The organism is Campylobacter porcelli (assembly GCF_002139855.1).
Taxonomy (GTDB): domain Bacteria; phylum Campylobacterota; class Campylobacteria; order Campylobacterales; family Campylobacteraceae; genus Campylobacter; species Campylobacter porcelli.
In genome coordinates this window covers 922,599-980,269 of sequence record NZ_CP018789.1, presented here as the reverse complement: position 1 = coordinate 980,269, position 57,671 = coordinate 922,599, and the positions used below count along the sequence as shown (strand labels likewise).

60 protein-coding genes (2 of these 60 cut by a window edge) are annotated in these 57,671 nt (G+C 34.0%); 33 read left to right on the top strand and 27 right to left on the bottom strand.

Annotated features, from left to right (window positions below):
* The 4 genes in view from CSUIS_RS04980 to CSUIS_RS04965 are tightly spaced (each overlapping or abutting the next) and all read right to left on the bottom strand, a layout consistent with a single transcriptional unit that may run on beyond the window.
* A protein-coding gene (locus CSUIS_RS04980; RefSeq protein ID WP_086297551.1) for a hypothetical protein crosses the window boundary here: on the bottom strand, positions 1-212 show its beginning. Its footprint begins 241 nt before the window's first position; only the first 212 of its 453 coding nucleotides appear in the window; its start codon is at positions 210-212; its stop codon lies beyond the left edge, outside the window.
* Positions 209-454 (bottom strand): AtpZ/AtpI family protein, encoded by a 246-nt coding sequence (locus CSUIS_RS04975; RefSeq protein ID WP_086297549.1) that lies wholly within the window; start codon positions 452-454, stop codon positions 209-211. Before CSUIS_RS04975 ends, CSUIS_RS04980 begins: the two co-directional genes overlap by 4 nt.
* On the bottom strand, positions 451-1,722 hold the full coding sequence (hemL, locus tag CSUIS_RS04970; protein ID WP_086297547.1) for a glutamate-1-semialdehyde 2,1-aminomutase: 1,272 nt from the start codon (positions 1,720-1,722) through the stop codon (positions 451-453). The genes CSUIS_RS04975 and hemL overlap by 4 nt, the downstream gene beginning before the upstream one ends.
* On the bottom strand, positions 1,712-2,077 hold the full coding sequence (locus CSUIS_RS04965; protein WP_086297545.1) for a c-type cytochrome: 366 nt from the start codon (positions 2,075-2,077) through the stop codon (positions 1,712-1,714). Before CSUIS_RS04965 ends, hemL begins: the two co-directional genes overlap by 11 nt.
* Positions 2,078-2,153: 76 nt before the next feature.
* Here CSUIS_RS04965 and folD point away from each other — a divergent pair, with 76 nt between their 5' ends.
* The 15 genes from folD to CSUIS_RS04890 all read left to right on the top strand — a co-directional run bounded on the left by folD (position 2,154) and on the right by CSUIS_RS04890 (position 15,366).
* The gene (gene folD / locus CSUIS_RS04960) at positions 2,154-3,005 is read left to right on the top strand and encodes a bifunctional methylenetetrahydrofolate dehydrogenase/methenyltetrahydrofolate cyclohydrolase FolD (protein WP_086297543.1); all 852 of its coding nucleotides are present in this window, start codon (positions 2,154-2,156) and stop codon (positions 3,003-3,005) included.
* Between the two features lie 3 nt (positions 3,006-3,008).
* Positions 3,009-3,842, top strand: coding sequence for a signal peptidase I (lepB, locus tag CSUIS_RS04955; RefSeq protein ID WP_086297541.1), 834 nt, complete (start codon positions 3,009-3,011; stop codon positions 3,840-3,842).
* Between the two features lie 58 nt (positions 3,843-3,900).
* Complete coding sequence (rpiB, locus tag CSUIS_RS04950) at positions 3,901-4,350, top strand: ribose 5-phosphate isomerase B (protein WP_086297539.1); 450 nt, start codon at positions 3,901-3,903, stop codon at positions 4,348-4,350.
* Positions 4,341-4,673, top strand: a complete 333-nt coding sequence (locus CSUIS_RS04945) for a hypothetical protein (RefSeq protein ID WP_086236567.1) — start codon at positions 4,341-4,343, stop codon at positions 4,671-4,673. The genes rpiB and CSUIS_RS04945 overlap by 10 nt, the downstream gene beginning before the upstream one ends.
* Before the next feature lie 22 nt (positions 4,674-4,695).
* The gene (locus CSUIS_RS04940) at positions 4,696-5,235 is read left to right on the top strand and encodes an adenine phosphoribosyltransferase (protein ID WP_086297537.1); all 540 of its coding nucleotides are present in this window, start codon (positions 4,696-4,698) and stop codon (positions 5,233-5,235) included.
* A gap of 3 nt (positions 5,236-5,238) precedes the next feature.
* Positions 5,239-5,844: a DedA family protein gene (locus tag CSUIS_RS04935; RefSeq protein WP_086236569.1), complete on the top strand. Its 606-nt coding sequence runs from the start codon at positions 5,239-5,241 to the stop codon at positions 5,842-5,844.
* Complete coding sequence (locus CSUIS_RS04930; protein WP_086236570.1) at positions 5,834-7,306, top strand: leucyl aminopeptidase; 1,473 nt, start codon at positions 5,834-5,836, stop codon at positions 7,304-7,306. Before CSUIS_RS04935 ends, CSUIS_RS04930 begins: the two co-directional genes overlap by 11 nt.
* Positions 7,306-8,409, top strand: coding sequence for a redox-regulated ATPase YchF (gene ychF / locus CSUIS_RS04925; protein WP_086242062.1), 1,104 nt, complete (start codon positions 7,306-7,308; stop codon positions 8,407-8,409). Before CSUIS_RS04930 ends, ychF begins: the two co-directional genes overlap by 1 nt.
* Positions 8,410-8,826: 417 nt before the next feature.
* Positions 8,827-11,604 carry a periplasmic nitrate reductase subunit alpha gene (gene napA / locus CSUIS_RS04920; RefSeq protein ID WP_086297535.1) on the top strand — a complete coding sequence of 926 codons (2,778 nt, stop codon included), beginning with the start codon at positions 8,827-8,829 and terminating at the stop codon, positions 11,602-11,604.
* 2 nt (positions 11,605-11,606) lie between these two features.
* Entirely contained in the window at positions 11,607-12,359 is a 753-nt protein-coding gene (gene napG / locus CSUIS_RS04915; RefSeq protein ID WP_086297533.1) for a ferredoxin-type protein NapG, read from the top strand.
* Complete coding sequence (gene napH, locus CSUIS_RS04910) at positions 12,356-13,141, top strand: quinol dehydrogenase ferredoxin subunit NapH (protein ID WP_086297531.1); 786 nt, start codon at positions 12,356-12,358, stop codon at positions 13,139-13,141. The genes napG and napH overlap by 4 nt, the downstream gene beginning before the upstream one ends.
* Positions 13,138-13,674: a nitrate reductase cytochrome c-type subunit gene (locus tag CSUIS_RS04905; RefSeq protein ID WP_192940167.1), complete on the top strand. Its 537-nt coding sequence runs from the start codon at positions 13,138-13,140 to the stop codon at positions 13,672-13,674. The genes napH and CSUIS_RS04905 overlap by 4 nt, the downstream gene beginning before the upstream one ends.
* Complete coding sequence (locus CSUIS_RS04900; RefSeq protein WP_086297529.1) at positions 13,671-14,135, top strand: 4Fe-4S dicluster domain-containing protein; 465 nt, start codon at positions 13,671-13,673, stop codon at positions 14,133-14,135. Before CSUIS_RS04905 ends, CSUIS_RS04900 begins: the two co-directional genes overlap by 4 nt.
* Positions 14,132-15,031 (top strand): WD40 repeat domain-containing protein, encoded by a 900-nt coding sequence (locus CSUIS_RS04895; RefSeq protein WP_086297527.1) that lies wholly within the window; start codon positions 14,132-14,134, stop codon positions 15,029-15,031. The genes CSUIS_RS04900 and CSUIS_RS04895 overlap by 4 nt, the downstream gene beginning before the upstream one ends.
* The gene (locus CSUIS_RS04890) at positions 15,028-15,366 is read left to right on the top strand and encodes a chaperone NapD (RefSeq protein ID WP_086297525.1); all 339 of its coding nucleotides are present in this window, start codon (positions 15,028-15,030) and stop codon (positions 15,364-15,366) included. Before CSUIS_RS04895 ends, CSUIS_RS04890 begins: the two co-directional genes overlap by 4 nt.
* A 2-nt stretch (positions 15,367-15,368) precedes the next feature.
* On the opposite strand, the gene truA is transcribed toward CSUIS_RS04890, so the two are convergent.
* The 7 genes from truA to glmU are packed head-to-tail and all read right to left on the bottom strand — an operon-like array spanning position 15,369 to position 21,670.
* A complete protein-coding gene (gene truA / locus CSUIS_RS04885) occupies positions 15,369-16,130 on the bottom strand; it encodes a tRNA pseudouridine(38-40) synthase TruA (RefSeq protein ID WP_086297523.1) in 762 nt (253 codons plus the stop codon).
* Positions 16,130-17,155: an LptF/LptG family permease gene (locus CSUIS_RS04880; protein WP_086297520.1), complete on the bottom strand. Its 1,026-nt coding sequence runs from the start codon at positions 17,153-17,155 to the stop codon at positions 16,130-16,132. The genes truA and CSUIS_RS04880 overlap by 1 nt, the downstream gene beginning before the upstream one ends.
* On the bottom strand, positions 17,152-17,874 hold the full coding sequence (locus CSUIS_RS04875) for a prepilin peptidase (protein WP_086297517.1): 723 nt from the start codon (positions 17,872-17,874) through the stop codon (positions 17,152-17,154). Before CSUIS_RS04875 ends, CSUIS_RS04880 begins: the two co-directional genes overlap by 4 nt.
* Complete coding sequence (gene uppS / locus CSUIS_RS04870) at positions 17,874-18,551, bottom strand: polyprenyl diphosphate synthase (protein WP_086236581.1); 678 nt, start codon at positions 18,549-18,551, stop codon at positions 17,874-17,876. Before uppS ends, CSUIS_RS04875 begins: the two co-directional genes overlap by 1 nt.
* Positions 18,548-19,219 carry a hypothetical protein gene (locus tag CSUIS_RS04865; protein ID WP_086297516.1) on the bottom strand — a complete coding sequence of 224 codons (672 nt, stop codon included), beginning with the start codon at positions 19,217-19,219 and terminating at the stop codon, positions 18,548-18,550. Before CSUIS_RS04865 ends, uppS begins: the two co-directional genes overlap by 4 nt.
* Positions 19,216-20,376 (bottom strand): bifunctional phosphopantothenoylcysteine decarboxylase/phosphopantothenate--cysteine ligase CoaBC, encoded by a 1,161-nt coding sequence (gene coaBC, locus CSUIS_RS04860; protein WP_086297514.1) that lies wholly within the window; start codon positions 20,374-20,376, stop codon positions 19,216-19,218. The genes CSUIS_RS04865 and coaBC overlap by 4 nt, the downstream gene beginning before the upstream one ends.
* Positions 20,366-21,670: a bifunctional UDP-N-acetylglucosamine diphosphorylase/glucosamine-1-phosphate N-acetyltransferase GlmU gene (gene glmU / locus CSUIS_RS04855; protein ID WP_086297512.1), complete on the bottom strand. Its 1,305-nt coding sequence runs from the start codon at positions 21,668-21,670 to the stop codon at positions 20,366-20,368. Before glmU ends, coaBC begins: the two co-directional genes overlap by 11 nt.
* 135 nt (positions 21,671-21,805) lie before the next feature.
* Here glmU and CSUIS_RS04850 point away from each other — a divergent pair, with 135 nt between their 5' ends.
* The 4 genes from CSUIS_RS04850 to CSUIS_RS04835 are packed head-to-tail and all read left to right on the top strand — an operon-like array spanning position 21,806 to position 27,475.
* On the top strand, positions 21,806-22,996 hold the full coding sequence (locus tag CSUIS_RS04850; protein WP_086297510.1) for an efflux RND transporter periplasmic adaptor subunit: 1,191 nt from the start codon (positions 21,806-21,808) through the stop codon (positions 22,994-22,996).
* Entirely contained in the window at positions 22,996-24,921 is a 1,926-nt protein-coding gene (locus CSUIS_RS04845) for a MacB family efflux pump subunit (RefSeq protein ID WP_086297508.1), read from the top strand. Before CSUIS_RS04850 ends, CSUIS_RS04845 begins: the two co-directional genes overlap by 1 nt.
* Before the next feature lies 1 nt (position 24,922).
* Positions 24,923-26,218 carry a TolC family protein gene (locus tag CSUIS_RS04840; RefSeq protein ID WP_086297506.1) on the top strand — a complete coding sequence of 432 codons (1,296 nt, stop codon included), beginning with the start codon at positions 24,923-24,925 and terminating at the stop codon, positions 26,216-26,218.
* On the top strand, positions 26,219-27,475 hold the full coding sequence (locus tag CSUIS_RS04835) for a ComEC/Rec2 family competence protein (RefSeq protein WP_086297504.1): 1,257 nt from the start codon (positions 26,219-26,221) through the stop codon (positions 27,473-27,475).
* On the opposite strand, the gene CSUIS_RS04830 is transcribed toward CSUIS_RS04835, so the two are convergent.
* From CSUIS_RS04830 to CSUIS_RS04820, 3 genes are read right to left on the bottom strand one after another with little or no spacing between them, the layout of a single operon-like run.
* Positions 27,446-28,693, bottom strand: coding sequence for an ArsS family sensor histidine kinase (locus CSUIS_RS04830; RefSeq protein WP_086297502.1), 1,248 nt, complete (start codon positions 28,691-28,693; stop codon positions 27,446-27,448). The genes CSUIS_RS04835 and CSUIS_RS04830 overlap by 30 nt on opposite strands.
* Positions 28,694-28,710: 17 nt before the next feature.
* The gene (locus tag CSUIS_RS04825) at positions 28,711-29,385 is read right to left on the bottom strand and encodes a response regulator transcription factor (protein WP_086236590.1); all 675 of its coding nucleotides are present in this window, start codon (positions 29,383-29,385) and stop codon (positions 28,711-28,713) included.
* 45 nt (positions 29,386-29,430) lie between these two features.
* Positions 29,431-30,843 (bottom strand): Do family serine endopeptidase, encoded by a 1,413-nt coding sequence (locus tag CSUIS_RS04820; RefSeq protein ID WP_086297500.1) that lies wholly within the window; start codon positions 30,841-30,843, stop codon positions 29,431-29,433.
* A gap of 152 nt (positions 30,844-30,995) precedes the next feature.
* On the opposite strand from CSUIS_RS04820, the gene CSUIS_RS04815 reads away from it, so the two are divergent.
* The 10 genes from CSUIS_RS04815 to CSUIS_RS04765 all read left to right on the top strand — a co-directional run bounded on the left by CSUIS_RS04815 (position 30,996) and on the right by CSUIS_RS04765 (position 41,035).
* Positions 30,996-31,883: a DnaJ C-terminal domain-containing protein gene (locus CSUIS_RS04815; protein ID WP_086297498.1), complete on the top strand. Its 888-nt coding sequence runs from the start codon at positions 30,996-30,998 to the stop codon at positions 31,881-31,883.
* A 9-nt stretch (positions 31,884-31,892) separates the two neighbouring features.
* Complete coding sequence (locus CSUIS_RS04810) at positions 31,893-32,252, top strand: heat shock protein transcriptional repressor HspR (RefSeq protein WP_086297496.1); 360 nt, start codon at positions 31,893-31,895, stop codon at positions 32,250-32,252.
* A 5-nt stretch (positions 32,253-32,257) separates the two neighbouring features.
* The gene (locus CSUIS_RS04805; protein WP_086297494.1) at positions 32,258-33,931 is read left to right on the top strand and encodes a cation:proton antiporter; all 1,674 of its coding nucleotides are present in this window, start codon (positions 32,258-32,260) and stop codon (positions 33,929-33,931) included.
* Entirely contained in the window at positions 33,924-35,357 is a 1,434-nt protein-coding gene (locus CSUIS_RS04800; protein WP_086297492.1) for a potassium/proton antiporter, read from the top strand. The genes CSUIS_RS04805 and CSUIS_RS04800 overlap by 8 nt, the downstream gene beginning before the upstream one ends.
* A gap of 8 nt (positions 35,358-35,365) precedes the next feature.
* The gene (locus CSUIS_RS04795) at positions 35,366-36,130 is read left to right on the top strand and encodes a TSUP family transporter (RefSeq protein WP_086297490.1); all 765 of its coding nucleotides are present in this window, start codon (positions 35,366-35,368) and stop codon (positions 36,128-36,130) included.
* Between the two features lie 78 nt (positions 36,131-36,208).
* Positions 36,209-36,889, top strand: coding sequence for a F0F1 ATP synthase subunit A (locus CSUIS_RS04790; RefSeq protein WP_086236597.1), 681 nt, complete (start codon positions 36,209-36,211; stop codon positions 36,887-36,889).
* A gap of 178 nt (positions 36,890-37,067) precedes the next feature.
* Positions 37,068-37,604, top strand: coding sequence for a thiamine phosphate synthase (locus CSUIS_RS04780; RefSeq protein WP_086236599.1), 537 nt, complete (start codon positions 37,068-37,070; stop codon positions 37,602-37,604).
* A 70-nt stretch (positions 37,605-37,674) separates the two neighbouring features.
* Positions 37,675-39,093: an Asp-tRNA(Asn)/Glu-tRNA(Gln) amidotransferase subunit GatB gene (gene gatB, locus CSUIS_RS04775; protein ID WP_086236600.1), complete on the top strand. Its 1,419-nt coding sequence runs from the start codon at positions 37,675-37,677 to the stop codon at positions 39,091-39,093.
* Positions 39,090-39,980, top strand: a complete 891-nt coding sequence (locus tag CSUIS_RS04770; RefSeq protein ID WP_086297484.1) for an NAD(P)H-dependent glycerol-3-phosphate dehydrogenase — start codon at positions 39,090-39,092, stop codon at positions 39,978-39,980. Before gatB ends, CSUIS_RS04770 begins: the two co-directional genes overlap by 4 nt.
* Positions 39,977-41,035, top strand: a complete 1,059-nt coding sequence (locus tag CSUIS_RS04765; RefSeq protein WP_086236602.1) for a glycoside hydrolase family 3 N-terminal domain-containing protein — start codon at positions 39,977-39,979, stop codon at positions 41,033-41,035. Before CSUIS_RS04770 ends, CSUIS_RS04765 begins: the two co-directional genes overlap by 4 nt.
* Here CSUIS_RS04765 and CSUIS_RS04760 read toward each other — a convergent pair.
* The 10 genes from CSUIS_RS04760 to CSUIS_RS04715 are packed head-to-tail and all read right to left on the bottom strand — an operon-like array spanning position 41,032 to position 49,018.
* Positions 41,032-41,466 (bottom strand): hypothetical protein, encoded by a 435-nt coding sequence (locus CSUIS_RS04760; protein WP_086236603.1) that lies wholly within the window; start codon positions 41,464-41,466, stop codon positions 41,032-41,034. The two genes, CSUIS_RS04765 and CSUIS_RS04760, sit on opposite strands and share 4 nt — an antisense overlap.
* Positions 41,453-42,322, bottom strand: a complete 870-nt coding sequence (gene rarD, locus CSUIS_RS04755) for an EamA family transporter RarD (protein WP_086297482.1) — start codon at positions 42,320-42,322, stop codon at positions 41,453-41,455. Before rarD ends, CSUIS_RS04760 begins: the two co-directional genes overlap by 14 nt.
* 2 nt (positions 42,323-42,324) lie before the next feature.
* A complete protein-coding gene (locus tag CSUIS_RS04750; protein ID WP_086297480.1) occupies positions 42,325-43,065 on the bottom strand; it encodes an amino acid ABC transporter ATP-binding protein in 741 nt (246 codons plus the stop codon).
* 9 nt (positions 43,066-43,074) lie between these two features.
* On the bottom strand, positions 43,075-43,737 hold the full coding sequence (locus CSUIS_RS04745; RefSeq protein WP_236860764.1) for an amino acid ABC transporter permease: 663 nt from the start codon (positions 43,735-43,737) through the stop codon (positions 43,075-43,077).
* The gene (locus tag CSUIS_RS04740) at positions 43,730-44,479 is read right to left on the bottom strand and encodes a transporter substrate-binding domain-containing protein (RefSeq protein ID WP_086236606.1); all 750 of its coding nucleotides are present in this window, start codon (positions 44,477-44,479) and stop codon (positions 43,730-43,732) included. Before CSUIS_RS04740 ends, CSUIS_RS04745 begins: the two co-directional genes overlap by 8 nt.
* Positions 44,480-44,488: 9 nt before the next feature.
* Entirely contained in the window at positions 44,489-45,034 is a 546-nt protein-coding gene (gene pgsA / locus CSUIS_RS04735; protein WP_236845255.1) for a CDP-diacylglycerol--glycerol-3-phosphate 3-phosphatidyltransferase, read from the bottom strand.
* Entirely contained in the window at positions 45,034-45,822 is a 789-nt protein-coding gene (locus CSUIS_RS04730; protein WP_086236608.1) for an enoyl-ACP reductase, read from the bottom strand. The genes pgsA and CSUIS_RS04730 overlap by 1 nt, the downstream gene beginning before the upstream one ends.
* Positions 45,822-46,715: a 4-hydroxy-tetrahydrodipicolinate synthase gene (dapA, locus tag CSUIS_RS04725; RefSeq protein WP_086297478.1), complete on the bottom strand. Its 894-nt coding sequence runs from the start codon at positions 46,713-46,715 to the stop codon at positions 45,822-45,824. Before dapA ends, CSUIS_RS04730 begins: the two co-directional genes overlap by 1 nt.
* Entirely contained in the window at positions 46,712-47,959 is a 1,248-nt protein-coding gene (locus CSUIS_RS04720) for a M16 family metallopeptidase (RefSeq protein WP_086236610.1), read from the bottom strand. Before CSUIS_RS04720 ends, dapA begins: the two co-directional genes overlap by 4 nt.
* Entirely contained in the window at positions 47,960-49,018 is a 1,059-nt protein-coding gene (locus CSUIS_RS04715) for a quinone-dependent dihydroorotate dehydrogenase (RefSeq protein ID WP_086297476.1), read from the bottom strand. It lies immediately after the preceding gene.
* A gap of 286 nt (positions 49,019-49,304) precedes the next feature.
* Here CSUIS_RS04715 and CSUIS_RS04710 point away from each other — a divergent pair, with 286 nt between their 5' ends.
* Together CSUIS_RS04710 and CSUIS_RS04705 are read left to right on the top strand one after the other, a co-directional pair.
* Positions 49,305-50,903 carry a multicopper oxidase family protein gene (locus CSUIS_RS04710; RefSeq protein WP_086297473.1) on the top strand — a complete coding sequence of 533 codons (1,599 nt, stop codon included), beginning with the start codon at positions 49,305-49,307 and terminating at the stop codon, positions 50,901-50,903.
* A 175-nt stretch (positions 50,904-51,078) separates the two neighbouring features.
* Positions 51,079-51,951, top strand: a complete 873-nt coding sequence (locus CSUIS_RS04705) for a hypothetical protein (RefSeq protein ID WP_086297471.1) — start codon at positions 51,079-51,081, stop codon at positions 51,949-51,951.
* A gap of 57 nt (positions 51,952-52,008) precedes the next feature.
* Here the strand turns inward: CSUIS_RS04705 and CSUIS_RS04700 are convergent, their stop codons facing one another.
* The 3 genes from CSUIS_RS04700 to murJ are packed head-to-tail and all read right to left on the bottom strand — an operon-like array spanning position 52,009 to position 56,475.
* The gene (locus tag CSUIS_RS04700; protein ID WP_086298578.1) at positions 52,009-53,727 is read right to left on the bottom strand and encodes an ABC transporter ATP-binding protein; all 1,719 of its coding nucleotides are present in this window, start codon (positions 53,725-53,727) and stop codon (positions 52,009-52,011) included.
* On the bottom strand, positions 53,715-55,091 hold the full coding sequence (gene cysS / locus CSUIS_RS04695; protein WP_086297468.1) for a cysteine--tRNA ligase: 1,377 nt from the start codon (positions 55,089-55,091) through the stop codon (positions 53,715-53,717). The genes CSUIS_RS04700 and cysS overlap by 13 nt, the downstream gene beginning before the upstream one ends.
* Positions 55,078-56,475, bottom strand: a complete 1,398-nt coding sequence (gene murJ / locus CSUIS_RS04690) for a murein biosynthesis integral membrane protein MurJ (protein ID WP_086297466.1) — start codon at positions 56,473-56,475, stop codon at positions 55,078-55,080. The genes cysS and murJ overlap by 14 nt, the downstream gene beginning before the upstream one ends.
* 245 nt (positions 56,476-56,720) lie before the next feature.
* Between murJ and CSUIS_RS04685 the strand changes: the two genes are divergently transcribed.
* Together CSUIS_RS04685 and flhA are read left to right on the top strand one after the other, a co-directional pair.
* Positions 56,721-57,125, top strand: a complete 405-nt coding sequence (locus tag CSUIS_RS04685) for an Rrf2 family transcriptional regulator (RefSeq protein ID WP_086236616.1) — start codon at positions 56,721-56,723, stop codon at positions 57,123-57,125.
* Position 57,126: 1 nt separating this feature from the next.
* A protein-coding gene (gene flhA, locus CSUIS_RS04680; RefSeq protein WP_236860763.1) for a flagellar biosynthesis protein FlhA crosses the window boundary here: on the top strand, positions 57,127-57,671 show its 5' end (the start). Its footprint extends 1,627 nt past the window's final position; only the first 545 of its 2,172 coding nucleotides appear in the window; it begins with the start codon at positions 57,127-57,129; its stop codon lies beyond the right edge, outside the window.

Here is a 57,671-nt window from a genome sequence, read left to right as displayed (position 1 = left end):
AAAATTTCAAGCTCTTTATCGCTTAATTCATAGTTTATACTTCTATTTTTAACCCTATTTTTATAGCCAAGATAACTAGCAAATAGTATCAAAGTCGAAGAGATAAAAGCCACTTGAGAATTCAAAAGCTCAACCGCCCCAAAAGCCGAAGTAATAGCTATCAACAATAGATCCAAGATTAGATAAAATATAGCTAAATTTTTAAATTTCATCTCTTTTCTTTAAACTCTTCATAGCTTTTAACTTGAGATTTATAGGCTTTATAGATATTATTTATCGCAGCGCCAACACCTATGAAAATACCAACTCCAAGTCCCCAGTTTGAGCCTGTTAGCTCCTTTAATCCCCAGCCGATGCCAAAGCCTATAAGCACCGCAACTACAATTGATATACCAAGGCTTAGGCTATCAGCGGCTTTTATGGCTGTGTTTATCTTTTTACTTTTTTTGCTCATAGCTCTTTAAAACTCTCTTTTATAGCTTGTGCGGTCTTATCTAAGCTTGTTTGACTTAGTGGCTTACAAACAAAGCAAGTCTCAAACTGGCTTGGTGCTAGATATACGCCTCTTTTAAGCATTTGAGCGTGGAATTTAGCAAATCTATCTGTATCGCTTTTTAGTGCTTGAGCGTAGTTGGTAACTGGATTTTCGCTAAAGAAAAATCCCCACATGGATCCACGCACTTCAACTTGTAATCCAATCCCACTCTCTTTAGCAGCTTGTAGCATACTATTTGTGATAAATTTACTTTTTTGCTCTAGCTCATCATATAAATTTGGCGTATTATAAATTTTATTTAACGCAGCCAGTCCAGCGGCCATAGCAACGGGATTTCCACTTAGCGTTCCAGCTTGATACACCCCACCAAGTGGGCTTATAAGCTCCATTATCTCCTTTTTACCAGCATAAGCAGCACATGGCATACCACCGCCAATAACCTTGCCAAATGTAACTATATCGGCCTTAATCTTATTTAATCCATAGCTACCAGTAGCACTAGCTCTAAATCCACTCATAACTTCATCAAAGATTAAAACCGCACCATTTTCATCACAAATCTTTCTAAGCCCATGTAAAAACTCATCGCTACCAGGGACTAGACCCATATTTCCAGCAATTGGCTCAACGATTATAACGCCAATATCGGCATTTTTAAAGCACTCTTCAACGCTATTTAAATCATTATATTTTGCTAGGTGGGTATTTTTTATTATATCATTTGGGACGCCTAAACTACTTGAGTATCCAAAAGTTGTAGCACCGCTTCCAGCCTTGACTAATAATCCATCGCTATGGCCGTGATAGCACCCTTCAAATTTGATAATTCCATCTTTTTTGCTATATCCACGAGCTAGTCTAATGGCACTCATAGTAGCCTCAGTCCCACTACTAACAAAGCGAATTTTATCAAGATGAGGAAATTTAGATAAAACTAATTTAGCTAGTTTAGTCTCTAATAGACATGGTGCGCCAAAGCTTAAACCCTTTTTAGCTGTTGATATTACCGCATCTTCTATATCCTTATCGCAGTGACCAAAGATGAGTGGCCCCCAGCTTAAAACATAATCAATATACTCATTATTTTCAATATCATAGATAAACTCACGCTCACCTCTATCGATTATTAACGGAGTAGAGCCAACTGAGCCAAAGGCACGCACTGGAGAATTTACCCCACCTGGGATATACCTTTGTGCTTCTAGAAATTCATCTTTATTTCTCATCTTTTTTATCCTTATTAAATGAAGTTATGTATTCAAATAAATTTAAAATCTCATTTTGAGTAAGAAAATATGATGGCATAATGCCTTTAGAGTCTGTAATGGCTGATTTAAATCTGTTAAAATCAAGATTATTTATCCTTGGTGCCTTTAAAGATCTCTCCTCATATTTATTACTTTTTTTATTAAATGCTTTATATTTGACGATTAATGCTCCCTCTCCTTTATCGCCGTGGCATTTATTACACCCTATGCCTCTTGGATTTTTGTATAGCATTTTGGCATATTCATTTTTGGTGATAAACTCACTACTAAATGCAAAAGTAGTAAAAATTAAAAAAAAAGTAATAAATTTCATATATCTCACTTGAATTTAATTTGAATTTAGGTATGATACAATTTTTGTAATTAAAAAATACATAAAAGGACTAAAAATGCAGATAATTGATGGCAAAGAGATAAGCAATAGAGTAAAGCAAAGGGTAAAAGATGAAGCCTTAGCCCTAAAAAGCAAAGGAATTACGCCAACCTTAGCAGTTGTACTAGTAGGCGATGATAAGGCTAGTCAGACATATGTAGCTAGTAAAGAGAAAGCAACAATCGCTTGTGATATGGGCTCAGTGGCTCATAAATTACCTGCATCAACTACTCAAAGTGAGCTTTTGGCTTTAATAGAGCTATTAAATGCTGATGATAGCATAGATGGAATTTTAGTCCAATTACCACTTCCAAAGCATATAGATACAAATTCAATTCTTGAAGCGATTGATCCAAATAAAGATGTAGATGGATTTCATGCTATAAATGTAGGCAAGCTAAATAGCGGTCTTGATGGATTTGTGCCTTGTACCCCACTTGGGATAATGGAGCTTTTAAAAGCCTATAATATCGAAGTAAGCGGTAAAAATGCTGTGGTTATAGGAAGGAGCAATATAGTAGGCAAACCAATGGCGGCACTACTGCTAAATGCTGGGGCTACTGTTACTATAGCTCACTCTAAAACAAAAGATTTAGCAAAAGTTTGCCAAAATGCTGATATAGTAGTGGTGGCTGTGGGTAAGCCAAATTTCTTAAAGGCTGATATGATAAGAGATGGAGCTATAGTCATTGATGTAGGGATAAATCGCTTAGATAGTGGAAAGTTAGTTGGTGATTGTGATTATGAGAGCGTAGCCCCAAAATGCTCTATGATAACTCCTGTGCCAGGTGGAGTGGGGCCTATGACAATTGCAATGCTGCTTAGCAATACGCTAAAATCTGCTAAAAATAGAAAATTAAAAGGTTAAGCTTTGAGAATAATTTTTTCTAAATTCTATGATTTTTGTAGTAGTTGGACGGGGACTATAATTATAGTTTTGTTTATCATATTTTTTATAGCTCAAGCCTTTGTAATACCTAGTGGCTCTATGAAAAATACTCTTTTAGTTGGAGATTATCTCTTTGTTAAAAAATACTCATATGGAATTCCCACACCACATATTCCATTTATAGAAATTCCAGTGCTTCCTGATAGCGATGGCGATGGTCATTTGATAGCTAGTGATGGGCCAAAGCGTGGAGATATAGTGGTTTTTCGCTATCCAAAAGATCCTAAAATTCACTATGTAAAGCGTAATTTTGCCACTGGGCTTGATGAGGTGATATTCGCTCCTGGGGCTATGTATCTGCGCCCAAGCGGTGGAGATGATGAGATAGCAAGGGAATTTAAAGATGCTAATATCGTGATTTTAAGCGGAAAGAAATTTATAAAAGAGCCATATAAGATGGCTGGAATTCACTATGATAATAACACTGATAAAGATAATTATGGTGGGTTAAGAGCTGATACATTCACAATTGCTGGTATGGTGGATTTTGCTATGAGCGAGATTATGGTGCCAGAGCTACCTAGAATTGGTGGGTTAGATTTTAATGCATACTACTTTAGAGTGCCACAAAATGAGTATTTTATGGTAGGCGATAATAGAGAAAATAGCAGTGATAGTAGGTTTTGGGGATCAGTGCCTTATAAATATATAGTTGGGACGCCGTGGTTTGTATATTTAAGCTATGATGAAAACTACAAAATCCGATGGGATCGCATAGGACGCTTAGCAAGTAGTTTAGAGGATATGGCAAAATAGTTAAATTTATATCATTTAATATGATATAATCAAAGAATTTTAATTAAAGTAGGTTTAGATGAATATTTCTAAGGTTTATATAGCTAGTGATCACGCTGGATATGAAGCAAAAATGCAGACAAAAAATATATTAGAAAGTATGGGATTATCTGTAGTTGATCTAGGCACCAATAGTGCTAGTAGTAGTGTTGATTATCCAGATTTTGCTACCTTGGTAGCTAGTAGCATTAAAAGTAGCGATGAATTTGGCGTACTAATATGCGGTAGTGGAATTGGTATCTCTATAGCTGCAAATCGCTTTTCTCATATACGATGCGCATTAAGCCATAATGCCACAGTAGCAAGACTATCAAGAGAGCATAATGATGCAAATGTATTATGCTTTGGTGCTAGGGTGGTTGGTAGTGATGTTATTAAAGATATGGTGGAGGTGTTTTTTGCTACTGAATTTATTGGTGGTAGGCATCAAAGACGAGTTGAAAAGCTAGGAGCGTGTCAATGTTTTTAGATTGGATTTTTTATACATTTTTTATCTGTTGTAGTGTATATTTGATTGTTATGGTATTTTACTATAAAACTTTGCTTAAAAAAGAGCGTTCTATGCGTGATTTTGTCAAAAATAATTTAGATGATACTGAGATAATCATTCGCAAACTCCAAGTTCAACTCCAAAGAAGTCTTGGAAATATAGATATATTAACCGATGAATTAAATAAAATTAAAGGCGATGTTACTGGTCTTAGGACTAGAAATTCACAATATAGAATTGAAAATGATAAATTAAGGGCTAGAATAAAAGAGCTTGAAGGCAAGATTGAAGCGCTACTATAGATTAAATTTAATAAGGAAAAGTATGGATAGTTTATCGCAAGAGCAAAAAGAGTATTTAAAATCAACCATTAGAAAGATCGCTGATTTTCCAAAGCCTGGAGTGTTATTTAGCGATATTACTACGCTTTTAGGGAACGCAAAGGCGTTTAATCTTTTGATGGAGCATCTCTATCAAAGATATAAAGATAGAAATTTGGATTATGTTGTAGGGATTGATAGCCGTGGATTTATCTTTGGTGCTGCTTTGGCTGATAGACTTGGGGTTGGATTTGTCCCTGCTAGAAAATCAGGTAAGCTCCCATATACCACTATTTCGCAAGAGTATTTGCTAGAGTATGGATCTAGTAAGCTTGAGATGCATATTGATGCTTTTAAGCCAGGGGCAAATGTGTTATTAGTAGATGATGTAATCGCCACCGGCGGCACGGCTAAGGCAGCTTGTGAGCTGATATTAAAGCTTGGGGCAAATTTAGTTGAGATGGCTTTTGTGATTGATATTGGGATTGGTGGATTAAAAGAGCTTAAGGGTTATGCGCCAATTTATGTAGCATTAGAGGATTAGAGTATGGAAGAGTTTTTAAAAAATCTACTATATGAGTATAAAAATTTTGCATATCTTATAATATTTTTATGGTGTATTGCTGAAGGGGAGTTGGCTCTTATTTTGGGTGGTATATTTGCTCATGAGGGGCATGTGAATTTAGCTCTTATCATATTTGTAGCTGGGCTAGGAGGCTTTGTAGGGGATCAAATCTACTTCTATATTGGTCGTTATAATAAAAAATATATCCAAAGAAAATTAGTCAAACAAAGGCGTAAATTTGCAGTGGCTCATCTACTACTTCAGAAATTTGGCTGGCCGATAATCTTTATTCAAAGATATATGTATGGATTTCGCACTATTATACCAATGAGTATAGGAATTACTAGATATAGTGCTAAAAAATTTGCTTTTATAAATTTAATTAGTGCTTGGGTTTGGGCGGCCATTACCATACTTTTGGCGTGGCATTTTGGTCAGCTTATATGGGCTGGTATAGAGTGGGCGGAGTCTCATTGGTATTTTGCCGTGCCGATTATAGGTGGGTTTTTGGCCATTTTGTTTTTTGGTTTAAAATATATGGAAAAAAGAATATTAAATGAAAGGAAAAATAGACTAAATGTTTGTTGAATTAGTAGATAAAAAATTAGTCGATATTCAGGCTGATTATGAGGTGATTTTTATTGTTGATAAGAATTTAAGCCATAGATTTGTAGGTGATTTGGGTGAGTTTGATTTTTACTCTTATAAGGGTGATGGCGTTTTAAATTTGCCTAATAAAAGACGAATTTATGTAGGTGTTAAAAATCTTGATTTAAACTCTCTTAGGCTAGCAAGTGCTAAGGCATTTAACGCTATTAAAGAGTTAAATATCAAAAGTGTAAAAATTGCTAGTTATGTTGGTGAGTGCGTTAAGATGAGCTTTGAGGCTATTGCTGAAGGGTTTTTACTAGCTAATTATAAATTTGATCGTTATAAAAGCGAAAAAAAAGATAGCAAAATAGAGAAAATTCTAATCTCAACTGAGGATTACAATAGCAAAAAAATCGCTATAGATGAAGCACAAATTGGCATTGATCATGCTCATATCATAGCTGAAGCTGTCAATTACTCAAGAGATATTGTAAATGAAATTCCAGAGATTTATACACCGCAAAAGATGGCTGAAGATGCTAAAAATCTAAGCCTAAGCTACGCTAATATAGAGTGCGTTATACATGATGAAAACTACTTAAAAAGCCAAAATATGAACGCCTTTTTAGCTGTTAATAGAGCCTCTATCCACCCGCCACGCCTAATCCATCTAAAATATACGCCAAAGCAACAAAGTATTAAAAGAGTTGTATTTGTCGGTAAAGGCCTTACATATGATAGTGGTGGATTAAGCTTAAAACCAGCTGATTATATGCTAACTATGAAGAGCGATAAAAGTGGCGCAGCGGCTGCGATGGGTATTATAATGGGTGCGGCTAAGATGGAGTTGCCATTTGAAATTCACGCAGTTTTGGGGGCTACTGAGAATATGATTGGTGGAAATGCCTATAAGCCTGATGATGTGCTAATTACTAGAAGTGGGGTAAGTGTTGAGGTTAAAAATACAGATGCGGAGGGTAGATTAGTTTTAGCTGATTGCTTGGATTGGGCGCAAAGTGAGCTTGACCCAGAGCTTCTTATCGATATGGCGACACTTACTGGTGCTTGTGTTGTAGGTCTTGGAGAATATACAAGTGGAGTTATGGGCAATAGCTATGAATTACAAAGTGAGTTTAAAAATTATGCTAGTAGAAGTGGCGAGTATTTGACTATTTTGGAATTTAATGAAGAGCTAAAAGAGCTGATTAAAAGCGATATAGCTGATATTTCAAACACCTCTTCAAGTAGATATGGTGGGGCTATTACGGCTGGTATATTTTTAGATAAATTTATAAAAGATGAGTATAAACATAGGTGGCTTCATCTTGATATTGCCGGACCTGCTTATGTGAATAAGGCTTGGGGTTACAATCCATCTGGGGCAAGTGGCGCTGGAGTTAGAGCGTGTTTATACTACTTACAAAAACTAGCTAGAAATTATCAAAAAGGTGAGAAATAATGGGCTTATCAGTAGGTATTGTAGGTTTGCCAAATGTAGGTAAATCTACTACATTTAACGCACTTACAAAGGCTAGTAATGCTGAGGCCGCTAACTATCCATTTTGCACGATTGAGCCAAATAAAGCTATAGTCCCAGTCCCAGATCCTAGACTTGATGAGTTAGCTAAGATTGTCAAACCAAATAAAATTCAGCACTCTGTGATTGAATTTGTCGATATAGCAGGTCTTGTAAAGGGTGCTAGTAAGGGTGAAGGTCTTGGGAATAAATTTCTTTCAAATATTAGAGAGACTGAGGTGATTTTACACATTGTAAGGTGCTTTGATGATTCTAATGTTACCCATGTAGAAAATAGCGTAGATCCAATTAGAGATATTGAGATTATAGAAACAGAGCTTATTTTAGCTGATATAGAGCAACTTGCTAAAAAGATAGATAGATTAACTAAAGAAGCTAAGGCAAATGTAAAAGGGGCTAAAGAGAGTCTAGAGTGCGCTAAAGCTTTAGCTACTCATCTTGATAGCGGTAAGAGTGCGGCTACTTTTAGTGAGTTTCATAGCGATGTTTTTACCGCTTTAAATAAAGAGCTTAGACTTCTTTCAGCCAAAGAGGTAATATATGGTGCTAATGTGAATGAAGATGAGATCTCAATCGATAATGAGTATGTAAAAAGTGTAAAAGAGTATGCCAAAGAGCGTGGAGCTGAAGTTATCAAGCTTTGTGCGAAGATAGAAGAGGAGCTAATAGGGCTTGATGATGATGAAGCCAAAGAGATGCTAGAGAGCTTAGGAGTAAATGAGAGTGGGCTAGAGAGTATTATACGAACGGCATTTGCGAAGCTTGGGCTTATTAGTTATTTTACAGCTGGAGTTGTAGAAGTAAGGGCTTGGACAATCTCTAAAGGGTGGAAAGCTCCAAAGGCAGCTAGTGTAATTCATAATGATTTTGAGCGTGGATTTATCAGAGCTGAGATAATTAGCTATGATGATTATATCGCTTGTGGTGGTGAAGCTAAGGCTAAAGAAGCTGGTAAGATGAGATTAGAAGGTAAGGATTATATCGTAAATGATGGCGATGTAATCCACTTTAGATTTAATGTATAACTCTATTTATCCTAAATTTGAAATGAATTTGGGATAATTCTTATATAAATAAGAAATATTAAACTAAATTTAAAAAATCATTTTATAAATATTATAAATTAATCAATTTTTGTTTATATCTATATAAAAACTATTTATTTTAATAAATATAATTTTTTAATTTTAATCAATATATATGATAATAAATATCAAATATATTTTAGGATAAAAATTATTAAATTTAAATTTATATAGATTAAATAGTGATTTTATCATATTATTTTAAATTCTATTAAAAAGATATTAAGAGTATTAAACTCTAAATTTCCCTAAAATCTATAATATAAATAATAATATAAATAAAATAAATTTAAGTCGCAAAATATGAATAAATGTATATAATAACGCCAATTCTACATTATTTCAGAAAGGTTAGATATGGATAGACGAGATTTTATTAAGAGCTCAGCCATTGCGGCTGCTTGTTCGGCTGCTGGTCTTAGTGCGCCTAGCTCATTAGGTGCTGCTAATAAAGATCAAAATTGGCGTTGGGATAAATCAGTGTGTAGATTTTGCGGTACTGGTTGTGGTATTGTTGTTGCTACTAAAGATGGCAAGATAGTTGCTGTAAAAGGTGATCCGCTAGCTCCAGTAAATCGTGGTCTAAACTGCATTAAAGGCTATTTTAATGCTAAGATTATGTATGGCGAAGATAGGATTACTAAGCCACTTTTAAGGGTTAATTCTAATGGCGAATTTGACAAAAAGGGTAAATTTGTCGAAGTTAGCTGGAAGCGTGCATTTGATGAGATGGAAAAACAATTTAAAAAAGCTTATAACGAGCTTGGACCAACTGGTATTGGTGTATTTGGCTCAGGTCAATATACTGTTCAAGAGGGTTATTCGGCTGTTAAGCTAATCAAAGGTGGTTTCCGCTCAAACAATATTGACCCAAATGCTAGACATTGTATGGCTAGTGCGGTTGTGGGCTTTATGCAAACTTTTGGTATAGATGAGCCAGCTGGATGCTATGATGATATAGAGCTAACTGATACAGTGGTTTGCTGGGGTGCTAATATGGCAGAGATGCACCCAGTTTTATGGGCTAGAGTAAGTGATAGAAAACTTCAAAATCCAAATAATGTAAAAATTATTAATCTATCTACATTTTCAAATAGAACATCAAATATTGCTGATATGGAGATTGTCTTTAGACCTCAAACAGACTTAGCTATATGGAACTATATTGCTAGAGAGATTGTATATAATCATCCAGAAGCAATTGATGAAAAATTTGTAAAAGAGCACTGCGTATTTACAACTGGTCCAGCTGATATCGGTTATGGTATGAGAGCAAATATTAATCATCCTAAATATCTACCAAGTGAGCTAGATACTGCTGCAAAAGAGAAATCAAAAGTATTAACCGAAGCTGAAGGCGTAACACTAGCATATCTAGGAATGAAAGCTGGAGATACAATGGAGCATAAACACACAGCCGCTCCAGATGCTCACTGGCAAATTTCATTTGATGAGTTTAAAAAAGCCTTAGCTCCTTATACGCTTGATTTTGTCGCAAAATTAGCTAAGGGCGATGATAATGAAGATTTAGAAGAATTTAAAACAAAACTTCAAACTCTAGCAAACTACTATATAGATAAAAAACGCAAAGTAGTGAGCTTTTGGACGATGGGTATGAATCAACATACTCGTGGTACATGGGTAAATGAGCAAAGCTATATGGTGCATTTCTTACTAGGCAAACAGGCTAAACCAGGTAGTGGAGCATTCTCGCTAACAGGTCAGCCAAGTGCTTGTGGTACAGCTAGAGAGGTTGGAACATTCTCACATCGCTTACCAGCAGATATGGTGGTTGCAAACCCTAAACATAGAGAGATTACAGAGAAAATTTGGAAACTTCCAGCTAAAACTCTAAATCCAAAACCAGGCGCTCCATATATGAAAATTATGCGTGATCTTGAAGATGGCAAGATTAAATTTATATGGGTACAAGTAAATAACCCATGGCATAATACAGCAAATGCTAATCACTGGATTAAAGCAGCGCGTGATATGGATAACTTCATAGTAGTAAGCGACCCATACCCTGGCATTAGTGCTAAAGTAGCTGATCTTATCTTGCCAACAGCTATGATTTATGAAAAATGGGGAGCTTATGGTAATGCTGAGCGTAGAACTCAACACTGGAGACAACAAGTCCTTCCAGTAGGCGAGGCTATGAGCGATACATGGCAGATGATGGAATTTAGCAAACGCTTTAAACTAAAAGAGGTTTGGGGTGAGAAAAAAGTAGATGATAAGCTAACTCTACCAAGCGTTTTAGATGAGGCTGCTAAATTTGGCTATACTCCAGAATCAACTTTATATGATGTATTATTTGCTAATGCTGAGGCTAAATCATTTAGTGCTAATGATGCTATTATAGATGGTTTTGATAATACTGAAGTATTTGGTGATAGTAGAAATGTAGTTGGTAGCGATGGTGAAGTATTTAAAGGCTATGGCTTCTTTGTTCAAAAATATCTTTGGGAAGAGTATCGTAAATTTGGTGTAGGTCATGGTCACGACCTAGCAGATTTTGATACATATCATAAGGTAAGAGGATTAAGATGGCCAGTTGTAGATGGTAAAGAGACACAATGGAGATTTAATACCAAATATGATGTATATGCTAAAAAAGCAGCTCCAAATAGCGACTTTGCATTCTATGGCAACGCAGGTGCGGCTTTGCCAAGCGGGAATTTAGTTAAAGTTACTAATCAAGAAAAAACATCTATCAAAAATAGAGCTAAAATATTCTTTAGACCATTTATGGATGCCCCAGAAACTCCAAGCAAAGAGTATCCACTATGGCTATGTACTGGTAGGGTGCTAGAGCACTGGCATAGTGGCACTATGACTATGCGTGTTCCTGAGTTATACCGTGCTGTTCCAGAGGCACTTTGCTATATGAATGAAGAAGATGGTAAAAAAATTGGCGTAGCTCAAAACGATGTTGTATGGGTAGAGAGTCGCCGTGGTAAAGTAAAAGCTAGAGTGGATTTCCGTGGTAGGAATAAACCACCAGTAGGTCTAGTATATGTGCCATGGTTTGATGAGAATGTGTATATTAATAAAGTTTGTCTAGATGCTACTTGTCCATTGTCTAAACAGACAGACTTTAAAAAATGTGCTGTAAAAGTTTATAAGGCGTAAAAATGCAAAGGCGAGATGCTATAAAGACGGGTTTTAGTTTAGTTGGACTTTTGGCTGCAAGCTCTTTTGTGTATAAAGAGTATGCAAATGCTAAGCCTGTGCTTAAACTGCGTCCGCCTGCAGCTTTAGATGAAGATGAGTTTTTAACTCGTTGCATTAGATGCGGGCTGTGCGTTGAGGCGTGTCCTTTTGATACACTGAAATTAGCTGAATTTAAAGATAGCGGAGTTGGAATTGGAACTCCATTTTTTACCCCAAGAGATATACCTTGCTTTATGTGCGAGGATATTCCTTGTGTGGTTGAGTGCCCAACTGAGGCACTAGATCCAAAGCTAGTTACAAAAGATGGAGCTTTAGATATTAATATGGCTAAAATGGGCGTGGCAGTTGTCGATGAGAAAAACTGTGTGGCGTATTTTGGAATTCAGTGTGATGCGTGTTATCGTGCGTGTCCGTTAATAGATAAGGCTTTATTGATAGATTATAAACGCAATGAAAGGACAGGCAAACACGCTTTTTTACTACCAATAGTAAATAGCGATTACTGCACTGGATGCGGTAAGTGTGAAATAGCTTGTATAACAGATAAAGCCGCTATAACCGTGCTTCCAAGAGATATGGTTATTGGTAAAGTTGGCAATAACTATGTAAAAGGCTGGGTAGAAGGTGATGATGCAAAGCTAAAAGATGCAGATACTAAAATGCATCTAGATAGCAAAAAGGGCATGAAATATCTAAACGGAGATGAGCTATGAAATTCACAATTGCTAGAAGAGTAGTTCAATTAGCCATTTTAGGATTATTTATAGCTGGTAATATATATGGCGTTAATATCCTAAAGGGAAATTTAAGTAGCTCAGAGCTGTTTGGTGTAATAGGTCTTAGCGATCCATATGCATTGCTTCAGCTATTTTTGGCTGGATTTAGTGTAGGTAGTGCTAGTGTGATTGGAGCTTTGATTGTGGTTATTTTCTACGCTTTTATAGCACCTAGGGCGTTTTGCTCTTGGGTTTGTCCTATTAATATCTTAACAGACCTTGGTGCGTATATAAGGACAAAGCTAAAAATAGGCAAAAATATCATTAATATAAGCTCAAATTCGAGATATTATCTATTTGCGCTTAGCTTGATATTTAGCTTTACTTTTGGTATAGCAGCCTTTGAGAGTGTAAGCTATATTGGTGCTTTTACTAGGGGTGTTGTCTATCTTAGTGGTTCAGCAATTAGTATAGCTATTATAATCATCTGTATAGAGGCCTTTTTAGGCAAGCGTTTGATATGTGGCCATCTATGTCCTTTGGGGGCTTTTTGGGCGTTGATTAGTAGATATAGCTTAATACGCATATATCATAATAGCAAAAATTGCACCCATTGTAATAAGTGTAAAGCCGTTTGTCCTGAGATACAAGTTTTAGACATAATAGGCAAAGAGAGTAAAAATATAAGAAGCGAGTGTATAAGTTGTGGGCGTTGTGTTGAGGCTTGCAATGATGATGCACTTAATTTTAGCATATTAAAATTTAGGAGAGAAGAATGAAAAAGGGTTTGCAAAATATTTTACTTAGTGCGACTGCGGCACTAGTTTTAGCAGCTTGTAATCTAAGCACCGCACAAAACTCAGCAGTAGAAGATACACAAATTGGTCTTAGAAATGTAGAGCTTAAAGATGAAGCAAATGTAAAAAATCCATTGATTACTTGGAAGGGTGATTTGCCAGGTAGTAATGAGGTATTTGAAAGAAGCTATGAGAATGCTCCACCGCTTATTCCACATAGCTTAGATGGTTTATTACCTATTACTTTAGAATCAAATATGTGTTTGACTTGTCATACTATAGAGGTAGCTAAAGAGATGGGGACTATCCCAGCTCCACAAAGCCACTATATGTATCTATCAACTGGCAAAAAGACAAAAGAGATAAATACAGAGAGATTTAACTGCGTCCAATGCCATGTCCCTCAAGCAAATGCTGAACCGCTAGTGAAAAATAACTTTAAGGCTGACTTTAGAAACACAGAGAGCAATAGAACATCTAATCTTGTTGATGTTTTAAATCAAGGTATTAAATGATAGATAGGCAAAATCTCTTTGCTAAATTTAGGCAAAGAGAGCCTAGAATAATCCCGCCACCATACTTTAGTGGTGAATTTGACTGCGTAGATTGCCACTATCCTTGTGTTAGTAGTTGCCATAGAGAACTTCTTGAGTTTGATGGTGGTAGGGTTAAATTTATCCCTGATAAGCTTGGTTGTGATTTTTGTAAAGAGTGTGCTGTGGCGTGTGAGTCTGCTGGTAAGAGTGTTTTAAATTTAAGTAATCCTGCGGTGGTTAATGCTAATGTGCAGATAAATAGTGCTACTTGTCTAGCGTGGAATGAGGTTATATGCTACAACTGCTTGGATATTTGTAAATTTAGGGCAATTGAGTATCTAGGTATGTTTAGACCTACTATTAATGATAAGTGTGTAGGGTGTAGTGAGTGCGTAAGCGTGTGTGTAAATAACTCTGTTATTGTAAAGGGAAATTTATGAGATTTTTTGTAGTTTTATTTATGAGTATTGCATTTTTGTGGGCTGATTTTGAGCTGAAATTACCTGCAAATTCTGTAAGTATAAAGCTTGATAATAATAGCTTGTTAATAGGGCTTGATAATGGCGAATTATATAATTATGATATAAAAAGCAAAGAGTTAAATAAGATAATAGATCTACCAAAATTCTCAAATTATTTTGATAATGATGTCGCTCCAAAGATTTTTAGTATTGATAAATTGGGCGATATTATAGCGATTTTATATGAGAGTGATAATGGTGCTAAATCCCTTGGGATTATACAAAATGGAAATTTAAAAAGCTTTAAAATGCCAACTGATGGGGTAAAAAAGATATTTTTGCTAGATAGTAATCATATAATATTTGTAACTTTAAGTAGCGAAGTGGAGTATTATGATTTTAAAGATGGTAAGGTTGTTTTTAATACCAAGCTTAGCACATCTAGCACAGGGGACGCAGCTTATGATAGAAAAAGTGGAATTTTAGTTACTGGGATTGAAGGCGGTGTGATTTTTTATTTTGATACTAAGCTTAAAAAACTTATAAAGCAGATAAACGCTCAAAAAGATACGATTTATAGCGTAGGATTAAATGAAAAGCTATTAATAAGTGGCTCAGCAGATAAAAAAGCATATTTTAATAATGGCTCAAAAGAGTTTTATTATGATGCTAAATTTTTAGTATATTGCGTAGGTGTAAATAGCAATAATGCCGCATTTAGCACAGAAAATATGATAAAAATTATAGATAAAAGTGGTAAGATAGTAAAAGATATTGAGTATAATGGTGCTTCACTAAATAATCTAATATTTAGTAGTGAGTATTTAATCGGCTCAAGCTATGATAATAAGATATATTTTTGGAGTGTGGAATGAATAATATCTCAAGTGTGGTTATAAATTTGATGAGTGCTGAAATTTGTGATAAAGTAGCTAGCGAGGTGGCTAAAATTTCAAATTGCGAAATAGCTGTTAAAGAGGGCGATAAGATAGTAGCTTTGATAGAGAGTGATAATTTAGATAGTGAGTTAGCTGCGTTTAGAGCTTTAGAGAGTATAGATGGGGTAAGCAGTGTAGCAATGATATATAGCTATCAAGATTTAGATAGCGACATCTCTAAAATCAACTCAAATGATATAGGCGAGATCGTCCGTAAAATAGATAAAATGGATCCTAAAGATATAAAATATAATGGCAATCCAAATATATAAATTTATCTAAAAAATATCTTTTTTAGATATAGTCCATTTGGTGGGGCTGGTATTTTGGTAAGTGGCTTTTGAGATTTATAAAGCTTATCAAATTTGGTTAATTCCATATCGCTATTTGCGGCTTTTAAGGCGTTTGCTACCATTAGTCTGATTTGTGCTCTTAAAAATCCGTTGGCTTTGAATTTGATAATGGTTAAATTTGGATTAGGGCTACGCCTTTTTAGACTTAGTGGGGTTTTGTAAATTTGATACGCATATGCTTTATAAATCTCTCTAATTGTGGATTTTTCGCCACTTCCGACCTTATAAAATGGCTTAAAATCTTGTATGCCAATGAAGTAAGATAGCGCTAGATTTAGCCTTTGTAAATTTAAATTTGGATAAAAATATACAAAATCGCTTAAAAATGGCGACTTTTTGCCGTGGTAGATGATATATCTATACTCCCTAGCCACTGCACTAAATCTAGGGTGAAAATCCTCATCTACAATATATATATCCTTAAGCGATATATATGGACTAAGATGGCGATTAATCTGCTCTTTTAATCTATCTAAATCCCAAAAATCCCCACAATGAACGGTTGAAATTTGATTTGATGAGTGCACACCCTTATCAGTCCTTGAACCAGATAGTATAGGCTCGTAAATTCCTACATGATTTAATGCCTCATTGAACGCATCTTCTACAGCTTGCATATTTGGCTGGGTTTGTAAGCCGCTGAATTTAGAGCCATTATAGCTATATTTTAGAGCGATTTTCATTAGTATTTTTTTATAACTTTATGTTTAAAAGTAGCTATACTAGCTAAAATCGTAGTTGTAAATATAAGTGGAATTGCGTAAAATGGATATTGCGACATTAGCAAAATTGCGGTAAAATACGCCGCTAAAACAGCAAAAATACCTATATAAATAATCCCCTTTTCATACCTATATGTCACTATACCAAAGCTTAGGGCAAATAGCACACTAGCTAGTGGAAATAGGGCTATTAGAGTATAAATTGTCAGTTTTTTGGCTACTTTTGGGTCGCTATTTACTTGCTGCCAATATTTAATTATACTAAAATTATCTCCATATTTATCTTGTATATTTGAGCGGATTGTGAGCGTATCATACTTTGATACATTCCATTTATTACTTTTAATATCATAGATATAGCCATCTTTTAAGATTAAATTTAGCCTAGCATCTTCATTTGTGATATCTCCGCTACTTGCTGTTATAAATCTCTCATCATCTATACTATTATTATAAAGAACGATATTTTCATATCTTGATAGATTTTCATCGATATTTTGTCTATCTATAAATATCATCCAAGAGCCAAATCTTTGTCCAAATTCGCTTGGTTTGATATTTAAGCTTAGTTTAGTTTTTTTATAAGATACAAAGCTACTATATAAATTTAGTGCCGTAGGCATAGCGACAAGGGCTACAAATAGCAAAATTATCGAGACTATGGTTGAGATTTTTAGGAAAAATTTAGCTATATCCTTTGGGCTATATCCTAAGGTGAATATCACGATACTTTCATTCTCTCTTGATAGTCTAAAAAAGCTCATAGCCAAAGAGACAAAAAACCCAATAGGCACGGTAAATAGCAAAATTTCTGGAAGCATAAATAGATATAGATTGATAAGTTCTAAAAAATTAATATCAATATAGCTGGTAATTCTAGCAATTTGAATAAAAAATACAATCGAAACTATCAAAAATAGCGTCGCAAAAAGCGAAGCAAATGTAGATAAAAAGCTACTAAAAAGATATCTATTTACTCTATTCATATTAATCCTAAATTTATATTATTAAATTTGCTTATTAAAACAATAATAAAACTCGCAAATAGTGCTGGGATAAAGGCTATTTGGCTACTTTTTTTAATTAAGTGAATTATAAGCTGGATTATAGCACCTATAAATAAAGCTATAAATCCCCATTTAAGCCCCAAAATAGCCACCATAGACCCAATAAATATGCTATCAGCATCGCCCATTGGCTCTATGGCATTTTTACGCAGTAGCATTAGTGTGCTTTTTAAGATTACCATAAAGCCAATGATAATAAGCGAGTTTAAAGCATTATCTATTTGGCTCATAAAAGCGTAAATTATAGCTAAAAAATATCCGCTCATTAGCAGCGAGTTTGGCACAGCCTTTAGCCTAAAATCAATCACGCTAAGAGCGTAAAAAATGGTAAATATTATCACTAAAATTACAGCTAAAATTAAATTTGGCTGAATAAAATATGCCAAAATAGCTAAAATCCCAATTAAAAGCTCAGATATAGGATAGATGGCTGGTATTTGGAATTTACAGCTTTTACACTCTCTTTTTAGGGCTAGATATGAGATTAATGGAATGAGCTCGTAGAAATTTAATTTTTTATGGCATTTAGGGCAGCGACTACGAGTAAAGATAATATCTTGTGAATTTGGTAAGCGTTCTATCAAAACCATAGCAAATGAGCCAAGACATAGACCAAAAATAAAAAATATAAATAGCATTAAATTGCCCCAAATTTACGATGCGTAGATCTAAATTTGGCGATGATTTTATCAAGCTCTTGACTAGTAAAATCTGGCCAAAGAGTTGGTGTAAAGGCTAACTCAGCGTAGCTTGATTGCCATAATAAAAAGTTGCTAAGTCTTTGCTCTCCGCCTGTTCTAATCATCAGATCCACATCTCCAAAACCAGCGCTATCAAGGTGATTTGATATGCTTTGTTCGTTGATCTTAATCCCACTAGCAAGAGCTAAATTTACAGCTCTTACAATCTCATTTTGACTTCCATAGTTTATAGCTAGGATTAAATTTAATCTATCATTATCTTTGGTTTTGTTTTTAAGATTAGTTATAGCATCTTTTAGCTCATTGCTAAATGGGCTTAAATCCCCAATAGTGTGAAATCTAATGCTATTTTCTAAAAACAAATTCTCCTTAAGCTTAATAAATTTTAAAAGCAAATTTAGTAAAAAATCAACCTCGCTTTTTGGCCGTTTCCAGTTTTCTGTGCTAAAGGCATAAAGCGTGAGATTTTTAATCCCATTTTTAGCACAGTAAATAGCTATATTTTCTACTACATCGGCACCTTTTTTGTGTCCATCAGTTCTTACTAGAGTGCGACTTTTTGCCCATCTGCCATTGCCATCCATAATGATAGCTAGGTGATTTAGGGTATTCATATGGTTGCCTTTATAGTTGCTTTTTGCCATAGTGGGGCTACAGCTTTAATCTCAAATTCGCATTTTAATTCACTAGCTAGGGCTTTGCCAAGGCTTGGGTATTGTGAGCTAATTAGGTTAAATTTCCCATCTTTTATAGAGATGATTAATGGTGCAAATATCGAAAATAGAATGTAAATTTTAGGATTTTTATTAAGCTGAATTTGAAGTAGAGCAGAGCGATTATCATAGTAAAATGGTATATGAAGTATATTTTCATTTAACGCCATAATCATATCTGCATATATGCTAAATTCATCCTTTGATACTGGATTTGCCATTTTATTTTTAATGTGCGAGATGAGCCATGAGAGATTTTGAGAGTTTGCTACCATCTCTATCAGATTTGCTCCACCATCTAAAACTGGCTCTATAATGCTCCTTTTAGTTAGGGAATTTATACTTATCACTCCGCCGCTTTGAGAACCGATATTTGCGTAATATTCACTACCAACTTCTAGATCTGTATAGCTTGTAGTGCTTATGGTTTTAGTGCCAAATTTGATATTATAGCGATTAAATCTAGTTTGCTCTAAAACTTTGATTATCACAGGCAAACTCGAATTTATCATCGTTGGGATATTATTTGCGATCTTTGCTGATTGAATTTGATTTACTCTATTTATCATAGATTTTTCACCAATTTTGTAATTTGCGATGCGATTAGCTCTTTTGGGGCTAAATCGGTTTGCGTGATTGAGTCTTTGGTTATAAAGCTTATTTGCGTCTTAATAGAGCCAAATTTAATCTCATCGTTTAAGATATTTAAGCACACAGCATCAAGATTTTTATCTATTAGCATATTTTTAGCGTTATTTAGAGCATTTTGTGCGTCCATCTCCATTTTAAAGCCGATTTTTTTGCACTTTAGATTTAAATTTTTCAATATATCAATATTTAGTTTTAGCTCGATTTTATCGCCCATTTGATCTTTTTTAATCTTTCCATCTTTGGGATTAAGACAGATAAAATCACTAACTGCCGCACACATTACTAAAATATCATTTTGGGTAACTTTTTGAGAATTTAACGCATTTAAAAGTTCATTTGAGCTTTTAAATTTAATAGTCTCATACGGGGTATCAAAATCAACCGAGCTTATAAATACTACATCTGCACCAGCGTAATAGAAGCTATCAGCTAAGGCCTTTGCCATTTTGCCGCTTGAGTGATTGGTAATTGCTCTTGCGTCATCAATCTTCTCTATTGTAGGTCCTCCTGTGATTATCACCTTTTTGCCTTGATAGAATTTATCTTGATTTAATACCCTTTTAGCAGTCTCTACAATGATCCAAGGCTCATTTAATCCGCCTTTTCCATAATCCAAACAAGCTAAAGTCTTAGCAATTGGCTCAATTATTATAAAGCCATCATCTTTTAAAAGCTCTAAATTTCTAGTTGTCGCTGGATTTTGTAGCATATTATGATTAGCCGCTGGAGCGATTATTTTGGGGCAAGATGCGGCTAATATGGTTTGTAAAAATATATTATCAGCAATCCCAAGTGCGATTTTATTAATGCTATTAGCGGTGGCTGGTGCGATGATGATTAGATCATTTTTGCTAAAGCTTATGTGATCCAGTCCACCCACCCAGCTCTCATTAAGTGAGCTTAAAACGCCATTACTAAGTGCTTCAAAGCCTATTGGGGTGGTAAATTTAAGCGCTCCATCACTTAGCAAAACACGCACATTTGCTCCATTTTTTTTAAGTAGACTTAAAATTTCATAAGCCTTATAAAAGCTGATACTACCACAAACGGCCAAGAGAATATCTCTATTTTTCATCTTTTATACCAAAAAATTTATAGAAAAATCCGCTTTTATTACTCTGTTTGGCTCTAGCAATTATCAAATCACCTTTTTGGCTATCTTTTGTTACGCTAGAACCGGCTGCTATTATCGTATCATCGGCGATATTTAGCGGTGCTATGAGCTGGGTATCGCTACCGATAAATACATTTTTGCCTATTATAGTTTTATTCTTGTTTTTGCCATCGTAATTACAAGTTATGGTGCCACACCCCACATTTGTGCCTTTATCAATCTGACAATCTCCTAAATAGCTTAAATGCCCCGCCTTGACCCCATCTAAATTTGCGTTTTTAAGCTCTACAAAGTTACCAATATGAGTGGATTTTATATAGCTTTTTGGTCTTAAATGTGCCATTGGACCAATGTCGCTATCTATTATTGTGCTATACTCTACTACTGAGCCACTTTTGATAATTGAGTTTTTAATAAGGCAATCTCCCTTAATCACACATCCACTCTCTATCTCACACTCACCTTCAAATTTGGCCCTACTATCTATAAATACACTATCAGGTAGCCTAATGATAATCCCATTTTTCATCAAATTTGATTTAATCTCATTTTGCATTAAAATTTCAGCCTTGCTTAAGGCTAGTTTATCATTTATCCCCATGAAATTTTGCTCATCAACCAAGACAGAGCCAACGCTTTTGCCATCTTTTATAGCTATTTCTATAGCGTCAGTTAGGTAGTATTCATTGCTTGCGTTTTGGTTGTTTATTTGTGGTAGAATTGATTTTAATAGATCTGTATTAAAGCAGTAAGCCCCAGCGTTACATAAATTTATATCTTTTTGGGCTTGAGTAGCGTCTTTTTGCTCTACAATCTTTACTACTTGATTGCCATCTTTTATTACTCTACCATAGCCAAATGGATCTTTGGACTCAAATGTGGCTATGGTTATATCGCTATTTGCTTGAGCTATTGATCTTAGCTCTTCTACTTTTACTAGCGGCATATCAGCGCAAATTATTAATGTTTTATCAAATTTTGGCTTTGCTGCCATAACAGCCCCAGCCGTGCCAGGATAACTCTTAATATCTTGTCTTGCGATATTGATACTGCTAAATTCGCTATTTATAGCTTGGCTAACTTCATCAAATTGATACCCTAAAACCACAGATATATCATCAGAGATTTGAAGTGATTTTTCTATTATATGGCTAATCATAGATCTGCCGCTTAGAGTGTGGAGAACTTTGGATTTTGGCGATTTCATTCTTGTGCCATTACCAGCTGCTAATATGATGATTGATATATTTTTCATACTCTTTTCTTTGGGGTTAAATTTGGCAATATTGTATCTAAAATATGGTTAAAATTGATTAAATTTGATTTATGGACTTAACAATAAATTTACATAAATTATTTACAATTTTGCTAAAAATAATCAAGGTAGAAGATGAAAATATCCAAGAAAATTTTAATTATTTCTAGTGTTATCTTAGCTAGTGGAGCTATTTTGTGGTGGGGCTTAAGAGATGAAGCACCAAAAGATGAGTATATAACAACGATGGTAAAGCGAGGTGATATAATTCAAAGCGTAGATGCTGTGGGTGAGGTTTTTTCTCGTAATTTAGTTGATGTAGGTGCTCAAGTAAGCGGTCAGATAAAAGAGCTATATGTAAAGGTAGGAGATAGGGTAAAAGCTGGAGATAAAATAGCTCAAATAGATAGCATAAAACAGCAAAACACGCTAGATCAGCAACTAGCGGCTTTAGAGATTTTAGAAGCTAAATTAAATTCGGCTAAAATTTCAGTTGATATTGCATTAAAGCAGTATAAAAGGGAGGAAAATCTAGCTAAACAAAATGCTACAAGCCAACAAAGCTTAGAAAATGCCAAAGATACTTATAGCTTAAAATTGGCTAGTTTAAAGGAGATTGAAGCTCAGATTAAGCAAACTGGAATTGAGATTGATACTGCTAGGACAAATTTAGGTTATACTGATATTAGAGCGCCTTTTGATGGGGTTGTGGTATCTGTGCCTGTGGAGGTAGGTCAGACTATTAATGCTAATCAAACGACTCCAACTTTAGTTAATATTGCTGATTTAACTAAAATGGAGATAAGATTACAAGTAAGTGAGGGCGATGTGCCAAATATAAAGGTAGGAAATAGGGTAGAATACTCGATTCTTTCAAATAATTTTAAAAAATATAGTGCGGAAATTAGCTCAATTGACCCAGGTCTTACTACGCTAAGTGATGGCAAATACTCAACTACTAGCTCAACTACTAGCTCAACATCAAGCTCGGCAGTATATTATTACGCTAAGGTAAATGTAGATAATAGCGATGAGATTTTGCGTATTGGAATGACAACAGAAAATAGAATAATAATCGCTGAAAATAAAGATGTTTTGTATCTTCCTACAATGGCGATAAAATCAGGCAAAGATGGGAAATTTGTCTATATCAAAAATGGCGATAAGATAGAGCAAAAACCTATAAAAACTGGTATAACAAATGGGATAAATACTCAGATATTAAATGGATTAAATGAGGGCGATGAGGTTATATATTTCCATCTAAATTCATCTAATATTAAAAATATGATGAATAACCAAAGAAAACCAATGATGAGATTGTGATGATTAGATTAAGTAATATTCGCAAATCTTTTAAGATTGGCAATACTCAAACTGAGGTATTAAAAGGGATAGATTTAGAGATTAAAAAGGGTGAATTCGTAGCTATTATAGGGCAATCTGGTAGCGGTAAAAGCACACTTATGAATATCTTAGGTTGCCTTGATACCGCAACTAGCGGAAGCTATGAGCTTGATGGCAAAGATATAAGTAAATTTAATAAAGATGAGCTATCTTATCTTAGGTTAAAGAAATTTGGCTTTATCTTTCAGCGTTATAATCTACTTAGCTCTAATGATACTAAAAGCAATGTAGCCTTGCCTGGAATTTATGCTGGTATGCAAAAAAATGATAGATTAAATAGAGCCAAAGAGCTATTAGCAAAGCTAGGCTTAGAGAGCAAAATAGATACTATGCCAAACTACCTAAGTGGCGGTCAGCAGCAACGAGTAAGCATAGCTAGAGCGCTTATGAATGGTGGGGAAATTTTGCTTTGTGATGAGCCTACTGGAGCGCTTGATAGTGCTAGTGGATTGATGGTAATGCAAATTTTAAAAGACCTTCATAAAGATGGGCACACCATCATAATAGTAACGCATGATAAGGATATAGCTAGCTGGGCAAATCGCATTATAGAGATTAAAGATGGTAATATAATAAAAGATGAGATAAAAAGCGATGAGACCTATGAAAATAGATCTAAAAATATATCTATAGAGTCAAATTTCCAAGCCTTTAAAGATCGGTTGATAGAGAGCTTTATAATGAGCGTATCAGCTATTAAAGCTCATAAGCTTAGATCGTTTTTGACTATGCTTGGCATTATAATTGGTATCGCATCAGTTATTTGCGTGGTGGCCTTAGCTAAAGGGAGTGAGCAGAAAATTCTAGCTAGTATAAATAGCATGGGGACAAATACTATTACTATGATTTTAGGCAAAAATTTTGGTGATAGAAATGCTAAGAAGCTTAAGGATTTTAGCATAGAAAGCTATAAAATGCTTGAGGGGTTAAGCTTTGTAGATTATGCTACGCCTAGGATTAATAGCTCTGGACTTTTGACATATGGTAGTAAAAATATAGACGCTAGCCTAAGAAGTGGTAGTGAGAATTTGCTTAGCGTATCTGGTGTTAGTATTATAAGTGGTAGGGATTTTGAGCTTGATGATTTGATATTTTCTCGCTCAAATATTATCATTGATAATTTAGCTCAAAAGGAGCTATTTGATGGGGTTGATCCCATTGGTAAGACAATTATATTTAATAAACAGCCATTTACTATAATAGGAGTAGGATATAAAGATCCAGGCTCATTTGGTGCGGATAATATCACAGTGTATCTGCCATATACAACAGTAGCCAATAAGCTTACTGGTCAGCAAAAGATCCGCTCTATAGTTGTTAAAATCAATGAAAAGGTAAATACTCAAGTAGCTGAAAGTGGCTTAATAGAAGCTATGAGTTCTATTAGGGGAGAGAAAGATTTTTTTACCATAAATTCAGATACCATTAGGCAAACCGTCCAAAGCACGGTAAATACAATGGGGCTTTTGATCTCTGGGGTGGCATTTATATCTCTAATGGTTGGTGGTATTGGTGTGATGAATATTATGCTTGTGAGTGTTTTTGAGCGGACTAAGGAGATTGGAATTCGTATGGCTATAGGGGCAAAAAGTAGAGATATATTGCTACAATTTTTAATCGAAGCAATACTACTATGTGCTATTGGTGGTGTGATTGGAGTAGCAGTGGCGTATTTAGTAGGTGCCATTGTAAATAGCATAAGCACTGAATTTAGTATGATATTTAGCGTTGCTTCAATTATTATAGCTATTGTGGTTTCTAGCCTTATAGGGATAATTTTTGGCTATATTCCAGCTCAAAATGCCTCTAAGCTAAATCCAATTGATGCGTTATTAAGGGATTGATATGAGATATGTGATTGCTATTTTTATCGCTTTTATGATTAGCGGATGCGCTAGCAAAAAGCTAGATTATGAGATTAAAGATGTTGAGTTTTATACCCCTAAGTGGTATAAGGATTTTAACCAAACTACCTTAAATGAGTTGGTTGATTTAGCTATGAAAAATAGCGAAAACCTTAACATAGCGGCTCTGAATTTAGAGATAGCTATGTTAAATGCCAATGTAGCAAGTGATGGATATATACCATCGCTTAGTGGTGAGATCGGGGCTAATTCTAGTAGAGATATCGGTAGAAATGATGAGTTTAGTAGTAGATTTAATTCTAAATTTAGCCTTAGTTATGAGCTTGATATATTTGGTAAAATTTATGATAATTACAAATCCAAAGAGTGGCTATGGTCTGCTAGTAGATCAACGCTAGAAAATTTGAGATTAACTATCATAAATCAAGTTGCTAATAGCTATTTTAATATCTTATATCTTAATGACTCTTTGCGTAGTTTAAAGCAAAATTTAGATAACGCAAAGATGCTTGATGAGCTTGTGAGAGTTAAATTTGATAACGGCAAGGAGGAGTTTTTGGCTATTAAGCAAAGCTCTCAAAATATCTTAAAAATTCAAAATCAAATTCAATCTACTCAAAGGTCATTAGAGCAAAATTATGAGAGCTTAAAAAATCTCACAAGAAGCGATATGAGATTTGATGAGCTTAGTTTAAGCGAAGTTGGATTTGTGGGGATAGGTGAGTTTGAGATTAGTGAGTTATCAAATCGCCCAGATATTAATGAGGCAATTTCGAATTTAAACGCAAGTTTTTATCAATATAGATTGAGCCAAAAAGATCTATTGCCTTCGCTTTCGCTTGGGGCGAGTTTAAGCGATGATGATAGTAAATTTAAAAATAGCTTTGATTTTAATCAACTTGGTGGGGTTGTGAGTTTTAGTTTGCCATTTTTGGACTATTATAAGTTACAAAAACATATCAAAATTAGCGAACTTGAGTTTAATAAACTTAGATTAAGCTACGAGCAAACGCTAAAAAATGCGATAAATGAAGTGATAAAATATATAAATTTCTATCAAACTGATAGTAAAACATATGAGAATTTAATAGTGATGAGAAGTGATCAAGCTAAGATTGTAGAAATTTATAAGAGCAAATATGATGAAGGGAGTGCAGAGCTAAAAGATCTACTTGAGGCTCAAGATAGTTTGATCTCAACTCAAATTTCACTAATTAATCAAAAATTTGAGCTTTTAAATGATGAGCTTAGCTACTATAAAGCTATTGCAAAGTAGATGAATCTCTTTGCTAATTTTAGGCAATTTAGTCTATTTGTAGCTATTTGTATGGCGATTTTTGCTCTAAATTTCTATTTGGAGTTTAGAAATTATGAGAAATTTAAATCTTCGCCATATAGCTTTATCAAAGCCAATTTACTATTTAGTGATAAAAGGCAGGGTAAAAGTGGGGATTATTATATACTTCAGTTTAAAAGCGATAAATTTATATTCTACACTAGATCAAAAGATTTACCAAAATGTAGTAGCTGTGAAGTGGGTGTGATAACTAAAAATCTTAAATTTAAAGATTATATAACCTCTAGATTTTTCTTACCTAGCTTTAAGATTAGTGATTTTGATGAGCCAAAGAGCCTTACTAATAGATTAAAAGAGAGTATCATAAACCAGCACACAAGCACTAAAATTCAAGAACTATATAGTGCGTTATATTTAGCAACGCCGATAAGTAAGGAGCTACGCCAAAATGTAACTAACTGGGGGATTGCGCATATTATTGCAATTAGTGGATTTCATCTTAGTGTTATATTTATTTTTATATTTTTTATATCAAATTTTACGATCAAACCGCTACAAGATCGCTACTTTCCATATATAAATTTGAGATTTTATATCAGCTTAATTTTGTTTATTTTAATGGGATTTTATCTATATATTTTGGATTTTACGCCTAGTTTTTTACGCTCATATATCATGGGGGTGGTTGGGTTTTTGCTGCTTAGTCGTGGATTAAAGGTATTTAGCTTTGGAAATTTGATTTTATCTATTTTAATCGGGCTTGCTTTTAGCGTTGAGCTACTTTTTTCTATAGGTTTTTATTTCTCATGTTTTGGGGTTTATTTTATATTTTTATATATTTATCATTTTGGAAATAAAGAAGATTTAAGTAGCTATAAGCGTATTTTTATTCATACTTTGGCTTTAGAGATATTTGTGTTTTTAGCGATGAATATTCCTGTTTATTACTTTTTTCCAACTGTGAGTTGGTATCAGCTTAGCGTTATTCCTTTGGCATATGTTTTTATAATATTCTATCCGCTTAGCCTATTTTTACATCTTATTGGGTGTGGTGGGATTTTTGATGAGTGGGTTTTAAAATTTATAGAGTTTGCTCCATCGCAGGGTAGGGCAAATGTGGATTTATGGCAGTTCATCGTATATAATATCCTTGCTTTACTAGCGATATACAAAAAGCAGATAATGATATTGTTAGCACTGCTTGGGCTATTTGTCTATATTTTTGCCTTGATTTGATTTATTAAGGCTAAAGATAAAGTCATTTACCCCATTTTGGTGATTATATAGTAGTTTGAATTTATGAGCTTCTAAGATATTATATACTATATATAATCCCAAGCCAAAGCTCTTTTTGGCGTTTGAGCCTTGTGTGAATGGCTCTATATAATATTTCAAATCATTCTCTAAAGCAGCACCTTTAGATGAGAATATTATCTCATTATTTGAAATTATAATTTTAAGAGATTTATCATCAGAGTATTTTAAGGCATTATCAATCATATTCTTACACGCAATGGCTAAAAGCTTAAAATCAGCTTTTATAGTAGTATCATCTATGGCTTCTACCTTGACATTTGAGTTATCAGCCATAGCGATATCTATAGCCTCATCTATGACATCTCGCACCTTACACGGCTTTAACTCCCCAACAAGCCTAGAAGTAGCTCTCTCTACAGCAGCAAATTCATTTATCAAACTCTCAAGTCGCTCAAAGACATCGATTAATCGCTCTTGATTTTTATTTTTCTCTATCATCTCAGCAGTAATCCTGCCTTTTGTGATTGGAGTTTTTAGCTCGTGCATGATATTACGAAGGAATAGTTGGCGACTTTTATTTAAATTTTTAATCTGGCTTACAGCTTCATAAAACGCACTTGCAACCTGGCTAATCTCATCATTTCCAGTGGCGACATTTTTAATCTCTAAGTCGCCTTGAGCAAATTTATCAATTTCACGCTTTAGCTTACCAAGTGGCATAATCTTTCTTATAATGAATATATATGTAAGCAGTATAATCCCCGCTACAAAAGCAAAGATAATCTGTATTATTATATATCTATAAGATTGATAGGCTGTATCAATAAGTAGTAGAGTTTCATCATCTTTGGTGATTTTAAGATAGTTTTTCTTTTGATGAAACAATATAGCACTCACGCCTAGCTCAGTAGAGATCTCCTCTAATGTAGCGGCCTCTTTTATGATTTTCTCTTTTTTATCCTCATTAATTACTGGTGGCATATATAAATTTGATAGTTGCTCTTTATACTCATCTTGAGTGATTATCTCATTTAGATAGAGTAAGGTTGCCCTAGCTACGATGGAGTATTTAGTGTTTAGCTCTCTTGCATAGTTGGCTTTATCATACTCTATAAGCCATAAAAAGGCTATACCAATAGCTCCAATTCCAAGTGTAAAAATCAAAGTAATAGTATAAAAAATAGATGAAAATCGCATTTAAGCACTCTTTAAATTTACTGCTCTAGCTTATAGCCTACACCTCTAATTGCGTGTATATATTTTGGCTCTTTGGGGTTTTCTCCAATCTTAGTTCTAATGCGTCCGATTATAACATCAATACTTTTATTTGTGCTATCTTCGTTTATTGAGTTACAGTTATAAATCAACTCTTCTCTACTAATAGCACCTCCTTCTTTTTTGATTAAATATCTTAGTATATCATACTCAGCTACTGTGAGTTGAAGTGGCTCACCTTTTAGTGTGATAATATGGCGAAAATCATCACAAACTAAATCTTTTTGAGTTGGAGAGATCTCTTGCATTGTTATATTTTGGCGGCGTAAATGGCTCTTAATTCGTGCTAGAAGCTCTTGAGGATTGTATGGCTTTGGCAAGTAGTCATCAGCACCAAATTCAAAAGCATTAATCTTATCATTTATATCATGTCTAGCGCTTGAGATGATTATAGGGATTGTATGTTTGGTGCGTATCTCTTTACACACTTCTAACCCATCAATGCCAGGAAGGGTAAGATCTAAAATAACTAGATCAAATTTACTAGTATTAAGAGTAGATAGCCCAAGATATGGATCATCGCATATTTTCACACTCATATCAAACTGCTCTAAATACTCACTTAAAATCTCAGCAAGCTCAAAATCATCTTCAATCATTAGAATTTTTATCATATATTTGCCTTTTAAATTTGGGCTGATTATAGCCAAAAATAGCTATTATTTCAATACTAACCCCATTAAAATTCCACCCCTATTTATCCATATTATCGGCTTTCTATTTGAGGCTTTAGAGGTTTGTAGCTCTTTGCTAAATTCATTTATGTTGTTTATGATTTTTTCATTTACTTGAATGATTATATCTCCACTTTCAAAGCCGGTATTAGCAGCATTTGAGCCCTCTTTAACATCTGTGATTAATACCCCTTTTATATCTTGAGGGATTTTATATTTATACCTTATATCATCGCTTAAATTTTGCACACTTAGCCCATCGATGCTAAAATTCTTAGCTATAGTTTCTACTTCATCGCTAGTAGTTAGCTGAAGTTTTGTAGAGTAAATTTTACCAGCTCTTTCATACTCTAAGCTGATTTTGGTATTTGGAGGGTAGGCTCCAATTATATTTTTTAGATCATTTGCGCTTTTAATTTGCTTATTATCTACTTTTATAATCAAATCTCCCCTTTGTAATCCAGCCTTATTAGCTGGGTAGCCTTTTTCTACATTGGTAATTAATGCACCCTCTTTATTTTTATATATCTCTTTTTGATCTGTGGTTAAATTTGCTATCATTACGCCAATGTAACCACGAGTTATCTTTCCATCGCTAATTAATTTTTGAGCTATGGTTTTTACCATATTTGATGGTATGGCAAAGCCTATGCCATTATTGCCACCGCTTCTGCTTAAAATAGCTGAGTTTATTCCTACTAAAGCCCCACGACTATCTATCAATGCTCCACCGCTATTACCTGGATTTATACTAGCGTCTGTTTGGATAAAATCCTCATATTGATTTAGCCCGATATTATCTTTATTTAAACCACTAATTATACCGCTTGTAATGCTGCCGCCCACGCCAAATGGATTACCAATGGCAAATACCACATCGCCTTCAAGTAGCTTTGAGCTATCAGCGAAGTATGCTGGGGTTAAATTTGTCGCTTCGATTTTGATAATTGCTAGGTCAGTTTTTGGGTCTGAGCCTACTACTTTTGCTTTATACTCCTTTGAGTTATCAAGCATTGAGACTATGATCTCATCGCTATCTTCTATCACATGGTAGTTAGTTACTATATATCCATTGCTAGTGATGATAACTCCAGAGCCTAAAGATGAGCTTTTTTGACTTCTATGCTCTGGTATATTAAAGCCAAATCCAAAAAATTCTTTAAAAAATGGATCATTCATTAAACTATTTAAGTTATTTTTTGTTTTTATTGTTTTGCTTGTAGATATATTTACAACTGCTTGTTTGGCTTTTTGAATTGAGCTATTGTATGATAAAATTGAGTTTTGATCTAAGGCTGGATTGATACGAGTAAAATTTGAGTTTGCATCGCGAAATTCCACATCTGCACCAAAAATAGCCGTAGCTGCTAATAGGGATATTAGTGATATTTTTGTCATAATTATTCCTTAAGTTAAAAAATTACTTAATTATATTATTTACTAATAAATACATATTTAATATTTATATAAGTTAATTTAAATAAGTTGATTGACACTAACTCAACTTTTATGATATAATTTCTATAAAAAAATATAAGTGGAGATATATAATGAGTAATAGTTTATATGAAACCTTAGGCATCTCAAAGGGTGCTAGCAGCGATGAGATCAAAAAAGCTTATAGAAAATTAGCTAGACAATACCATCCTGATATTAATAAAGAGCCAGGTGCTGAGGAGAAATTTAAAGAGATTAACGCAGCTTATGAAATCTTAAGCGATGAGACCAAGCGTCAGCAGTATGATCAATATGGCGATAGTATGTTTGGCGGACAGAGCTTCCATGATTTTAGTAGGGCAAATTTTGGTAGTAACGCAGATATTAATGATATTTTAAATCAAATTTTTGGCAATTTTGGCAGATCTAGTGGCTCTAGAAGAGGTTTTGGTGGATTTAGCTCATCTGGATTTGAGAGTTTTGATGGATTTGGCGGTGGATTTGGGCAAAATTTAGATATTCAAGCTAAGATAAATATCTCATTTGAGTTAGCTGTAAATGGCGGAGATTATGAATTTAGCATAAATGGCGAAAAAATTAAAATTAAAATTCCAGCAGGTTTAAAAAGTGGAGAAAAGCTACGAGCTAGAAATAAAGGCAAAAGTGCTGGCTCACATAGGGGCGATCTTATCATAACTGTAAATATAGAAGATGATAAAGAGTATAAAAGAGATGGAGATGATCTATATAAAAATTTAGATATTAGCTTAAAAACGGCTCTTTTTGGTGGTAAGATTGAAGTTAAGACATTTAAAAAAGATGTATCTATCAAAATTCCAGCTAATACTAAAAATGGTCAAAAAATTAGATTAAAAGGATATGGGGTTAAAAATAGAAAGAGCGAGATTTATGGCGATATGTATTTAGTTATCAATGTGGTTTTACCGGATGTAGATCAGCTAGATGCGCAGTTAAAAGATCTACTTCAAACAAAATTATAAAGAGGCAATATGAGAAATTATGAAGAACCAGTTTATCTAATTAGCGTAGTGGCAAAGGTGTTAAATATCCATCCACAAACTCTAAGACAATATGAAAGAGAGGGTTTAGTAGAGCCTAGTAGGACTGAAGGCAAGATGAGATTATATAGCGAAAAAGATCTTGATAAGATTAAGATGATTTTGCGTTTAACAAGAGATTTGGGGGTAAATTTAGCAGGTGTTGATGTGATTTTAAGGCTTAAGCAAAGACTTGAGGAGTGTGAGGCGATTATAGATGAATTAAGATCAAATATAAAAACACAAAATAAAGGTTCGCTAGTAAAAAGAGTCAGTAGCTTTGATATGATATTTGTAGATGATAAAAAGTAGGATAAATGGATAATCTTGTATATATTTTTATTATTGCAGCTGGTTGTGCTATATTATTTAATCTTATATTTCGCAAATATGAGATCCCAACCATAATAGGCTATATCGCTACTGGGGTATTTATATCTCAACTTTTTGGATTAAAGAGCAATCACGATTTGAGCTTTGTGGCTGAATTTGGAATTGTATTTTTGATGTTTACTATCGGTCTTGAGTTTAGCATTAAGCATTTAATGTCTATGAAAAAATATGTATTTTTATATGGCTCTATACAGATGATAGTTACTGGATTTATCCTTAGTTTATTAGCTTTTTATATGTTTGGTTTGGATATAAAAATAGCTATTATCATAGGCTTTGCTATGGCGCTTAGCTCCACGGCTATTGTATTAAAGATACTAAATGATACTGGTCATATCTCAAAAAAATATGGGAGAAAAGCTCTTGGAATTTTGCTATTTCAAGATATTGCTGTGATCCCTTTGCTTTTAATGATGGATATATTTGATATTAAAGATGGCTCAGTAAGCTCTTTGATACTCACATCTATTATAAGTGCAGTTATTCTTATAGTGCTTTTATATTTTATTGGTAAGTATATTTTAAGTCGTGTTTTAAACGCAGTTATTCAAACAAATTCAAAAGAGATATTTATAACAACAATTTTATTTACCGTAATTGGAGCTAGTTTTTTAGCGCACTATTTTGGATTTAGCTACTCTTTGGGTGCATTTATAGCTGGAATGCTTATCGCAGAAACGCCATATAAGCACCAAATAGAGACTGACTTGATACCATTTAGAGATTTACTACTAGGATTATTTTTTATAACAGTTGGTATGCAGATAAATTTTGCTGTGATATTTACCAATCTTTTAATCATAATTCCTATGCTAATTTGTGTGCTATTTATAAAGATTATGGTGGTTTATCTATTTTTAATGATGTTCGCTAGGAAAAAGACAGCATTAAAAACAGCCCTTAGCCTAGCGCAAGTAGGCGAATTTGCCCTAGCGATATTTACTCTTTTATCAGTAAAAAATATGATAGATGATAGAATCCTTCAAATTTTAACCGCTGTAGTGATAATATCGATGGTATTAACCCCATTTATCTTAAAAAATGTCGTTAAAATCGCTGATAAAATGGAAGAGCAAGATATCTTAGATGATGAGATTATCAGTAGCCAAGAGCAAGATATAATGGACGAGCTAACTAGTAAAAATTCTATGGAGCTTAAAGAGCATTTTGTAGTATGTGGATATGGTAGACTAGGCCGTGAAATAATAAGGCAGTTAAAGGCTAAAGGCTGCTCGTATATCGCTCTTGAGAGTGATTTAAATTTAGTAGAACGGGGTAAGAATAGTGGCGATAATGTGTATTATGGCGATGCAACGCAAAAGAACACTTTAGAAAAAGTTTGTATTAAAGATTGTGTAGCGGCTATAATCGCAGTTAGCAATGAGCAAAAATCTGAATTAATAGCAAATTCTATTAAAGATTTAGGATATGATGTAAATACTATTATAAGATTTGCTGATACTATAGAGAAGGGGCTTTATAGGGATTTTGGAGATCATTTTCATTTGGTTAAAGAAAGGGAAGCTGTGGCTAATGCGATTATACGCAAGGCCTTAGAGTGCGTAAAAGATAAATTTAGTAGGAGTGTAGATGGATAATTCGCTGATAATATTTGGTTTATTATTTCTTCTTAGTGTTTTGTTTAGCAAAATATCAGATAAATATGGCGTCCCAGCCTTGCTTATGTTTTTAGCAGTTGGAATGCTAGCTGGTAGTGATGGGGTAATAGGGCTTGAGTTTAACAATGCTAAAATAGCAGAAAATGTAGGGACAATAGCACTTATTTATATACTTTTTGCTGGCGGGTTTAATACAAATTATAAATCAATTAAGCCTATTTTTAAAAGTGGTATAATCTTAGCGACATTTGGGGTTGTAATTTCAGCTGTTATCACTGGAGTATTTGCTTATTATATAATGGGATTTTCTATTTTAGAATCCCTATTATTTGGGGCTATTATTAGCTCTACTGATGCTGCTGCGGTATTTTCTATTATGCGTTCAACCAAGCTTAAGAATAATCTTGCTTCCTTGCTTGAATTTGAAAGCGGAAGCAATGATCCTATGGCTATATTTTTAACCATTACTTTGCTTGGATTGCTTACAGCTACAACGGTGATTGATCCATATACAATGTCTATAAAGCTTTTGCTTGAGTTTATCCTTGGTGGTGCGATGGGATATCTATTTGGTATTATAATTCCAAGCCTAATAAATAGGGTAAAGCTAGGCTCATGGGGGCTATATCCAGTGCTTTTAATAGCCTTAGTTGCTATGCTTTTTGGCTTATCAGAAAAGATCGGTGGCAATGGCTATATCGCAGTGTATGTAGCTGGAATTATAGCTAATAAAAAAGAGTTTTTATATAAAAAGAATTTAACTGGCTTTTTCGATGGAATTGCTTGGATGATGCAGATATTTATATTCCTTACTCTTGGTCTTTTGGTATTCCCTAGCGAGTTGCCTCATGTAGCGATGATAAGCATATTGATGGCTCTTATTGTGATGTTTATATCTAGACCTATTAGTGTGTTTCTTTGTACGATATTTTCTAAATATAATTTTAAAGAAAAATGCTTTATCTCTTGGGTTGGCCTTAGGGGCGTTGTGCCTATTATTTTAGCGACCTATCCGCTATCTGCAGAGTTAGAAAATGGTCAATTGATGTTTAATATTATATTTTTTATGGTCTTAATCTCAGTTTTAACTCAAGGCACTACTTTAAACAAAAGCGCAAAGATATTTGGGGTTATAGAAGCAGAAAAATCTAACACAAATATGCCTAGTAGCCCAATCTCATACTCAGATATAAAGCAGTATAGAATAGGCGAATCATCTAAGGTAATTGGTAAGAATTTAACCGAAATTGGACTTCCAGATGATTTTTTAATCGTTTTAGCAAAGCGAGATGGAGAATTAATAAAGGTTAGCGGCTCATTTGAATTTATGCAAAATGATATATTGCTAATTTTATGTAATAGCGAACTAAGATACCAAAAAATTATTAGGATTTATGGATTATAGGGTATATAATGGAATTAGAAATTTGGGTTTTTGTATTGCTATTTTTTGTAGCATTTTTAAGTGGTTTTGTAGATGCTATTGCTGGAGGTGGTGGGCTTATTACCATTCCAGCACTTATATCAGTAGGCATTCCAGAGCATATAGCACTAGCTACTAATAAACTCCAAGCCACCTTTGGTAGCTTCACAGCTGCGGCTAATTTTACGCATAAAAAGATGGTGGATTTTAACTCTTTATGGCGTGGGATTATATGGACATTTATAGGAGCAGTGCTTGGCACTTGGGCGGTGCTATTAATCGATGCTAGTGTGATAAAATATCTAATTCCAATTTGCTTAATTGCGATTTTAATATACACAATCTTTAGCCCAAAACTTGGAGAAATAGATAGAGAAAAAAGGATAGGAGAGGGGCTATTTTACACTATTTTTGGCTTAATCATTGGATTTTATGATGGATTTATAGGGCCTGGGACTGGGTCATTTTGGATGTTTGCTTTTGTTAGTTTATTGGGGTTGAATTTAAAAAGCGCTGTAGCCAATACTAAAATTTTAAATTTTGTCTCAAATATTGTCTCTTTATCTGTATTTATCGGTGGCGGACAGATATTGTGGATGCTTGGTGTGATTATGGGATTTGGGCAGATGATAGGGGCATATTTTGGCTCTCATATGGTTATTAAAAGGGAGATTAAATTTATAAAAATTATCTTTTTAACTGTGGTAAGTTTAACTATTGTTAAGTTACTTTATGATCTATTCATTTTATCATAATAAAATAGATATTTTAATTTTTGCTTAATCTAAATTAAGATATAATCTTGGCAAAAATTTTCTCAAAGGCACTTTTCTATGAAAGATCTCTTTCTTTTTTCAAATTTGATCATCAATGATCATAGTTTCACATATCTTTTTCACATAATTTTAGTCGCAATCATTGTGCTAATTATCGCCAAAATGGCTACTAGCTCCATGCAGCTTGTGCCTCGTGGTACTCAGAATTTGCTTGAGGCATATCTAGAAGGCATTGTATCTATGGGTCGTGATGTTATGGGTAGCGATGAACTTGCTAGAAAGTATCTACCACTTGTAGCTACAATTGGTTTGATAGTTTTAACAAGCAATGTTATAGGTATAATACCAGGTTTTGAAGCTCCAAGCTCAAGTTTGAATTTAACTCTTTGTTTAGCACTTTGTGTATTTTTGTATTATAATTTTGAAGGTATTAGAACTCAAGGTGTGATTAAATATTTTGCTCACTTTATGGGACCAAATAAATTTCTAGCTCCATTAATGTTTCCTATAGAGATTGTATCTCATTTATCACGCATAGTTTCGCTATCATTTAGGCTTTTTGGTAATATAAAAGGTGATGATCTATTCTTAATGGTTGTTTTAAGTCTTGCTCCGTGGGTTGCCCCACTTCCTGCTTTTGCTTTGCTTACATTTATGGCACTACTACAAACTTTTATATTTATGATTTTGACATATGTATATTTAGCTGGTGCTGTAGTGGTATCTGAAGAGCACTGATTTTTGATATATATACTTAATTTTATTCTTGGTGCGTCATGGGCAATAGCTCTTGTTGGCGCACTGATTTTTATCTACTATTTTCATTTTTTTGGATTTTTTATTAGCGGTTTTGTTGGGGCTAGTTTTGGGCTAATTTTAGCTTTTATCACACATTTGTTAATAAAAATTTTAAGCCATGATAAAATATGCGATAAGCGATCCTAAATTCTACTCAAATTTTGATTACGCTTTTAATAATTTTAGTAGATTAAAAAGTGCTGATATGATACTTTTTAGAGATAAAATATCTAAAAATTATTATAAATTAGCTACTGATTTTATTAAATTCAAATCCGAAAATCTTAAATTTTTGGCTCAAAATGATATAAATTCGGCTTGTAAGCTTGGTTTTGATGGAATTCATTTTAGCTCAAATTTAATCCATCTTTTAAAAGATACACCACCAAATTTAATCAAAATTGCTAGCACTCACAATATCAAAGAGATAGAATTAGCCAGTCAATATGGTGCTGATTTTATCACATTTAGCCCGATCTTTTTCACACCAAATAAGGGTGAGCCAAAAGGCTTAGAGGTATTAAAAGAGGTTGTAAAAATCTCTAAAGCTAAGGTTATTGCCTTAGGTGGCATAATAAGCCAAGAGCAAATTGATAGTGTGGTTGATTGCGGTGCTGCTGGATTTGCCTCTATTCGCTATTTTACGCTAGATTGAGTGTGTTATTAATATTTAATTTTTTTTGTGCTAGAATATGCCATTTTATTAATATCAAAAGGTCAAATTTATGTTTGAAACAGTTATAGGATTAGAAGTTCATTGTCAGCTAAATACAAAAACTAAAATATTTTGCGGCTGCTCAACTAGCTTTGGAGAAGAGCCAAATACGCATGTTTGTCCTACTTGCCTAGCTCTACCAGGAGCGCTACCGGTGCTAAATTCTCAAGCGGTTAAAAAGGCTATTAGCTTTGGTAAAGCGATAAATGCAACTGTGAATAAAAAAAGCGTTTTTGATCGTAAAAACTACTTCTATCCAGACCTTCCTAAGGCGTATCAAATATCTCAATTTACAATACCAATTGTAGAAAATGGGGAGTTGATTATTAAAGTTGGCGATAAAAATAAAAAAATTGGCATTACTAGAGCTCACTTAGAAGAGGACGCTGGTAAGAATAGCCATGAGGGCAAGAGTAGTTTGGTAGATTTAAATCGTGCTGGAACTCCGCTTTTAGAGATTGTGAGCGAACCAGATATAAGAAGTAGCGATGAAGCAGTAGCTTACCTTAAAAAGCTCCATAGTATTTTAAGATTTTTAAATATTAGCGATGCAAATATGCAAGAAGGCTCTTTTAGATGCGATGTTAATGTTAGTATCAGACCAAAGGGCGATGATAAGCTATATACTAGGGTTGAGATTAAGAATTTAAATTCATTTAAATTTATCCAAAAAGCTATTGAGTATGAGGTTGAGCGTCAGTGTGAAGCGTGGGAAGATGGCAGGTATGATAGCGAGGTAGTCCAAGAGACAAGGCTATTTGATACTACCAAGCTTATTACAAAACCAATGAGAAGCAAAGAAGATAGTGCTGAGTATCGCTACTTTCCAGATCCAGATCTACTCCCTGTGATAATCCCAGATAGCTTGATGGCAGAGGCTAGTATCTTGCCTGAATTGCCAGATGAGAAAAAGGCTAGATATATGAGCGAATTTGGGATAAAAGAGAGCGATGCTGATGTGATAATTAGTAGCTATGAGATGGCTAAATATTTTGAAGATTTAATAGCTAGTGGTAACTCTGCTAAATTGTGTGTAACTTGGCTAAGCGTTGAGCTATTGGGTAGATTAAAAAATGGCTTAACAATCGAGACTTCACCAGTTAGCAGTGCTAAGCTATCAATACTATTAAATAGAATAGAAGATGGCACAATCTCTCAAAAAGCTGCTAAAGATGTGCTAGATGAGATTTTCATAAGTGATGAGAGCGTAGATAGCGTAATTGATCGCTTAGGATTAAAACAAGTAAGTGATGACTCAGCGATTATAGCTATTATCGATAGTGTTTTGGCCGCAAATAGTGATAAGGTAGCTGAGTATAAAAGTGGCAAGGATAAATTATTTGGATTTTTTGTCGGACAAGTGATGAAAGAGGGTAAGGGTGCTTTCAATCCAGCTAAAGTAAATGAGCTACTAAAGTCAAAGCTATGAAAATAGCAGTAATTGGTGCTGGGAAATGGGGTCAAGCTCTATACTCAGCACTTAAAATTAATAATGATTGCGTTATTTCATCTAGAACAAAGCGAGATATAGATGGATTTATAGGTTTATCGGAAGCTTTGAAGTATGATTATTTGCTTTTTAGTATCTCAACTCAGATGACAGATGAATTTCTAAGCTTAAATTTTAAATCAAATAATCAAAAAATATTGGTAGCTTCAAAGGGCATTGATATAATTAGCGGTAAATTTTTACATGAAATATATGCTAAATTTAGCAGTGGCGATAATCTAGCATTTCTTAGCGGCCCAAGCTTTGCTATTGAGGTTATGCAAGGGTTGCCGTGTGCTCTTGTGATAAGTAGTCAAAATAAGGAGTTAGCTCAAATTTGGGCTAGTGCTTTTCCAAATTTTATTAAGCCTTATATTAGCAGTGATGTCATAGGTGCCGAGATTTGCGGTGCGTATAAAAATGTGATTGCTATAGCTGGGGGAGTGTGTGCTGGGCTTGGGCTTGGGCAGAATGCTAGGGCTAGTTTAATATCTAGAGGGCTAGTGGAGATGGCTAGATTTGGCGAGCATTTTGGGGCTAAAAGTGATACATTTTTAGGTCTTAGTGGAGCTGGAGATCTCTTTTTAAGCGCAAGTAGTGAGCTATCAAGAAATTATAGAGTAGGGCTTGGACTAGCTAAAGGAGAGAATTTAGATAGGATTTTAGATGAGATTGGCGAAGTAGCAGAAGGTGTAGCCACAGCAAGAGCTATAACGAAAATGGCGCAACAAAGGGTGATTTACACTCCAATTGCTAATCAAGTAGTTGATATGCTAGGCGGAAAAAATGCCAAAGAGGCTTTAAAGGATCTATTAAAAAGACAATGAGAAAGATTATTTTACTATTTATATTTACTATTTGTTTGTTTGGTAACTCAAGCGATAAAGAGCTTAGAAATATGATCGGTCAGATGATTATGGTGGGTTTTAGCGGTAATAACGCTAATGATGAGTGGGTAAGACAGCTACGCTTAGATATTAAAAATGGTAGAATCGGCGGAGTTATGATACTAGCTAGAAATATTAGTAGCAAAGATGGGCTAAAAAATTTAATAAGCTATCTAAACTCAGCCAGACCAAAACAGCCGCTATTTATCGCAATTGATGAAGAGGGTGGAGAAATTAGCAGATTTAATAAATTTAGCGATTTTGAGCACTTTCCATCAGCTTATAAGGTTGGAAATGAGCTAAATTTAAGTAGCGCAAATAAGCTATATAGCAAGATGGCAATGCAGTTAAAAAGTCTTGGGGTAAATATGAATTTTGCTCCGGTAGTTGATCTGCATAATGATATATCTCCTATAATTGGTCAAAGGCAAAGGGCATTTAGTAGTGATGCTAGCGAGGTTACTGCCTATGCAAGTGAGTTTATATCTGCATTTGATAATTACAGCGTTGCTAGTGTGTTAAAGCATTTTCCAGGCCATGGCAACGCAGCAGCTGATACTCATAAAACTAAAACTATTGTGGATAATTTTGATTTTGATGAGATTAGGCCATATTATGAGCTAATTAAACGCAAAAAGGCTAAATTTGTAATGGTTGGTCATATGATAATCCCAGTAATCGATGATACAAATCCAGCCACACTCTCTTATCAAGTTGTTACAAATTTATTAAAAGATAGTCTAGCTTTTGAAGGGGTTGTAATAAGTGATGATATGCTGATGAAAGCCCTTGGCGGGACTTTAGAAGAAAACGCCATAAAAGCTATAAAAGCTGGAGTAGATATAGTGCTTGTTAGTGAGTATTTTTATAATAAAACAAACTCCATAAAAGCAGTAAATGATGCGATTTTTAACGCAGTTAAGAGCGGTCAAATAGAGATGACTAGAATCGTAGATGCCTATAATCGCATAATTGCTCAAAAGGCTAGATTTTAGCCTTTATCTAGCCCAAGTCTATTAAACTCTGTTTTTAGGCTATTTTTTACCTTATCAGCAATCTCTTTGCCGTTTATAAAATTTAACTCCACAAAATCATCAACTCTACTAAGTAGATCAAAAAGCTTACTTTGCCACTTGGTGCTATCTTTGGAGTTCAAAGACTCTATAAACACAAGCTCTTTGCTAAAATCGCTTAAATTTTCTAAGATTTCATCTTTTTTATCTGGGTATAGTATGCCATTATCTAAGGCTATTTGACGCAATATATCTATTTGATTATCTATCTCACCGCAAAATTTAGAGTAGGCTAAATTTGGGTTTTCATCTTCTATTGTGATATTTTGCGTAACTTTATTTATCTGTTTGTATAGTATCACTCCTACGACCAAAACGGCCAATGCCATTATGATTAGATCATTTTGTCCCATTTTTTCTCCTTAAATTTGCCATCGCAGCAATAGCAAGGCTAATCCATATAAGCATAAAGCTAGTAAATTTATAAAAATCAAGAGTCTCATTATACATAAAAACTGCAATAATCATACTTAAAGTTGGACTTATATATTGTAAAAATCCAATTGTAGAAAGCTTTAGATATTTGGTGCTAGCATTAAATGTCAGTAGCGGTAAAATTGCGATAAAGCCGCTTAAAAATAGCATTACTCCATTAAAATTTAATCCAAATTCGCTACTTTGATTAATATATAAATATACCAAATATATTATGGCAAATGGCGATAAAATCATAGTTTCTATAAATAATCCTTCAAATGCTCTTACCCCAAGTCTTTTACGCAAAAGTCCGTATAGGGCAAATGATAGTGGTAGTATAATGGATATGAATGGAAGTCTGCCAAGAGAGTAAATTTGAATTGTGATAGCTATAAATACAATGAAAATTGATAGCTTTAAGGCTGGGCTAAGCTCCTCTTTTAATATAATAGCCCCAAGAAGTATCGAAAAAAGCGGATTTATAAAGTATCCAAGGCTAGTTGCTAAGATATCATTTTGATTGATTGCATAGATAAATATCCCCCAGTTACTAGCGATTAATACGCCAGTAACGGCTAGAGTTAGGGTTACTTTTTTGATTTTTGCTAATCTTTTGACGCTATTTAGCTTTTTGGTGATTATAAGCACAATTAGCAAAATCACAGATGACCATATAACTCTATGGGCTAAGATTTCAGTGGCACTAATGCCTTGGATAAATTTAAAAAATATAGGGAAAATCCCCCACATAATAAATGTAGCTAAAGCTAGGATAAACCCTTTTTGTGCCATTATTAGTGTAAATCGCCTATAAATTTGATAATTCTTGGATTATTTTGTGCTTCAAAAAACTCTTTTGGTGGCTGTATTGTTACTATTTTACCATTTTCTAAAAATATAATCTTATCAGCAATATCTTTAGCAAATTTAAGCTCATGTGTAACCAAAATCATCGTTTGATGCTCATTAGCTAGCATTTTAAGAGTGGATAAGACTTCGCTTACTAGCTCTTTATCAAGTGCGCTTGTAGGCTCATCAAGTAGTAAAATATCAGGCTTAAGTGCTACGGCTCTAGCTATTGCCACCCTTTGTTGTTGGCCGCCGCTAAGTGAGCTTGGGTAGGCATTAGCCTTATCTTTTAAGCCAAATTTTTCTAGCAAATTCAAAGCGATATTAGTAGCTTTATCTTTTGACATTTTTTGGACGCTAATTAACCCTTGAGTGATATTTTGTGTAGCGTTTAGATGGGCAAAAAGATTATAAGATTGAAAGACCATACCCATTTTTCGCCTTAAATTTAAGATCTCTTGCTTATTTATATGGGTTTTAAAATCGATTTTTAAACTTCCATCACTAAATTCTAAAATTCCACTATCTGGAGTTTCAAGATAGTTGAGTGAGCGAAGAAGGGTTGTTTTACCACTCCCACTTGGCCCTATAATTGCTATTATCTCACCCTCTTTGATATTCAAACTGATATTTGATAAGATTGTGTGAGAGCCAATTTTTTTATTTATATCTTTTATTTGTAGCATAGCTTCCTCTTATAAATGCTTACTAAATTTAGCTTCAAGGCGAGTTTGGATATAGCCTAGACCTATACAAATAACCCAGTATATAAGGGCAGCTTGTGAATACACTCTTAGGAATTCGTAATTTTGTGAGGCTATAGTTTGGGCTTGACGGAATAGCTCAGCTACCAAAACAACAGATGCTAGTGAAGTATCCTTAATAAGTGCTATAAAGGTATTAGATAGAGTTGGCAAGGCTATTTTAAAAGCTTGTGGAGCTATGATTTTTATAAATGTATCGCTATTTGTTAGTCCAATGCTCCAGCCAGCCTCCCACTGTCCCTTTGGCACTGCTAAAATACTAGCCCTAATCGTCTCGCTACTATATGCTCCAATGCTAAGGCTAAAAGCAATTATAGCACTAATAAATGGATTTAGCGTTACTCCGATATTTGGCAAACCATAAAATATGATAAAAAGCTGCACAAGAAGTGGAGTTCCCCTTATTATGGATACATAAAATTGACAAGCGATTTTAGCTAAATTTGATATTGGATTTTTACTATGATTGATGCGGATAAGTGCGACAATAGCACCTATGGCTATGCCAAAAATAAAAGATATAATGCTAAGGGGGATAGTATATAGTATCGCCCCTTTAATCATAGGTATAAAAGCATCAATATAGCTACTCACTAACATCCATTCCAAAATATTTTTCTGAAATTTGCTTTAGTGTGCCATCTTTTTTCATAGTTTCTAATGCTTTATTGATTCTATCTCTTTGTTCTGTTAGCTCTTTTTTAAATAAAAATACACTTCTAGTGCCATCGCCTGTATTAAATGCAACCTTAATATTTTTATCTCCAGTTGTTTTAATATAGTTTAAAATAGCTAGTTTATCATTCATAGTAGCGTCTGCTCTACCTTGACTTACAGCCTTAATGGCTGGGGCTAAGCCATCAACTAAGACGATATTTGCACCATTTTGGATAGCCATCTCATAGTAGTTACTTCCCATTGATTGGGCGATATTTTTGCCTTTTATATCATTTAGCGAGTTTATGCTATTATCATCAGCCCTTACTGCTATAGCTGCTGAAGTAACTATATATGGATCGCTAAGTGTGTAAAGCTCAGCTCTTTTTGGGTCAGCATCGCTAATTTGATTAGCTATCATATCAAAGCGATTTGAGTTTAACCCTGAGAATATCGCATCCCAGTTTGTCTCATGAAATTCGATCTCAAATCCAGCTCTTTTGGCTGCTTCAGCTATTACTTCAACATCATAACCTACCAATTTACCGCTTTCATCGTGATATGAAAATGGATTATATGTGCCTTCTGTAGCGACTCTTAATTTATCCTTTACGCTCTTATCTCCAGAACAACCAATAAAGATAAAAGCCATAAATAAAATAGCAAAGATATTTCTCATTTTTTTCCTTTAAATTTGATTTTTTCTTATATGTTTTGTATATGCGTGTATATACTCATAGCCTGAATATAGCGTGATGGCTACAGCAATCCATAATAAAATCTCGCCACCCCACCACTGCATAGATAAAAATCCTATAGCGACCATTTGCATAATAGTCTTAATCTTACCAGCTATGGAGGCACTCACATCGATATTTTCACTAGCCATAACAACCCTAAATCCAGTGATAAAAAACTCCCTAACAAGTATGATATACACAGCCCAAGCATTAGCTCTATCTATAATCATTAGTCCCAAAAATGCTGCTAAAATCAGCATCTTATCAGCTAATGGATCCAAGATAGCACCTAGCTTTGTCTTTTGATTCCAGCTTCTAGCTATATAGCCATCAAAAAAATCAGTAATACTAGCTACTACAAAAGTTAAAGCACAGAAGTAGTTAAGCCAACTAATGTCTATATAACTACTGCTATTTTTGATTTTTAATAGCAAAAAGAACATTAATGGCGCTAAAAGTATGCGAAATATGGCTAGAGAATTTGGTAAATTTATCATTTAAATGTAGTGCCACCATCAATTATAAATGTATGTCCAGTTACCCAACTAGCCTTTGAGCTACATAAAAATAGACAAGCCCCAGCTAAATCTGTAGGCTGCCCCATACGGCCAAGTGGGCTTAGTGCAGCCGTAGCGTCTCTTACCTCTTCATAGTTTGTAAAGGCTCTTAGTGCATCTGTTTCTATCGGCCCTCCGCTTACTACATTAACTCTAATATTATGCTCTCCAAGCTCAGTTGCGGCGTATCTTGCCATAGCTTCTACTGCGGCTTTTGCTGTGCCGTGCCCGCTATAGTGTTCGATATAGACTAGATTGCCAGTTGAGCTTAGGCTGATTATGCTACCACCGCCTACTTTTTGCATTCTTTTAGCCGCCTCTTGGGAGCCTACTACAAAGGCATTAACCGTAGCGGTAAATATATTATTTATTCCACGAGGTTTGAGCTTCATAAATTTAGTATATCCACCAGCTACAGCACGCCCTGAAATAATCGCATTTGATATGAAAAAATCAATCCTATCAAAATCCTTATCAATCTCTAAAAATAGCTCTTTATAAGTTTCGGGCTCAAGGATATTTAAAGCATAAGCTCTAGCTTTTATCCCAAATTCTTTCTCTAATTCCAAAGCTTGATTTTTAGCCATCTCTTCATTTGAATTATAGGTAAAAGCGATATTTGAACCGCATTTAGCAAATTCAAGCACAATTGCCCTACCAATCCCTCTTGTACCGCCACTAATAACTAATGTTTTGCCTTTAAATTCATCATGATAACAATTCATTAAAATCCTTTTATATCATAAGTTTTCATTACTAATTCTATTTTTTTAAAGTTTTGCTCGCTTGGGGCAACCAGCGGAAGTCTATACTCTAATGTGTCTATTAGTCCAGCAATATACATAGCTGCTTTAATAGGTATCGGATTTGACTCGCAAAATAGAATTTTATTAATATTATATAGCTTATCATTAATCTCTTTTGCTTTTAAAAATTCATTTTGTAATGCATATCTAGTAAGTGCAGATATTTGATCTGGTAATAAATTTGAAGTAACAGATATTACGCCTTTTCCGCCATTGCTAAGCACTGGATAATTTATAGCATCATCGCCGCTTAATAGATATATTTTTGGCTCATGAGCTAGTATATCAACGCATCTTTCTATATTTCCACTTGCCTCTTTAACTCCATAAATATTATCGCAATCATTAAATAGTCTTATAATTGTCTCTGGCAATATATCGCATCCTGTTCTAGATGGGACATTATATAGCAAGATTGGTATATCTACTGATTTGGATATGGCTTTGTAGTGTTGATACAATCCTTCTTGAGTTGGTTTATTATAGTATGGAGCTACTGATAATATCCCATCAGCACCGCATTTTTGGGCAAATTCAGCTAGACCTATAGCTTCGTGCGTGGCGTTACTTCCTGCACCGGCTAATACCTTGACATTGCTACCTTTACACGCATTTACGGCTATTTCGATACAAATTCTATGCTCATCATGGGTTAAAGTAGCACTCTCTCCAGTAGTTCCTACAGGCACAACTGCGTCAATGCCATTTTTAATCTGTCTTTTAATGAGTTTTTCATAGCAATTTTCATCTATTTTACCATTTTTAAAAGGCGTTACTAAGGCCGTCATTGCCCCATAAATACTCTTTTTCATTTGGTTCCTTTTAATATAATTGTAGTTGATTTATCTTTATTAAAATATCTATTTGCGCAATCTTTAATATCTTGCGTTGTAAGTGCATTTGTCATATCTGAAAGCTGCCAAAGTGGCTCTATATCGCCTTTTGCTATGTAGCTTCCATATAGACTTGCAAGTTTACTAGCACTACTTAGCGAGTAGATAAAGTTGCTTTTTAAGCAATTTTTTATCTTAGTTAGCTCATCAGCTTTTATATCGCTATTTTTTAGCTCTTTTATTAGTTTCAAAATCTCTTTTTTAACATTTTTGGCTTTTACGCCTGGATTACAAATAGCAATTATAATAAATAAATTCTCATCAATGCTATCCATAGGATAAGCGTAAATTTGATTTACTAAATTTAATTCATCTATTAAGACTCTTTCAAAAAGTGAGCTTTTGCCGCTTGATAGATATTCGCTAATAGCGCTTAATGCGGTTTGATCTTTATGATTAAATGGTGGAATTTTGTAGGCTATGGCTATCATTTCTACATCGCTTTGTTTGCGGATTACTAGAGATTTTTCGCCATTTTGCTCTGGTTCTACGCAGTGTAAAGCAGGGATTTGACAGCGGTTTTTTATACCTTCAAAGTGCTTTTTACCAAGATCAAACGCACTCTTTTGATCAATATCACCAGTAATCATCAAAAAAGCATTTTTAGGCTGGTAGTATATAGACCAAAAATTACGAATATCATCTATAGTCCAATTTTGTATATCATTTATAAAGCCAATTGGAGTCCAGTGATATGGATGATAGATAAAAGCGTGATTAAATAGCCTAAAATAGAGCATTCCAGTTGGATTATTATCCGTTCGCCATCTACGCTCTTCTAAAACCACATCACGCTCAGGCAAAAACTCATCTTCTCTAAGGCTTAAATTTGACATAATATCAGCATAAAGCTCTAGTGAAGTATCAAGATTTTGGCTTGAGCATTTGATGAAATAGTGGGTAAAATCAAATCCAGTGCTAGCATTATTTACCCCGCCAAAACCCTTTACTATTTGGTCAAATTCCCCAGCCTTTTTATTGTCTGTGCTTTTGAAATTTAGGTGCTCTAGCATGTGTGCGATCCCGCTTTTACCCATTGTTTCGTTTCTAGAACCAACCTTATAATATAGATCTATACTAATAACATTTGAGCCTAAATTTAGTGGAGTGTGATATATCTCAAATCCATTCTCAAGGGTAATTTTGCTAAATTGTGGTAGCATTTATCTCCTTATATCTACGCCAACTGCTTGGGAAATACTCTCATATCCTTCGCTTAGGGCTAAATTTAATATTTGATTGTTTATATTTTTACATATACTAGGGCCTTCATAGATGAAGCTTGTGTAAATTTGGATTAAATTCGCACCCATTTTAATGCGTTCATAAGTCTCATTAGCGCTATCAATCCCACCGCAGCTAATTAAAATCGCTTTGCCAAAAAGCTCTTTGGCAACCTCTTTAAATAGCTCTTTACTCTTATTTTTTATAAGTTGTCCGCTTAAACCGCCAAAATCCTTAGCATTAGGAGTAAGCGAGTAATCTACGCTTGTATTGTTGATTATAAGCCCTTTAAATCCAGAATTTGCAGCAGTTAAACAAAGCGATATAGCTGAGTCTATGCTCATATCTGGGGCGATTTTTAAGATTAATGGCTTTTTGGTTAAGCCGTTTAAAGTAGTAGATAATTCACTTATGAAAGATTCGCTTTGTAAATCTCTTAAATTTGGGGTATTTGGCGAGCTTATATTGATTACAAAGGCATCGCAGCAACTATCAAGCCCTTTAACTAAAATCTCATAATCCTTAATAGCCATTTCATTTGGGGTGATCTTGTTTTTACCTATATTGGCAATTAATGGAATGCTAAAAGGGTATAATTTCGTGGCTCTAGCTTTAATCTTATCTAGCCCATCATTATTAAATCCCATAGCGTTTTGAATGCTTTTTTCTTCTATTAATCGAAATAGTCTTGGCTTTGGGTTGCCAATTTGCGGTTTTGGAGTCAAAGTCCCATACTCTAAAAATCCAAATCCCATCGTAGATAGCGGTAATATCATAGTTGCATTCTTATCAAATCCACCAGCAAGACCAATAGGATTTAAGAAATTTAATCCAAAAATATTTTGCGATAATTTAGTATCAATAAAGCAAAAATTATCCGCCAAATAGTCGCTCACAAATGGAATTTTTACAGATACACGCATAGCTAATTCAGCTATTTTGTGGGCATTTTCTGGGTTTAGTTTAAATAAAATTTTTTTAATATCGCCATAATCCATTATATTCCTTTAAAATCAGCAATTTTAGCTAAAATTTGCTTAAATTTGCTTATAATTTAAATAAATTTAATGATATTTTGGATATGTGTGAATATAATAAAATTATAAATTCAAGGTGCTAAAGTGGTAAATTACTCAAATTTTAATTTAAAACATATATTAGTTGTGGTAAGAGTTGCTTTATATCTTTAAATACCGAAATTTTAAAACAATTTATATAATATTCATTTATAATAATTATAATTTAATCAGCGATGAAAAATCAAAAATAAGGATATAAAACACAATGAATAGAAGAAATTTCTTAAAATTAAATCTCTTAAGTTTAGCAGGTGTGGGTGTAGCTTATGCAAATCCTCATATGGGGCATGACATGATGGATCATGACATGATGGGGCATATGGGGCATGACATGATGGGGCATGAAGGGCATGATATGGATAAAATGCCAATAAATAGAGAAATTGATACCTCTTTTATCCAATTTGCCCAAAAAGATTTAAAACTTTTAGACCAAAAATATTTTCCTAAAGGAGAAGCTCTAAAAGCTCTGCCTGTACTCAAAAATGAAAGCAAGGAAAAAAATGTTTTTCGTGCGACAATAGAGGTAAAAGAGAGTCAAATCGAAGTGATTAAGGGCAAAAAAACAAAATTTTATACCTATAATGGCTTAATACCAGCTCCAAAAATAGAGGTTTATGAAGGGGATAAAGTTGAAATTTTAGTTAAAAATACACTCAAAGAACCGACAACCATACATTGGCACGGACTTCTTGTACCGCCTAATCAAGATGGAAATCCACACGATGCTATTTTAGCAGGCCAAGAGAGGATTTATCATTTTACAATACCACAAGACAGTGCTGGTACTTACTGGTATCATCCTCATCCGCATTTTATCTCTTCAAAACAAGTTTTTATGGGCTTAGCTGGATGTTTTGTAGTCAAGGCTAAAAAAGACGCTCTTAGTCATCTTAAAGAAAAAGATCTTATGATTACTGATTTGCGTCTTGATGAAAACGCTCAAATTCCACATAATACTTTAATTGATTGGCTTAATGGTAGAGAAGGTGAGTTTGTGCTTATTAATGGACAATATCAACCTAAAATCAAACTCGCAAGCAATGAACGCATACGCATTTATAATATGAGTGCAGCTAGATACTTAAATTTACGCATACAAGGAGCTAAGTTTATACTTGTTGGAACAGATGGAGGACTAATAGAAAAACCGATTTTTAAAGATGAAATTTTCTTAAATCCTGCTTCACGCGTAGAAGTTTTAATCGATGCGGCAAAAGATGGAGAATTCAAGCTTGAAAGTGGCTATTACGATAGAGATAAAATGATGGTAAAAGAAGAGCCAAATACTCTTTTTTTAGCTGATATTTCTTTTAAAAAAGAAAAATTGCAACTACCAAAAACATTAAGAACCTTCAAGCCTTTAGAAGAACCAAAAGATTTTAAAGAAGTTATAATGAGCGAAGATCATATGCAAATGAATGGCTTAATGAATAAAAATGAAGAAGAGTTAAAAATCGCACTAGCTTCTATGTTTTTAATCAATGGTAAAAGCTTTGATTTAAATGGTGTTGATTTACATTCTAAAGTAGGAGTGGTCGAAGATTGGATAGTGATTAATAAATCGCATATGGATCATCCTTTTCATATACATGGCACACAATTTGAGCTTATCTCATCAAAATTAAATGGTGAGGTTAAAAAAGCAGAATTTAGAGCCCTAAGAGATACTATTAATGTGCGTCCTAATGAAGAAGTAAGACTAAGAATGAAGCAAGATTTTATAGGTCATAGAATGTATCATTGTCATATTTTAGAACATGAAGATTTGGGTATGATGGGAAATTTAGAAGTGAAGGAATAAAATGGTAGAAGCTTAAATTTGCTTAGAAAAACAAAATATAGATATGATTTTATTATGCTATAGGTGGTTATACTACTAGCCATCTATAGCTTAAATTTGTTTATAATTTAAATAAATTTAATGATATTTTATGCTGCGTTAGATATAATCAAAATTATAAATTTAAGGTGTTAAAATGGCATATCAAGAGAAAAAGTGGCAAAATTTCTATGAAAGAGCGTGGTCTATAAGGGCTGAGTTTATGAGTAAATTTATAAGTAGGGGGGGGTATAACGCTTTACAGGTAATTTCAGAGCTAGAGAAAAAGGAGCGACATTATACCCTTGCAGTTAATGATAATGGCGATTATGAATGGCGAAAAAAAGAGAGCCAGAGCGAGAAATTTAATTTTGTAGATATTCCGTATTATGGTATAACTTCCCTAAATGGTATGACTATTTTAGTCCCATATTATACTAAAACAAGCTTTATTGATTTTATTATCGATGCTTTGTCATTTGATGAGTATGATAGTGTAATCGAGCTTGGGTGCGGATATGGTAGAAATTTATTTAAGATATTTTATAATGGCGGTGGGATAAATTTAAGATATTTTGGTGGCGAATTTACTAATAGTGGTGTAGAGATGGCTAGAAAATTAGCAGATATTGAGCCTAAGATGAAGGCTGAGTTTTTCCATTTTAACCACTTAAAGCCTAAATTTGATAAGAATTTGGATTTTGGTAAGCGTGTTTTGGTCTTTACATATCATACTATTGAGCAGGTTAAAGAGATTCCAGATAATTGGTTTAAATCTGTAGCAAGTATCGCTCCATTTGTGAGATGTATCCATGGTGAGCCATTTGGATTTCAAGTAAAAGATTTAGGGGAAGTAAGCAAGGAGCATCGCAATTTTTTTATAAAAAATGGCTGGAATTTAAATTTTGCTAAAACTTTGAAAAAAGCTAATCAAAATGGAGATATAATCATCGAAGATGCTCTTTTAGAGCATAGTTGTAGAACTGACCCATTTAATCCAACTTCGATTGCTGTGTGGAGATCTATTTAAAAAATGTAATCTATATTTATAAGGCGCTCGCTAGCTTTGGTAGCTAGTGAGTATTATCTAGTGGATTGCTCCTAGTTTTAGCCTTTGGTATATTTGACACTGGCTTTCTAACTCTTTATCTGTGCCAAATCCTACTATTTTACCAGAGCTAATAACCGCTATTTTATCAGCATTTTTGATGGTTGATAGTCTATGGGCTATTACTATTACTATCTTTTCTTGACCTAAGTTCTCTATGGCTTTGGTTATCTCTTGTTCGCTTTCATTATCTAATGCGCTTGTTGCCTCATCAAAAATTAAAATTTGAGGATTATGGTATAAAGCCCTTGCGATAGCAATTCTCTGTCTTTGACCGCCACTTAGATTAGCCCCATACTCACTAAGCATTGTATGTATGCCACTATCTAGCTTTTGGACAAAATCATATGCGTTTGCCATCTTAAGTGCATTTATAACCTTATTATCATCTAAAGGCGCTCCATAAGCGACATTAGCAGCGATTGTATCATTAAATATATATACTCTTTGAGTTACTAGGCCTATATTTTCTCTTAAGCCTTTAAGTTTAAATTCACTTATATCATTTTCATTTATTAGTATTGTTCCTAAGTCTGGATCATAAAATCTCATTAAGAGATTTATAAGTGTGCTTTTACCACCACCGCTACTTCCTACTAGGGCTATCATTTGACCTTTATATACTTTAAGGTTGATGCCATTTAATGCTACCTTATCTCCATAGCTAAATTTTAAATCTTGGATTGTGATTGAATTTACTTTATTTGGGAAGTTAAGCTTGCCATCAACTATATTTGGGCTCATATCAAGTAGCTCAAATGTCCTTTGACTAGCCACTATAGCATCTTGCATTTGATTGTATATAGAAGTTAGCCTTTTAATTGGCGTATATAGCATAAATAGTGCTGTAAGAAAGCTAAAAAAGCTTCCAACTGTGATCTCTCCATTTATAACTTGTTGGCCGCCTATTATAATAGTAATGGCAATGCCAATAGAGCCTAGCGTCTCCATCATCGGACTTACTAGGGTATTTACCTTGACGGATTTTAAATTTAATTTAAAGATTTTATCGTTTTGAGTGTCAAATTTCTCTAGCTCCTTACCTTGTGCGTTACTAGCTTTTATTATCTCAATATTAGCAAATATCTGACTTAAAACAGAGGTTATATCGCCTGAGGTTTCTTGTGAAGTTCGGCTTATCTTTCTCATCTTTTTAGCCAGTCTTGAGAGTGGATAGAGTGCTGCTGGCAAGACTATTAGAGAAAATAGCGCTAGGGTAGGGCTTTGATAAATCACCACACAAAGTAAGCCAATAATAGTTACAAACTCACGCACTAGCTCTGGGATTAAATTTGATACTATAGAGCGAATTCTCTCTATATCGCTCATAATCCTACTCATAAGCTCTCCGCTTCTATATTTATGGAAAAAGCTCATATCAAGAGTTAATATATTTGCTAGTTGATTGTGTCTAAAGCGTCTTACCATATCTTGTCCGATATAGGCTGTGAAATATACTTGTAAGTAGATCCCAAGGCTCTTTATAAAGTATATCCCAATAATCGCATATGGAAGCAAATATAGTAAATTTTCATCTTTTTGGATAAAGATATAATCTAGCACAGGCTTAACAAGCCAAGCTGATACCGCAGTCCCCACACTAGCCATAATCATTCCGATAATAGCTATGATAAATTGTGGTATATACTCCTTATAATATGATTTAAATCGCCTAAAAACCTCTGCTATTCCGTCCATATTTTCTCCCATTTTACTCCATTTGGTGTATCCATTATAGCCACACCAAGGCTATTTAATTCATCTCTTATCAAATCAGCCTTTTTATAATCTTTAGCCGATTTGGCCTCATTTCTAGCTTTTATTAAATTCATAATTCTCTCTTTTTGCGTTTCATCAAATCCATATTGAAACCACTCAAATTCATCTTGATATAATATCCCAAGAGTATCTTTGATAAAATTTAGATTAGCCATAATTGTGGATTTTAAGGCTTTATTTTTTGGCTCTTTATCTAGATTTGTGTTGGCTTGATTTACCATTTCATCAATTTTAGCTAGAGCCACCGAGATATTTAAATCATCGCTTAAAGCATCTAAAATAGAGTTTTTAAACTCTCCTTTAGCCTCACTAGCTTCAACCCCACTTAATCGCTTTTTAAGCCTATAAATTTTATCAAGACGCTTTTTGCTAGAGAGTAGATCAGCTATATCGTAGTTGAAATTTGCTCTATAATAGCTACTCATTAAATAAAATCTCACCGCCTCGCCAGGTGCGATAGCTAACGCATCTTTTATGAAAAATGAGTTACCTAAGCTCTTACTCATCTTCTCATTATCTACTTGTATAAACCCATTATGCATCCAGTGCTTAGCTAACTCTTTATGATATGCACACCTACATTGTGCGGCTTCATTTTCGTGGTGCGGAAAGAGCAGATCAGCCCCACCAGCGTGAATATCAATAGTCTTACCAAATATATTTGAAATCATCGCTACACACTCTGTATGCCAGCCAGGACGCCCCTTGCCAAATGGACTATCATACCAATTCTCATCAAATTTCCATAAAACAAAATCTTTTTCACTTCTTTTGGAGTTATTGCTTTTTACTCTAGCGATAAGATTTTCATCTTTTCTACCGCTTAAGCTTAGATATTTTTCATCTTTGCTAGTATCAAAGTAAATTCCATCTTCAAGCTTATATGTCGCTCCATTTTGCTCTAGCTTTAAGATATAATCTATAATAGAGTTTAAATAGCAAGTAGCCTTAGGCTCTATATCAGCGTTTAATACATTTAGGGCTTTCATATCGCTAATGTATCTATCTATATAGTAGGTTGTGATCTGCTCTAAAGTTTGATTGGTTGATTGCATTTTGGCTAAAATTTTATCATCTATATCAGTGAAATTTTTAACAAATTTAACTCTATATCCAAGCGCTATCAAAACCCGCCTAAGAAGATCAAAGCTAATGCTAGATTTAGCATGACCTAGGTGAGCATCATCATAGACGGTTGGACCGCATACATATATATTTATCTCATTGCTATTTAGTGGTTTTAACTCAATTTTTTGCTTTAATGCTGTATCATAAATTTGCATATATAAACTCCCTTAACTCTACTAATAAATAGCCAAAAATTATAACTAAAATTATGGTAATTAAATTTATCCTACTAAGGCTTATATCTAAAAATTGCTTAATACCAAATATAAAAATTGAATATCCTAGCAAAAATACTCCACTAATAGTACTTGCTAAAGCTAATCCACTAGCACCAAGAGGCTTAAATAAGATTAGGCATAAAATTGTGTTGATAAATAGTGAGTATATGGCGATTTTGGCTGCGATTTTTTGTTGCATTTTGGCATATAGCCAAAGCGAAAATAGTTTATAAAGTCCAAAAGGCAAAAGTCCAAGTATATACATTTGTAAAACCTTAGCCGATTCTATGGTATTTTGCGAATTAAACTCCCCACTTTGAAATAGCAGCCAGATAATCTCTTTAGATAAAATATATCCGCCGATTGTGGAAAATATAAGCAAGAAAAATAGCAAATTAAAGCTTTTTTTAAGTAAATTTATAGCCGTTTCATCACTATTTATCTTAATGGCTTTTGAAATTTTAGGGAAAATCGCAGTTGATAAAGCAATGGCAAATAGTGCTAATGGCAGTTGAAAAATTCTATTAGCATAATATAGGTAGCTTATGGCCCCAGTGGCTAAGAAACTAGCGATAAATGTGGAGATAAAATCGCTTAATTGATTTGCGCTACTACCAATTATCCCGTGAGTAAAATTTTGCCAAAAACCATTAGCTTTAGCTCTTTTGCCTTTTATAAACTTAGCCATTCCAAGGGTTAATAAGCGAAGTAAATTTAGCCTTTTAAGTGCGATAATATGGGATAAAACTTGGATAAATCCACCAACTACAACGCCCCAGCTAAGGTATAAGGCTGCGCTTTGCTGATCTAGATTATTAGCTAAAAATAGAGCCGTTATCATGGAGAGATTTAAAAATGCCGTGCTAAAAGCAGTAGTGGCAAAGTGATTTTTGTATTGTAATAGTGCTGATAGTAAGGTAACTATAAAAATAGCCAAAAGATACCAAAAATTAATCCGCACCAAAGGCACAGCAAGAGCTATAATCTCATCGCTAAATCCATAAGCCAAAGCCTTTGTAACAAGCGGAGCAAAAAGCATAACTATCAAGCTTAAAATTAACATAGCAAGGCTTAATTTGATTAAAATTTCAGTAGCAAATAACCCTTTTTTGCTTACCTTAACTAAATTTGGCATAAAAGCTTGAGAAAATGCCCCTTCGCCAAAGAGTCTGCGAAAGAGATTAGGTAGCTTAAACGCTACAAAAAATATATCGCTCCAAATACTTGCACCAAGAGCATTTGCTGTCATTAAATCTCTGATAAATCCAAGCACCCTAGAGCATAAAATTCCAATACTATTTGTAAAAAAATGTCTAAGCAAATATCTATTTTCCTAAATTTAATTTTACTATAAATTTATAATTAAAATAAGCAAAATGGCACCTTGATAAATGCCTAAGATTTATCACTATAATTAAATGAAAATATCCATATAAAAGCTATTTATAAATGCTTATTAATTTATCTTAAAATATTAAAAATAAGTTGATATTATACTCTAAAAAAAGTTAATATTAATATATTTTTTAGTAGAATATCTGAATTTAAATTCTCAAAGGAGCAAAGGTGTTATTTACCAAAGCTAGTGAATATGCTATGCTATCATTAATATTATTATCGCAAGCAAACTATCCAAAAGATGTAGATACTATATCATCAGAGCTTGGAATTTCAAAAAGTTTTTTAGCTAAAATCTTACAAAATTTAGCAAAAGCTGGGATATTAAACTCTTTTAAGGGGGCAAATGGCGGATTTGTTTTAGCTGATAAGCCATCAAATTTGACTATTAAACATATTTTAGAGAGTGCAGAGAAGCGTAAAGTAAATGTATTTGAGTGTGCAAATTCTAGATGCGATTGCCCTAGCAATAAAGGAGATGGGTGCCAAATTTGGCCTATATTTAACGACTTGCAAGGTCGAGTTGATAACTTTTTAGACCAGATAACATTAGCTGATATTATGAAGAAATAGTTTGGCTAAACGCAATATTTTAACCATGGTGGCGCCATTTTTAGCGCCAGTTATAAAGGCTAAGAGTCTAACTGTAGTTTTTGTCATTATAGCTATTTTGGCTATTATCATTGTGCCTTTACCTAGTGGGGTGCTTGATTTTTTCTTAGCTCTATCCATAGCTATATCTGTGCTTATAATATTAATCTCTATTTATATACCCAAACCAACAGATCTTAGCACATTTCCTACTTTAGTTTTGATAGTTACTCTATTTAGATTAGCACTGAATATAGCAACTACTAGAATGATTTTAAGCGAAGGTCATAACGGACCAGAGGCTGTAAGTGATATTATCGCTAGTTTTGGTAAATTCGTAGTTGGTGGCAACTATGTAATTGGCGTGATTGTCTTTTGTATTTTGGTGCTTATAAATTTTATGGTTGTAACTAAAGGCTCAACCCGTGTAAGTGAAGTTCAAGCTAGATTTACTCTAGATGCGATGCCAGGAAAGCAGATGGCTATTGATGCGGATTTAAATGCGGGTTTGATAGATGAGCAAGCAGC

Bases quoted from the DNA above. Each gene is read 5' to 3' on its own strand.
- rpiB (WP_086297539.1), top strand. From the start codon at position 3,901: ATGAATATTTCTAAGGTTTATATAGCTAGTGATCACGCTGGATATGAA.
- napH (WP_086297531.1), top strand. From the start codon at position 12,356: ATGAAATTCACAATTGCTAGAAGAGTAGTTCAATTAGCCATTTTAGGA.
- napA (WP_086297535.1), top strand. From the start codon at position 8,827: ATGGATAGACGAGATTTTATTAAGAGCTCAGCCATTGCGGCTGCTTGT.
- CSUIS_RS04730 (WP_086236608.1), bottom strand. From the start codon at position 45,822: ATGAATTGTTATCATGATGAATTTAAAGGCAAAACATTAGTTATTAGT.
- CSUIS_RS04830 (WP_086297502.1), bottom strand. From the start codon at position 28,693: ATGCGATTTTCATCTATTTTTTATACTATTACTTTGATTTTTACACTT.
- CSUIS_RS04780 (WP_086236599.1), top strand. From the start codon at position 37,068: ATGATAAAATATGCGATAAGCGATCCTAAATTCTACTCAAATTTTGAT.
- CSUIS_RS04820 (WP_086297500.1), bottom strand. From the start codon at position 30,843: ATGACAAAAATATCACTAATATCCCTATTAGCAGCTACGGCTATTTTT.
- CSUIS_RS04710 (WP_086297473.1), top strand. From the start codon at position 49,305: ATGAATAGAAGAAATTTCTTAAAATTAAATCTCTTAAGTTTAGCAGGT.
- CSUIS_RS04790 (WP_086236597.1), top strand. From the start codon at position 36,209: ATGAAAGATCTCTTTCTTTTTTCAAATTTGATCATCAATGATCATAGT.
- CSUIS_RS04795 (WP_086297490.1), top strand. From the start codon at position 35,366: ATGGAATTAGAAATTTGGGTTTTTGTATTGCTATTTTTTGTAGCATTT.
- CSUIS_RS04770 (WP_086297484.1), top strand. From the start codon at position 39,090: ATGAAAATAGCAGTAATTGGTGCTGGGAAATGGGGTCAAGCTCTATAC.
- hemL (WP_086297547.1), bottom strand. From the start codon at position 1,722: ATGAGAAATAAAGATGAATTTCTAGAAGCACAAAGGTATATCCCAGGT.
- CSUIS_RS04835 (WP_086297504.1), top strand. From the start codon at position 26,219: ATGAATCTCTTTGCTAATTTTAGGCAATTTAGTCTATTTGTAGCTATT.
- CSUIS_RS04810 (WP_086297496.1), top strand. From the start codon at position 31,893: ATGAGAAATTATGAAGAACCAGTTTATCTAATTAGCGTAGTGGCAAAG.
- CSUIS_RS04700 (WP_086298578.1), bottom strand. From the start codon at position 53,727: ATGGACGGAATAGCAGAGGTTTTTAGGCGATTTAAATCATATTATAAG.
- CSUIS_RS04845 (WP_086297508.1), top strand. From the start codon at position 22,996: ATGATTAGATTAAGTAATATTCGCAAATCTTTTAAGATTGGCAATACT.
- CSUIS_RS04880 (WP_086297520.1), bottom strand. From the start codon at position 17,155: ATGAATAGAGTAAATAGATATCTTTTTAGTAGCTTTTTATCTACATTT.
- gatB (WP_086236600.1), top strand. From the start codon at position 37,675: ATGTTTGAAACAGTTATAGGATTAGAAGTTCATTGTCAGCTAAATACA.
- CSUIS_RS04940 (WP_086297537.1), top strand. From the start codon at position 4,696: ATGGATAGTTTATCGCAAGAGCAAAAAGAGTATTTAAAATCAACCATT.
- CSUIS_RS04930 (WP_086236570.1), top strand. From the start codon at position 5,834: ATGTTTGTTGAATTAGTAGATAAAAAATTAGTCGATATTCAGGCTGAT.
- folD (WP_086297543.1), top strand. From the start codon at position 2,154: ATGCAGATAATTGATGGCAAAGAGATAAGCAATAGAGTAAAGCAAAGG.
- CSUIS_RS04945 (WP_086236567.1), top strand. From the start codon at position 4,341: ATGTTTTTAGATTGGATTTTTTATACATTTTTTATCTGTTGTAGTGTA.
- CSUIS_RS04895 (WP_086297527.1), top strand. From the start codon at position 14,132: ATGAGATTTTTTGTAGTTTTATTTATGAGTATTGCATTTTTGTGGGCT.
- CSUIS_RS04815 (WP_086297498.1), top strand. From the start codon at position 30,996: ATGAGTAATAGTTTATATGAAACCTTAGGCATCTCAAAGGGTGCTAGC.
- CSUIS_RS04850 (WP_086297510.1), top strand. From the start codon at position 21,806: ATGAAAATATCCAAGAAAATTTTAATTATTTCTAGTGTTATCTTAGCT.
- CSUIS_RS04965 (WP_086297545.1), bottom strand. From the start codon at position 2,077: ATGAAATTTATTACTTTTTTTTTAATTTTTACTACTTTTGCATTTAGT.
- CSUIS_RS04740 (WP_086236606.1), bottom strand. From the start codon at position 44,479: ATGAGAAATATCTTTGCTATTTTATTTATGGCTTTTATCTTTATTGGT.
- CSUIS_RS04905 (WP_192940167.1), top strand. From the start codon at position 13,138: ATGAAAAAGGGTTTGCAAAATATTTTACTTAGTGCGACTGCGGCACTA.
- CSUIS_RS04800 (WP_086297492.1), top strand. From the start codon at position 33,924: ATGGATAATTCGCTGATAATATTTGGTTTATTATTTCTTCTTAGTGTT.
- ychF (WP_086242062.1), top strand. From the start codon at position 7,306: ATGGGCTTATCAGTAGGTATTGTAGGTTTGCCAAATGTAGGTAAATCT.
- CSUIS_RS04975 (WP_086297549.1), bottom strand. From the start codon at position 454: ATGAGCAAAAAAAGTAAAAAGATAAACACAGCCATAAAAGCCGCTGAT.
- CSUIS_RS04890 (WP_086297525.1), top strand. From the start codon at position 15,028: ATGAATAATATCTCAAGTGTGGTTATAAATTTGATGAGTGCTGAAATT.
- CSUIS_RS04805 (WP_086297494.1), top strand. From the start codon at position 32,258: ATGGATAATCTTGTATATATTTTTATTATTGCAGCTGGTTGTGCTATA.
- truA (WP_086297523.1), bottom strand. From the start codon at position 16,130: ATGAAAATCGCTCTAAAATATAGCTATAATGGCTCTAAATTCAGCGGC.
- CSUIS_RS04715 (WP_086297476.1), bottom strand. From the start codon at position 49,018: ATGGATTATGGCGATATTAAAAAAATTTTATTTAAACTAAACCCAGAA.
- rarD (WP_086297482.1), bottom strand. From the start codon at position 42,322: ATGGCACAAAAAGGGTTTATCCTAGCTTTAGCTACATTTATTATGTGG.
- CSUIS_RS04875 (WP_086297517.1), bottom strand. From the start codon at position 17,874: ATGCTATTTATATTTTTTATTTTTGGTCTATGTCTTGGCTCATTTGCT.
- uppS (WP_086236581.1), bottom strand. From the start codon at position 18,551: ATGAATACCCTAAATCACCTAGCTATCATTATGGATGGCAATGGCAGA.
- coaBC (WP_086297514.1), bottom strand. From the start codon at position 20,376: ATGAAAAATAGAGATATTCTCTTGGCCGTTTGTGGTAGTATCAGCTTT.
- CSUIS_RS04825 (WP_086236590.1), bottom strand. From the start codon at position 29,385: ATGATAAAAATTCTAATGATTGAAGATGATTTTGAGCTTGCTGAGATT.
- napG (WP_086297533.1), top strand. From the start codon at position 11,607: ATGCAAAGGCGAGATGCTATAAAGACGGGTTTTAGTTTAGTTGGACTT.
- CSUIS_RS04750 (WP_086297480.1), bottom strand. From the start codon at position 43,065: ATGCTACAAATAAAAGATATAAATAAAAAAATTGGCTCTCACACAATC.
- dapA (WP_086297478.1), bottom strand. From the start codon at position 46,715: ATGAAAAAGAGTATTTATGGGGCAATGACGGCCTTAGTAACGCCTTTT.
- CSUIS_RS04760 (WP_086236603.1), bottom strand. From the start codon at position 41,466: ATGGGACAAAATGATCTAATCATAATGGCATTGGCCGTTTTGGTCGTA.
- CSUIS_RS04705 (WP_086297471.1), top strand. From the start codon at position 51,079: ATGGCATATCAAGAGAAAAAGTGGCAAAATTTCTATGAAAGAGCGTGG.
- CSUIS_RS04865 (WP_086297516.1), bottom strand. From the start codon at position 19,219: ATGATAAATAGAGTAAATCAAATTCAATCAGCAAAGATCGCAAATAAT.
- glmU (WP_086297512.1), bottom strand. From the start codon at position 21,670: ATGAAAAATATATCAATCATCATATTAGCAGCTGGTAATGGCACAAGA.
- CSUIS_RS04840 (WP_086297506.1), top strand. From the start codon at position 24,923: ATGAGATATGTGATTGCTATTTTTATCGCTTTTATGATTAGCGGATGC.
- CSUIS_RS04935 (WP_086236569.1), top strand. From the start codon at position 5,239: ATGGAAGAGTTTTTAAAAAATCTACTATATGAGTATAAAAATTTTGCA.
- cysS (WP_086297468.1), bottom strand. From the start codon at position 55,091: ATGCAAATTTATGATACAGCATTAAAGCAAAAAATTGAGTTAAAACCA.
- CSUIS_RS04900 (WP_086297529.1), top strand. From the start codon at position 13,671: ATGATAGATAGGCAAAATCTCTTTGCTAAATTTAGGCAAAGAGAGCCT.
- CSUIS_RS04765 (WP_086236602.1), top strand. From the start codon at position 39,977: ATGAGAAAGATTATTTTACTATTTATATTTACTATTTGTTTGTTTGGT.
- CSUIS_RS04720 (WP_086236610.1), bottom strand. From the start codon at position 47,959: ATGCTACCACAATTTAGCAAAATTACCCTTGAGAATGGATTTGAGATA.